Source organism: Pseudomonas sp. NPDC087814 (assembly GCF_044742865.1).
Lineage (GTDB): Bacteria > Pseudomonadota > Gammaproteobacteria > Pseudomonadales > Pseudomonadaceae > Aquipseudomonas.
Map to the genome: position 1 here is coordinate 1 of NZ_JBIUVK010000026.1, position 51914 is coordinate 51914.

At 60.5% G+C, this 51914-nt stretch carries 49 protein-coding genes; 32 read left to right on the forward strand and 17 right to left on the reverse strand.

The genetic code is table 11. The features are described from left to right. Window positions 1-364 precede the first annotated feature (364 nt). Window positions 365-1585: a CaiB/BaiF CoA-transferase family protein gene (locus ACIOMR_RS18910; RefSeq protein WP_003214741.1), complete on the reverse strand. Its 1221-nt coding sequence runs from the start codon at window positions 1583-1585 to the stop codon at window positions 365-367. Between the two features lie 13 nt (window positions 1586-1598). Further along, the gene (locus ACIOMR_RS18915) at window positions 1599-2780 is read right to left on the reverse strand and encodes an acyl-CoA dehydrogenase (protein WP_003214743.1); all 1182 of its coding nucleotides are present in this window, start codon (window positions 2778-2780) and stop codon (window positions 1599-1601) included. 157 nt (window positions 2781-2937) lie between these two features. Between ACIOMR_RS18915 and ACIOMR_RS18920 the strand changes: the two genes are divergently transcribed. The 11 genes from ACIOMR_RS18920 to ACIOMR_RS18970 all read left to right on the forward strand — a co-directional run bounded on the left by ACIOMR_RS18920 (window position 2938) and on the right by ACIOMR_RS18970 (window position 13034). After that, on the forward strand, window positions 2938-3837 hold the full coding sequence (locus ACIOMR_RS18920; RefSeq protein WP_168197498.1) for a LysR family transcriptional regulator: 900 nt from the start codon (window positions 2938-2940) through the stop codon (window positions 3835-3837). 447 nt (window positions 3838-4284) lie between these two features. Continuing rightward, window positions 4285-5406: a Re/Si-specific NAD(P)(+) transhydrogenase subunit alpha gene (locus ACIOMR_RS18925; protein ID WP_401195761.1), complete on the forward strand. Its 1122-nt coding sequence runs from the start codon at window positions 4285-4287 to the stop codon at window positions 5404-5406. Between the two features lie 15 nt (window positions 5407-5421). Continuing rightward, window positions 5422-5745: an NAD(P) transhydrogenase subunit alpha gene (locus ACIOMR_RS18930; protein WP_008439664.1), complete on the forward strand. Its 324-nt coding sequence runs from the start codon at window positions 5422-5424 to the stop codon at window positions 5743-5745. Beyond that, window positions 5742-7178 carry an NAD(P)(+) transhydrogenase (Re/Si-specific) subunit beta gene (locus tag ACIOMR_RS18935; RefSeq protein WP_003214748.1) on the forward strand — a complete coding sequence of 479 codons (1437 nt, stop codon included), beginning with the start codon at window positions 5742-5744 and terminating at the stop codon, window positions 7176-7178. The genes ACIOMR_RS18930 and ACIOMR_RS18935 overlap by 4 nt, the downstream gene beginning before the upstream one ends. A gap of 179 nt (window positions 7179-7357) precedes the next feature. Next, on the forward strand, window positions 7358-8851 hold the full coding sequence (locus ACIOMR_RS18940) for an acetyl-CoA hydrolase/transferase family protein (protein WP_134325506.1): 1494 nt from the start codon (window positions 7358-7360) through the stop codon (window positions 8849-8851). A gap of 318 nt (window positions 8852-9169) precedes the next feature. Continuing rightward, a complete protein-coding gene (locus tag ACIOMR_RS18945; RefSeq protein ID WP_003214752.1) occupies window positions 9170-9385 on the forward strand; it encodes a DUF1127 domain-containing protein in 216 nt (71 codons plus the stop codon). Window positions 9386-9647: 262 nt separating this feature from the next. Then, on the forward strand, window positions 9648-9842 hold the full coding sequence (locus ACIOMR_RS18950; RefSeq protein ID WP_003214754.1) for a DUF1127 domain-containing protein: 195 nt from the start codon (window positions 9648-9650) through the stop codon (window positions 9840-9842). A gap of 151 nt (window positions 9843-9993) precedes the next feature. Then, on the forward strand, window positions 9994-10314 hold the full coding sequence (locus tag ACIOMR_RS18955) for a DUF2388 domain-containing protein (RefSeq protein WP_008439660.1): 321 nt from the start codon (window positions 9994-9996) through the stop codon (window positions 10312-10314). Between the two features lie 106 nt (window positions 10315-10420). Next, complete coding sequence (locus ACIOMR_RS18960) at window positions 10421-10729, forward strand: DUF2388 domain-containing protein (RefSeq protein ID WP_008439654.1); 309 nt, start codon at window positions 10421-10423, stop codon at window positions 10727-10729. A gap of 26 nt (window positions 10730-10755) precedes the next feature. Further along, the gene (locus ACIOMR_RS18965) at window positions 10756-11076 is read left to right on the forward strand and encodes a DUF2388 domain-containing protein (RefSeq protein ID WP_003214760.1); all 321 of its coding nucleotides are present in this window, start codon (window positions 10756-10758) and stop codon (window positions 11074-11076) included. Continuing rightward, window positions 11073-13034 (forward strand): DUF4105 domain-containing protein, encoded by a 1962-nt coding sequence (locus ACIOMR_RS18970; protein WP_003214762.1) that lies wholly within the window; start codon window positions 11073-11075, stop codon window positions 13032-13034. Before ACIOMR_RS18965 ends, ACIOMR_RS18970 begins: the two co-directional genes overlap by 4 nt. Here ACIOMR_RS18970 and ACIOMR_RS18975 read toward each other — a convergent pair. After that, window positions 13031-13432, reverse strand: coding sequence for a GFA family protein (locus tag ACIOMR_RS18975; RefSeq protein WP_401195769.1), 402 nt, complete (start codon window positions 13430-13432; stop codon window positions 13031-13033). The genes ACIOMR_RS18970 and ACIOMR_RS18975 overlap by 4 nt on opposite strands. Before the next feature lie 272 nt (window positions 13433-13704). On the opposite strand from ACIOMR_RS18975, the gene ACIOMR_RS18980 reads away from it, so the two are divergent. The 9 genes from ACIOMR_RS18980 (at window position 13705) to ACIOMR_RS19020 (ending at window position 23874) form a co-directional block, all read left to right on the forward strand. Next, window positions 13705-15012 (forward strand): CitMHS family transporter, encoded by a 1308-nt coding sequence (locus ACIOMR_RS18980; protein ID WP_003214766.1) that lies wholly within the window; start codon window positions 13705-13707, stop codon window positions 15010-15012. A 65-nt stretch (window positions 15013-15077) separates the two neighbouring features. Beyond that, window positions 15078-15845: a TerC family protein gene (locus tag ACIOMR_RS18985; RefSeq protein ID WP_003214768.1), complete on the forward strand. Its 768-nt coding sequence runs from the start codon at window positions 15078-15080 to the stop codon at window positions 15843-15845. A gap of 214 nt (window positions 15846-16059) precedes the next feature. Next, window positions 16060-17718 carry a Na/Pi cotransporter family protein gene (locus tag ACIOMR_RS18990; protein WP_087694542.1) on the forward strand — a complete coding sequence of 553 codons (1659 nt, stop codon included), beginning with the start codon at window positions 16060-16062 and terminating at the stop codon, window positions 17716-17718. Between the two features lie 58 nt (window positions 17719-17776). After that, complete coding sequence (locus ACIOMR_RS18995) at window positions 17777-19159, forward strand: pitrilysin family protein (RefSeq protein ID WP_003214772.1); 1383 nt, start codon at window positions 17777-17779, stop codon at window positions 19157-19159. Between the two features lie 71 nt (window positions 19160-19230). Continuing rightward, window positions 19231-20274 carry a DUF5924 family protein gene (locus tag ACIOMR_RS19000; RefSeq protein ID WP_003214774.1) on the forward strand — a complete coding sequence of 348 codons (1044 nt, stop codon included), beginning with the start codon at window positions 19231-19233 and terminating at the stop codon, window positions 20272-20274. A gap of 55 nt (window positions 20275-20329) precedes the next feature. Beyond that, entirely contained in the window at window positions 20330-21478 is a 1149-nt protein-coding gene (locus ACIOMR_RS19005) for an ABC transporter permease (RefSeq protein ID WP_032899919.1), read from the forward strand. Beyond that, on the forward strand, window positions 21475-22278 hold the full coding sequence (locus ACIOMR_RS19010; protein ID WP_003214778.1) for an ABC transporter ATP-binding protein: 804 nt from the start codon (window positions 21475-21477) through the stop codon (window positions 22276-22278). The genes ACIOMR_RS19005 and ACIOMR_RS19010 overlap by 4 nt, the downstream gene beginning before the upstream one ends. Before the next feature lies 1 nt (window position 22279). Further along, a complete protein-coding gene (locus ACIOMR_RS19015; RefSeq protein WP_003214780.1) occupies window positions 22280-23218 on the forward strand; it encodes an MlaD family protein in 939 nt (312 codons plus the stop codon). Beyond that, the gene (locus ACIOMR_RS19020; RefSeq protein WP_177022442.1) at window positions 23215-23874 is read left to right on the forward strand and encodes an ABC-type transport auxiliary lipoprotein family protein; all 660 of its coding nucleotides are present in this window, start codon (window positions 23215-23217) and stop codon (window positions 23872-23874) included. The genes ACIOMR_RS19015 and ACIOMR_RS19020 overlap by 4 nt, the downstream gene beginning before the upstream one ends. Before the next feature lie 86 nt (window positions 23875-23960). Here the strand turns inward: ACIOMR_RS19020 and ACIOMR_RS19025 are convergent, their stop codons facing one another. The 5 genes from ACIOMR_RS19025 to ACIOMR_RS19045 form a co-directional block, all read right to left on the reverse strand. Further along, entirely contained in the window at window positions 23961-25190 is a 1230-nt protein-coding gene (locus ACIOMR_RS19025) for a nucleoside recognition domain-containing protein (protein WP_003214785.1), read from the reverse strand. 99 nt (window positions 25191-25289) lie between these two features. Beyond that, window positions 25290-26621: a glutamate/aspartate:proton symporter GltP gene (gltP, locus tag ACIOMR_RS19030; protein WP_003214787.1), complete on the reverse strand. Its 1332-nt coding sequence runs from the start codon at window positions 26619-26621 to the stop codon at window positions 25290-25292. A gap of 729 nt (window positions 26622-27350) precedes the next feature. Further along, window positions 27351-27818 (reverse strand): inhibitor of vertebrate lysozyme family protein, encoded by a 468-nt coding sequence (locus tag ACIOMR_RS19035; RefSeq protein WP_102604421.1) that lies wholly within the window; start codon window positions 27816-27818, stop codon window positions 27351-27353. Between the two features lie 2 nt (window positions 27819-27820). After that, the gene (locus ACIOMR_RS19040; protein ID WP_003170804.1) at window positions 27821-27985 is read right to left on the reverse strand and encodes a DUF1328 domain-containing protein; all 165 of its coding nucleotides are present in this window, start codon (window positions 27983-27985) and stop codon (window positions 27821-27823) included. Window positions 27986-28062: 77 nt separating this feature from the next. Next, window positions 28063-28347 (reverse strand): hypothetical protein, encoded by a 285-nt coding sequence (locus ACIOMR_RS19045; protein WP_087694545.1) that lies wholly within the window; start codon window positions 28345-28347, stop codon window positions 28063-28065. Window positions 28348-28739: 392 nt separating this feature from the next. Here ACIOMR_RS19045 and algB point away from each other — a divergent pair, with 392 nt between their 5' ends. Together algB and ACIOMR_RS19055 are read left to right on the forward strand one after the other, a co-directional pair. Further along, a complete protein-coding gene (algB, locus tag ACIOMR_RS19050; RefSeq protein WP_003214793.1) occupies window positions 28740-30086 on the forward strand; it encodes a sigma-54-dependent response regulator transcription factor AlgB in 1347 nt (448 codons plus the stop codon). A gap of 10 nt (window positions 30087-30096) precedes the next feature. Beyond that, window positions 30097-31884, forward strand: coding sequence for a KinB sensor domain-containing domain (locus ACIOMR_RS19055; RefSeq protein WP_008439641.1), 1788 nt, complete (start codon window positions 30097-30099; stop codon window positions 31882-31884). A gap of 17 nt (window positions 31885-31901) precedes the next feature. Here the strand turns inward: ACIOMR_RS19055 and ACIOMR_RS19060 are convergent, their stop codons facing one another. The 6 genes from ACIOMR_RS19060 to ACIOMR_RS19085 form a co-directional block, all read right to left on the reverse strand. Continuing rightward, complete coding sequence (locus ACIOMR_RS19060; protein WP_003214798.1) at window positions 31902-32678, reverse strand: N-acetylmuramoyl-L-alanine amidase; 777 nt, start codon at window positions 32676-32678, stop codon at window positions 31902-31904. Window positions 32679-32780: 102 nt separating this feature from the next. Then, window positions 32781-34886: a diguanylate cyclase gene (locus ACIOMR_RS19065; protein WP_401195780.1), complete on the reverse strand. Its 2106-nt coding sequence runs from the start codon at window positions 34884-34886 to the stop codon at window positions 32781-32783. Then, the gene (locus tag ACIOMR_RS19070; protein ID WP_003214803.1) at window positions 34883-35761 is read right to left on the reverse strand and encodes an endonuclease/exonuclease/phosphatase family protein; all 879 of its coding nucleotides are present in this window, start codon (window positions 35759-35761) and stop codon (window positions 34883-34885) included. The genes ACIOMR_RS19065 and ACIOMR_RS19070 overlap by 4 nt, the downstream gene beginning before the upstream one ends. 10 nt (window positions 35762-35771) lie before the next feature. Then, the gene (locus tag ACIOMR_RS19075) at window positions 35772-36410 is read right to left on the reverse strand and encodes a thiol:disulfide interchange protein DsbA/DsbL (RefSeq protein WP_063033700.1); all 639 of its coding nucleotides are present in this window, start codon (window positions 36408-36410) and stop codon (window positions 35772-35774) included. A gap of 169 nt (window positions 36411-36579) precedes the next feature. Beyond that, on the reverse strand, window positions 36580-37185 hold the full coding sequence (locus tag ACIOMR_RS19080; protein WP_003214807.1) for a cytochrome c4: 606 nt from the start codon (window positions 37183-37185) through the stop codon (window positions 36580-36582). Window positions 37186-37218: 33 nt separating this feature from the next. Further along, window positions 37219-37521 carry a cytochrome c5 family protein gene (locus tag ACIOMR_RS19085; RefSeq protein ID WP_003214809.1) on the reverse strand — a complete coding sequence of 101 codons (303 nt, stop codon included), beginning with the start codon at window positions 37519-37521 and terminating at the stop codon, window positions 37219-37221. Window positions 37522-37713: 192 nt separating this feature from the next. On the opposite strand from ACIOMR_RS19085, the gene yihA reads away from it, so the two are divergent. Beyond that, on the forward strand, window positions 37714-38355 hold the full coding sequence (gene yihA / locus ACIOMR_RS19090; RefSeq protein ID WP_003214811.1) for a ribosome biogenesis GTP-binding protein YihA/YsxC: 642 nt from the start codon (window positions 37714-37716) through the stop codon (window positions 38353-38355). A 266-nt stretch (window positions 38356-38621) separates the two neighbouring features. Here yihA and polA read toward each other — a convergent pair whose 3' ends face one another. Continuing rightward, window positions 38622-41414: a DNA polymerase I gene (polA, locus tag ACIOMR_RS19095; protein ID WP_401195786.1), complete on the reverse strand. Its 2793-nt coding sequence runs from the start codon at window positions 41412-41414 to the stop codon at window positions 38622-38624. A 74-nt stretch (window positions 41415-41488) separates the two neighbouring features. Between polA and ACIOMR_RS19100 the strand changes: the two genes are divergently transcribed. Then, window positions 41489-41779, forward strand: a complete 291-nt coding sequence (locus ACIOMR_RS19100) for a DUF2782 domain-containing protein (protein ID WP_003214814.1) — start codon at window positions 41489-41491, stop codon at window positions 41777-41779. 56 nt (window positions 41780-41835) lie between these two features. Beyond that, entirely contained in the window at window positions 41836-42789 is a 954-nt protein-coding gene (locus ACIOMR_RS19105; protein WP_102367835.1) for a homoserine kinase, read from the forward strand. Window positions 42790-42916: 127 nt separating this feature from the next. Here ACIOMR_RS19105 and ACIOMR_RS19110 read toward each other — a convergent pair whose 3' ends face one another. Further along, window positions 42917-43846: a zinc ABC transporter substrate-binding protein gene (locus tag ACIOMR_RS19110; protein WP_008439631.1), complete on the reverse strand. Its 930-nt coding sequence runs from the start codon at window positions 43844-43846 to the stop codon at window positions 42917-42919. A gap of 58 nt (window positions 43847-43904) precedes the next feature. Between ACIOMR_RS19110 and ACIOMR_RS19115 the strand changes: the two genes are divergently transcribed. The 4 genes from ACIOMR_RS19115 to ACIOMR_RS19130 are packed head-to-tail and all read left to right on the forward strand — an operon-like array spanning window position 43905 to window position 46710. Beyond that, window positions 43905-44387 carry a Fur family transcriptional regulator gene (locus tag ACIOMR_RS19115; protein ID WP_003214819.1) on the forward strand — a complete coding sequence of 161 codons (483 nt, stop codon included), beginning with the start codon at window positions 43905-43907 and terminating at the stop codon, window positions 44385-44387. Next, window positions 44387-45172 carry a zinc ABC transporter ATP-binding protein ZnuC gene (gene znuC / locus ACIOMR_RS19120; protein WP_008439630.1) on the forward strand — a complete coding sequence of 262 codons (786 nt, stop codon included), beginning with the start codon at window positions 44387-44389 and terminating at the stop codon, window positions 45170-45172. The genes ACIOMR_RS19115 and znuC overlap by 1 nt, the downstream gene beginning before the upstream one ends. After that, entirely contained in the window at window positions 45165-45953 is a 789-nt protein-coding gene (gene znuB, locus ACIOMR_RS19125) for a zinc ABC transporter permease subunit ZnuB (protein WP_003214823.1), read from the forward strand. Before znuC ends, znuB begins: the two co-directional genes overlap by 8 nt. Before the next feature lie 37 nt (window positions 45954-45990). Continuing rightward, window positions 45991-46710 (forward strand): PA5502 family lipoprotein, encoded by a 720-nt coding sequence (locus tag ACIOMR_RS19130; RefSeq protein ID WP_401195791.1) that lies wholly within the window; start codon window positions 45991-45993, stop codon window positions 46708-46710. Window positions 46711-46822: 112 nt separating this feature from the next. Here ACIOMR_RS19130 and katE read toward each other — a convergent pair whose 3' ends face one another. After that, window positions 46823-48964 (reverse strand): catalase HPII, encoded by a 2142-nt coding sequence (gene katE / locus ACIOMR_RS19135; RefSeq protein WP_401195794.1) that lies wholly within the window; start codon window positions 48962-48964, stop codon window positions 46823-46825. Between the two features lie 268 nt (window positions 48965-49232). Here katE and ACIOMR_RS19140 point away from each other — a divergent pair, with 268 nt between their 5' ends. The 3 genes from ACIOMR_RS19140 to ACIOMR_RS19150 are packed head-to-tail and all read left to right on the forward strand — an operon-like array spanning window position 49233 to window position 51739. Next, on the forward strand, window positions 49233-50240 hold the full coding sequence (locus ACIOMR_RS19140; RefSeq protein ID WP_003214829.1) for a methionine ABC transporter ATP-binding protein: 1008 nt from the start codon (window positions 49233-49235) through the stop codon (window positions 50238-50240). Continuing rightward, the gene (locus ACIOMR_RS19145; protein ID WP_003214831.1) at window positions 50240-50914 is read left to right on the forward strand and encodes a methionine ABC transporter permease; all 675 of its coding nucleotides are present in this window, start codon (window positions 50240-50242) and stop codon (window positions 50912-50914) included. The genes ACIOMR_RS19140 and ACIOMR_RS19145 overlap by 1 nt, the downstream gene beginning before the upstream one ends. A gap of 51 nt (window positions 50915-50965) precedes the next feature. Then, window positions 50966-51739 carry a MetQ/NlpA family ABC transporter substrate-binding protein gene (locus ACIOMR_RS19150; protein WP_003214835.1) on the forward strand — a complete coding sequence of 258 codons (774 nt, stop codon included), beginning with the start codon at window positions 50966-50968 and terminating at the stop codon, window positions 51737-51739. Window positions 51740-51914 lie beyond the last annotated feature (175 nt).

A 51914-nucleotide genomic window follows, 5' to 3' on the forward strand; every position in this document is an offset into this window, starting at 1 on the left:
CGCTTCCGATCTCTCGTTAGCGGGAGGCGAATTCTACAGCGTTACACGCTGCTGTCAACACCTCTTTTTCTCCGCTTTCGACCGAGAAGATCGAACCGTTAATAGGGCCAAACAACACTGCCTTACTAACTCCTTCTGGACTTCGATGATCTGAAGCATCTCGCTGTCGAAACCTACATAACTCTTTGTTTACCAAGGAGTTTTCCGTTTCGACTGCGCCGGAAGTGGGGCGAATTATAGACTTCCAGAATCTGCCGTCAACCCTTAATTCAGCTTTTCTATCAAATAGGTATTTCTGGCTAAAAACCGACCAACTTCCCTCTATATAGAGAGCCTCAACAACCCTCTATATAGAAGAGAAGCTTCAGATGACCCCGGCCTCCCTCAAAGCCGACACATTCGCTGGCGTCAAACCCAGCACTTGCTGCAGCACCTGATGGGTATGCTCACCCAACAGCGGAGGTGCGCTGCGGTATTCAACAGGCGTCTTGGACAGGCGCATAGGACTTGCCACCTGGGGCACAGTACCAGCCAACGCATGAGGCAACTGCATCGCCAACCCGCGCGCTTTCACCTGAGGATCGGCAAACACCTGCGCCAGGTCATTGATCGGGCCGCAAGGCACACCTACTCGCTCCAGCTGAGCTACCCATTCAGCCGTGCTCTTGAACACGGTAGCCTGACGGATCAACGGAATCAGCACCGCCCTGTTGGCCACTCGCAGCTTATTAGTTGCAAACCTAGGATCATCCGCCCACTGGGGCTGCCCAGCCACTTCGGCAAATTTGCGGAACTGCCCATCATTACCCACAGTAAGAATGAAGTCGCCATCCGCCGTAGGAAAATCCTGATAGGGAACGATATTCGGATGAGCGTTACCCAGGCGCTTTGGAGAGACGCCCGTCGTCAGGTAGTTCATCGCCTGATTAGCCAGACAAGCCACCTGCACATCCAGCAACGCCATATCGATATGCTGGCCGCCACCATCATGATCCCGGTGAGCCATGGCCGCCAGGATCGCAACTGTCGAGTAAAGCCCCGTAAGAATATCCGTCAGCGCCACGCCAACCTTAACCGGTCCGGCGCCGTCTTCACCCTCCGGGCGGCCAGTCAGGCTCATCAGCCCGCCAAGCCCCTGGATCATGAAGTCGTAGCCCGCCCGCGTCGCATAGGGCCCGGTCTGACCAAACCCGGTAATCGAGCAGTAGATCAACTCCGGATTGATCTCCTTGAGCGACTCATAGTCCAACCCATAGGCCGCCAAGCCGCCTACCTTGAAGTTCTCGATCAGAATGTCGGACTTCGCCGCCAGGTCACGCACCAGCTTCTGGCCCTCCGGCCGCGTGAAGTCGATCGTCACCGATTCCTTGTTGCGATTGGCAGACAGGTAATACGCCGCCTCAGTGGTGTTTTCCCCATACGCATCCTTGAGGAAGGGTGGCCCCCAGGCACGAGTGTCGTCGCCATTCCCGGGCCGCTCGACCTTGATCACTTCAGCGCCAAGGTCTGCAAGTATCTGCCCGGCCCAAGGGCCCGCCAGCACTCGCGACAAATCCAGTACCCGCAGGTGCGAAAGCGCGCCCATGGTCGTTCTCCTATTAATAGAACGCCTGAATACCGGTTTGCGCTCGCCCCAGGATCAATGCATGCACGTCGTGAGTACCCTCATAGGTATTCACCACTTCAAGGTTGACCAGGTGGCGGGCAATGCCGAACTCATCCGAGATGCCGTTACCACCGAGCATGTCACGCGCCATCCGGGCAATGTCGAGCGACTTGCCACACGAGTTACGCTTCATGATCGAGGTGATTTCCACAGCCGCAGTGCCCTCATCCTTCATACGACCCAACCGCAGGCATCCTTGCAGCGCCAGGGTGATTTCAGTCTGCATGTCTGCGAGCTTCTTCTGGATCAGTTGAGTAGCCGCCAAAGGCCGCCCGAACTGCTGGCGATCAAGGGTGTACTGACGCGCGGTATGCCAACAGAACTCCGCGGCCCCCAAGGCACCCCACGAGATCCCGTAGCGTGCCGAGTTAAGGCAAGTGAACGGTCCTTTCAGGCCACGCACATCCGGGAAGATGTTCTCTTCAGGAACAAACACGTTATCCATGACGATTTCACCGGTGATCGAGGCGCGTAATCCGACCTTGCCATGGATCGCCGGAGCACTCAGGCCTTTCCAACCCTTTTCCAGCACGAAGCCGCGAATGTCGCCCGCATCGTCCTTGCCCCACACCACGAACACATCCGCAATCGGGCTGTTGGTAATCCACATCTTGCTGCCAGTGAGGCTGTAGCCGCCATCCACTTTGCGCGCGCGGGTAATCATCGCGCCCGGGTCGGAACCATGGTTAGGCTCGGTCAGGCCAAAGCAGCCAATCCATTCACCAGAGGCCAGCTTCGGCAGGTATTTCTGCTTTTGCGCTTCGGTACCGAATTCATTGATAGGCACCATCACCAGTGAGGACTGCACACTCATCATCGAACGGTAGCCAGAGTCCACACGCTCTACTTCACGAGCGATCAGGCCATAGCTGACGTAGTTCAATCCACTGCCACCGTACTGCTCTGGAATCATCGCCCCCAGCAGGCCAGTCTCACCCATTTCGCGGAAGATCGCAGGGTCAGTCTTTTCATGGCGGAAGGCTTCGAGAACACGGGGCGCCAGCTTGTCCTGGGCGAACTGTTGGGCACTGTCGCGCACCATGCGTTCTTCTTCGGTGAGCTGTGAATCCAGCAGCAGTGGATCGATCCAGTTGAAGCTTGCCTTACCGCCCATGAGTGAGTCCTCGCGAAGTAAATCAAAAGTCGTGCATGGAGCCTAGGCCGGGCAGGCGAGGAGGGCAAACGAGGATTTTGCATAGCCTTGTGCTAATTTCTCACTCCGTAACATTCAAAAGCGGCATAGATGCTCTTTACTTGTGAGGTCACGGTACATGCGCAGAAAAATTCCCAGCACCACGGCGCTGGTCAGTTTCGAGGCTGCAGCCCGCCACGAGAGCTTTACCAAGGCGGCACAGGAGCTTTCGATCACCCAGGGCGCAATCTGCCGACAAATCGCCAGTCTTGAGGAGTTTTTAAGTGTCGAGCTGTTTCGACGCTCGCGCCGGGGCGTGAAACTGACAGAAGCAGGGCTTTCCTACAGTCGCCGGGTGGCTACGCAACTTGACGCCGTGGAACGCGACACCCTTTCGATCATGGGACAGCAGGGCACCAACGTTATTGAACTGGCGGTGGTCCCGACGTTCGGCACCCAATGGCTGATCCCACGCCTCAAGGACTTTCAGCACCAGCATCCCGAAGTCACCGTCAACCTGACCAACCGCACACGGCCTTTCCTGTTCGCCGATACCGAATTCGACGCGGCAATCTACTTTGGCGATGCCGACTGGTCCGGTACCGAATCCCACAAACTGATGGGAGAAAACCCGCTCCCGGTATGCAGCCCGCGCTTGCTGGACGGTCGCACGCACTTCACTGCACACGAAATCGCCGAACTGCCCCTGCTGCAACAAACCACTCGACCCTATGCCTGGCGCCAGTGGTTCAACGCGCAACAGCTGGACATACCCCGCGACATGACAGGCCCGCGTTACGAGCTATTCTCCATGTTGTCCCAGGCAGCCATGCACGATATGGGCATTGCACTGATACCGCCGTTCCTTATTCAAAGGGAACTGAGCGATGGGCACTTGGTGATTGCCAGCCCTCAGGTACTGGCGAGCTCAAAGGCTTACTACCTGATGATTCCCGAGAGAAAGGTCGAATCAGCTTCTCTGCATGCGTTCAGAGACTGGCTGATTGATCAGTCGCATCGTTACAACCCCAATATCTAAAGGGTCTTCGTCAATTTATTAACTTTGTAGTCAACAAAATAAAATACCTACATATGTATATATATGTCGCAATTTAGAAGACCGCATCTTTTGACCCTGAAATGGCCTTTAAGCCATGTAGGTATTGGCCTGTAGCCATAAAATTGCAGCGATGCCCAAGCATTCACGTCGGCGATGGAGAAGCGCTGATATTTCGGTAAAAACTCTTTAATCTCCTGTATTTAAACGACTTTAATCTATCCATTGCGACAATCGGTCACGGGGTGACTTGTAGTTAATTTTTCGTCATCCCTCATAATCTCTTGAAGGCCGTAAAGTTCGCCTGCAAAATGCCGCGCCCCGCTGTATTTCAGCGGGATCGTGCTGATCGGCCGCCCAGATTCGCCTGTCGTGGCGCACTGGCCTTTTACAAAAATCAAAGCAAAAAGATCATGCAGGAGATTTGACGTGCACATTGGTGTTCCTCTCGAAACCCAGACCGGTGAAACGCGGGTGGCTGCCACCCCGGAAACCATCAAGAAGCTGATCGGCCAGGGCCACAAGGTCACTGTGCAAAGCGGGGCAGGCATCAATGCCAGTGTCGTCGACAGTGCCTATGAAGCGGCAGGCGCAACCATTGGCAACGCCAGTGATGCATTCGGCGCCGAGCTGATCCTCAAGGTAGTCGCCCCCAATGACAGCGAACTGACGCTGATCAAAAGCGGCGCAGTGCTGGTGGGCATGCTCAATCCGTTCAGCAACGAAACCATCACCCGACTGGCCGAGCATGGCATCACGGCCTTTGCCCTTGAGGCCGCGCCGCGCACCTCCCGCGCGCAGAGCCTGGATGTGCTTTCTTCCCAGGCAAACATTGCCGGCTACAAGGCTGTACTGCTCGCCGCCCATCACTACCCACGCTTCATGCCAATGCTGATGACCGCCGCCGGTACGGTGAAAGCCGCTCGCGTGCTGATTCTTGGAGCTGGTGTAGCAGGGCTGCAGGCGATCGCTACCGCGAAACGCCTGGGTGCGGTCATCGAAGCGTCCGACGTGCGTCCGGCGGTAAAGGAACAGATCGAATCCCTGGGCGCCAAGTTCGTCGACGTGCCATACGAAACTGATGAAGAACGTGAATGCGCGGTTGGCGTGGGCGGTTACGCGCGCCCAATGCCAACAAGCTGGATGCAGCGCCAGGCCCTGGCCGTGCATGAACGTGCCAAGCAAGCCGACATCGTCATCACCACCGCATTGATTCCGGGTCGCAAGGCACCGACCCTGCTCAGCGCCGAGACCGTCGCACAGATGAAGCCAGGCTCGGTGGTCATCGACCTCGCCGCAGCCCAGGGCGGCAACTGCCCGCTGACCGTGGCAGACCAGGTGGTCGTGGAAAACGGTGTGACCATCTGCGGCCCGACCAACCTGGCCGGCGCCGTCGGCGCCGATGCCTCGGCGCTGTACGCACGCAACCTGCTGGACTTCCTGAAGCTGGTCTTCACCAAGGAAGGGCAGTTTGAAATCAACCTCGAAGACGACATCGTCGCCGCGTGCCTGATGTGCCGCGACGGCCAAGTCATCCGCAAAAACGCCTAAGCAGGGATTCAGACGATGGAAGAGCTTATTTCCCCCGGTATCTACAACCTGATCATCTTCGTGCTGGCGATTTATGTCGGTTATCACGTGGTCTGGAACGTCACCCCGGCCCTGCACACCCCGCTGATGGCCGTGACCAATGCGATTTCGGCGATCGTGATCGTCGGCGCCATGCTGGCTGCCGCACTCACCGTGACACCGCTGGGCAAGACCATGGGCACCCTGGCCGTGGCGCTCGCAGCGGTCAACGTGTTCGGTGGCTTCCTGGTTACCCGCAGGATGCTTGAGATGTTCAAGAAGAAAGCCCCGAAAGCAAAAGAAGAGGCGCCATCGTCATGAGCATGAATCTGGTCACGACGCTCTACCTGATCGCGTCGATCTGCTTTATCCAGGCCCTTAAAGGCCTGTCACACCCGACGACGTCCCGGCGCGGCAACCTGTTCGGCATGCTCGGCATGGCGCTGGCAGTGCTCACCACCGTGGGCCTTATCTATAAGCTCGGCGCCGAGCTGGCCACTGCCGGCATTGGCTACGTCATCGTTGGCCTGCTGGTCGGCGGCACCGCCGGCTCGATCATGGCCAAGCGCGTGGAAATGACCAAGATGCCGGAGCTGGTGGCGTTCATGCACAGCATGATCGGCCTGGCTGCAGTGTTTATCGCCATCGCCGCAGTCGTGGAACCACAGTCGCTGGGTATCGTGAAACACCTGGGGGATTCGATCCCCGCCGGTAACCGCCTGGAGTTGTTCCTCGGTGCAGCCATCGGTGCAATTACGTTCTCCGGCTCGGTCATCGCCTTCGGCAAGCTGTCGGGTAAGTACAAGTTCCGCCTGTTTCAGGGCGCACCAGTACAGTTCGGCGGTCAGCACAAGCTGAACCTGGTGCTGGGGCTGTTGACGCTGGGCCTGGGCCTGGCCTTCATGTTCACCGGCAACCTCAGCGCCTTCGCATTGATGCTGGCCCTGGCGTTCGTGCTGGGCGTGCTGATCATTATCCCGATTGGCGGCGCCGACATGCCGGTGGTCGTCTCGATGCTCAACAGCTACTCCGGCTGGGCTGCGGCGGGGATCGGCTTCTCGCTGAACAACTCGATGCTGATCATCGCCGGTTCGCTGGTGGGTTCAAGCGGTGCGATCCTGTCGTACATCATGTGCAAGGCGATGAACCGCTCCTTCTTTAATGTACTGCTCGGCGGTTTCGGCAACACGGCAGACGCCGCCGGCCCGGCCGGCTCGAAAGAAGCGCGCCCGGTGAAATCCGGCTCGGCTGACGATGCAACCTTCCTGCTGACCAACGCCGACACCGTAATCATCGTACCGGGCTACGGCCTAGCGGTGGCACGGGCACAACATGCGCTGAAAGAGCTGACCGAGAAGCTGACCCACCGCGGCGTGACCGTGAAGTACGCGATCCACCCGGTTGCAGGCCGTATGCCTGGTCACATGAACGTATTGCTGGCCGAGGCAGAAGTGCCTTACGACCAGGTGTTCGAGATGGAAGACATCAACTCCGAGTTCGGCCAGGCCGACGTGGTGCTGGTGCTAGGCGCCAACGACGTGGTCAACCCGGCCGCCAAGAACGATCCCAAGTCTCCCATCGCGGGCATGCCGATCCTCGAAGCGTTCAAGGCCAAGACCATCATCGTCAACAAGCGCTCGATGGCCAGCGGCTATGCCGGCCTGGACAACGAACTGTTCTACCTGGACAAGACCATGATGGTCTTCGGCGACGCCAAGAAGGTCATCGAAGACATGGTCAAGGCCGTCGAATAAACACTGCGCCAGCGCAATACCCAAAACCCTGGCCTTTAGTAGGCTGGGGTTTTTTATTGCCGGTAAAAACCGACAAAAGGCTCTAAATCGCTGCCTGGCATTCGACCATGGTAGCGGGACGAAATTTTTTGAAATCACTAGACTGCGCATCTTGCTTCCGTAGCCCGAGATAACAATCCATGTACCGTGATCGTATCCGCTTGCCTTCGTTGTTGAACAAGGTCATGAGCGCGGCTGACGCTGCCGCACTGATCCAGGACGGCATGACCGTCGGCATGAGCGGCTTCACCCGCGCCGGTGAAGCCAAGGCCGTGCCCCACGCCTTGGCCGAACGCGCCAAGACATCACCGCTGAAAATTACCCTGATGACCGGCGCCAGCCTGGGCAACGACCTGGACAAGCAACTGACCGAGGCCGGTGTACTGTCGCGACGCATGCCATTCCAGGTGGATAGCACCCTGCGCAAGGCGATCAACGCCGGCGAGGTGATGTTTATCGACCAACATTTGTCGGAAACCGTCGAGCAGCTGCGCAACAATCAGCTCAAGCTACCGGACATCGCGGTGATCGAAGCCGTAGCGATCACCGAGCAAGGCCACATTGTGCCAACCACTTCCGTGGGCAACTCCGCCAGTTTCGCGATTTTCGCCAAGCAGGTGATCGTCGAGATCAACATGGCGCATAACCCGAACCTGGAAGGCCTGCACGACATCTATATCCCGAGCTATCGCCCGACCCGCACGCCAATTCCGCTGGTGGCCGTGGACGACCGTATCGGTAGCACCGCGATTCCGATTCCGCCGGAAAAGATCGTCGCGATCGTCATCACCAATCAGGCGGATTCGGCCTCCACCGTGACGCCGCCCGACAGCGACACCCAGTCGATCGCCAATCACCTGATCAACTTCCTTAAAGAAGAAGTCGACGCCGGACGCATGACCAACAAGCTCGGCCCGCTGCAGGCAGGCATCGGCAACATTGCCAATGCGGTGATGTGCGGTTTGATCGAGTCGCCCTTCGAAGACCTGACGATGTATTCGGAAGTCCTCCAGGATTCCACATTCGACCTGATCGACGCAGGCAAGCTGAGCTTTGCCTCAGGCAGTTCGATCACATTGTCGGAACGGCGCAACGCCGACGTGTTCGGCAACCTGGAGCGCTACAAAGACAAATTGGTGCTGCGGCCCCAGGAAATCTCCAATCACCCGGAAGTGGTGCGGCGCCTGGGCATCATCGGCATTAACACCGCGCTGGAGTTCGACATCTATGGCAACGTCAACTCCACCCACGTCTGCGGCACCCGGATGATGAACGGAATTGGCGGCTCGGGCGACTTCGCGCGCAACGCGCACCTGGCGATCTTTGTCAGCAAGTCGATTGCCAAGGCCGGCGCGATTTCCAGCGTGGTGCCAATGGTCAGCCATGTGGACCATACCGAGCATGACGTCGACATCCTCGTGACCGAGGTCGGCCTGGCGGACCTGCGGGGCCTGGCGCCGCGGGAGCGGGCTCGGGTCATCATCGACAACTGTGTGCACCCGGCGTACCGCGATGCCCTGAACACCTACTTCACCCAAGCCTGTGTGCTGGGCGGGCACACCCCGCATATCCTGCGAGAAGCACTGAGTTGGCACATCAACCTGGAAGAAACCGGGCATATGCTGAAGGCGTGATTGATACAGATTCGGGCTGATGCAAACACAGTTTCATCAGCCCGAGCTTCCGAGCCCAACTTTTATAAAAAACTGTACTGCTGTACCGGTCATTTCCTACCGAAATATCCTACCTCGAACTCCATAAACGCCTAAAACGCACCATAAAAGTGCCGACAGGTACAGTTGCTCCAATTTCGTACAGTACAGCCCCTATAAACAGTTAACTGGCCCCTCACAATACAGGTGAACTGTATCTAGAGAGTCTTGCGCGGGAGGAGGATCATTGGCACCAGTTAAACCACTACCTAATCCCGCCACAAGCGGAAGGATGTCATCATGGAACGTACACTCAGTTCCGATCTGTTCTTCGAAGAAAAAGCTGTAAACACCCAGGCTTCCCTGCCTCTGCGCGTTCTCGCCAACCTGATGTTGTGGCAGCGCCGCATCTCCAGCCGCCATCAACTGGCTCGTCTGGATTCGCGTCTGCTGGCTGACGCCGGTATCAGCGAAGCACAACGCTACGAAGAGCTGAGCAAGCCGTTCTGGCGCTAATTAGCGTCCGCTGGCCTTGACCCACCGGGTCCACCGCCAGCACTCCGAATTGTTAAAGCAGAACCCGCCCCGGGTAACCGGCGGCGGGTTTTGTTGTTTATGGGGTTTGGATTTTCAATGGCGAAAACAGTCGGCTTTCTACAGACCGATACAGTTTAAAAAACATAACAATTAAGCAGTACAATTTAACCCGCGTGTATCTGTACCGGTAGCAACCTCCAGCCCAAGATGGTGTTCCAGGACCTCATGAAAGGCGCGCGTCATGAATACCAAAAACCAGCAACACCCTCGGTTGATACAGCTACTCAAGCGCACCGCTGCAGCACTCGTCTGCTGGGGGCAACGGGCCCGCACACGCAGGCTGCTGGCTCAACTGGATCCGCGGGAATTGTCCGATGCGGGTATCAGTCACGGCGACCGGGCATCTGAGCTGGCCAAATCGTTCTGGCGCGAGTAATCACCGCAGGAAGCTATCCGAACAGATAAGCGGCGGCTAATATCCGGCTACCACGTGGCGAACCCTGTAGAACGGGCGTCTGATGCCCATGGTCTCGCTGCTCAAGCAGTAGCTTTGTGCCACCCTTTCGTTCATTTACAGGAGTCACCCCATGTCCCGTCTTCACCTGCTGAGCGCTGCAGCCCTGTTGGCCCTGGCTGCCAATGCCAACGCCTCCAGCCTGATCGTGACCACGGATTCGATCGTCGGCGCACTGAAAGCCACCTCAGACGCCACCTCCGATGCCACTTCCTCCCTGCGTGACAACAAGGTCGTACGTGCCGCCCGTGACGACGCCGCCAGCTTCGTTGCCAGCGAAGGCGCCATCCGTGGCGTAAAACTGGAAAGCGCCCTGGCCCAGATCCGCCAACAGGCTCCACAACTGAATACCGCGACTGACGCGCAGCTGGCCCAGGCGATCCTGGCCATCTGACCGCAGGTGGGATAAAGGGGGCGCCAGGCGCTCCCCGAACCCTCCGCGCTGGCTCTCGCCCGGGCATTGCGCTAGCCTTGGCGCTCGTTTTCAGTTGTCGAGTCCCATGGCTTTTTCATACCGCCTGTTGATCGCTCCCGTAGTGTTTTGCACCTGCTGGTCCACGCAAGCTCCGGCCTTTGACCTGTCCACCCAGAGCCTCGTTGTCAGTGCGTATGCCACCAGCAAAGTGACCTCCGCACCGTTCGACCATAAACTGATACTGGCCGCCCAGGATGACGCTGCCGCTTTCATTGCCACTGACGGCCAATGGCGGGGAGCCCGACTGGAATCAGCGCTGGATTATCTGCGCCATACCCAGCCAAAACTTAACGCCAGTGACCTTGAACTGGCGCAAGCAATTCTCGTCCAATAATCATCTTTGTATTTCGGAGTCATTCCATGCGTAGCCCGCTGATCGCCGCCGCTCTCGGCCTGCTGTTGTTGGCCGGTGTTGCCCAGGCACAAACCCTGAAGGCCACCAGTAACATCATCGTCCGAGCCTCGGCCCGTACCATCGATTTCACCTCGGACACCACCACGTCCATCCGCGACTCCAAAGTCGTACGCGAAGCCCACGACGATGCCGCCAGTTTCGTTGCCAGCAATGGCGAGATTCGTGGCGCTCAACTGGAAGCCGCCTTCGACACCCTGCGAACCCGCGTGCCGGAAGCCCGCGACGCCAGCGACCAGGTCCTCGCCGAAGCTATCCTCTCTCTGTGAGGCGCATTGCCGCCTGGCTACTGGCCGGCACCTTGCTGCTGGGCGCCAGCGCGGCTCAGGCCGCCCTGCAACTGCGGCTCAAGACCGATGGCTTGAGCCCGGCCCAGCAGCAGGCGAGCCAGGCATTGCTGGATGAAGCGATGCAGGCGTTGCCGCCGCGCTTCATCGAGCAACTGGACCGGACCATCGACGTCGGCTGGACCGACAAGATGCCCGAGAACGCCTACGGCCAGGCTTCGCTGGTGTCCGAACTGGACCTCAACAGCAACTTGCTGGAAAGCCTTACCGACGGCAGTGCCGCGACGCAAAAAACCAATCGCCCCCACGGCACCGTGCGCCGGGAAATGCTCGCCACCGTGCTGCATGAACTGACCCACATCTATGACCGTGCCCGCCTGTGGTCCAGCGCCGACCGCAAGCTGATCCAGCGTTGCAGCCGCCAGAACAACATCACCGGCCTGATCGGCCTGCCCGATCAATGCCGGGGCCAGAACGACCGCCGCTTTACCCTCAGCGATGACCCACGCCTGCTGGACCTCGCCGGGTGGCCGCAATACGTCGGCCGTCGCGGCGAACGTGAACAGAACAACCATCAGGTCGCCCGCAGCCCGGACATCTACGAAACCACCAGCCCGCTGGAATTCGTCGCCGTCAACATGGAGTACTTCCTCCTCGACCCGAGCTATGCCTGCCGCCGGCCTTCGCTGTACCGCTATTACAAGGAACACTTTGGCTGGGCGCCGCCCGCCAAGGACACCTGTGCCAAAACCTACGCCTTCCTCAACGCCGGCAACGACTTCGCCAAGACTCCACTGGGCCAGGTCGACCCCGAGCGGGTCTACGAAATCGACTACCTGCTGGCCGAAGCCAACCAGAACCTCGTGAGTCGCTGGGGCCACAGCATGCTGCGCCTGGTGATCTGCGCCCCGGGCCGGCCGCGAGGCCCGGACTGTCGCCTGGACCTGGACCAGCACCTGGTGTTGTCCTACCGCGCGTTTGTCGGTGACGTACAACTGTCGAGCTGGGACGGCCTGATCGGCAAATACCCGTCGCGGCTGTTCGTGCTGCCGCTGTCTCAGGTCATTGACGAGTACACCAAGACCGAGCTGCGCGGCCTGGCGTCGGTGCCGTTGAAGCTCACGCGCCAGGAGATCAACGATACCGTCGAACACGCCGCCGAAATGCACTGGAGCTACGACGGCAACTACTTCTTCATCTCCAACAACTGCGCAGTCGAGAGCCTGAAACTGTTACGCAGCGGCAGCGCCAACCCGCAGCTGACCGGCCTGGACAACATCACGCCCAATGGCCTGCTGGAAGTCCTCAAGGGCCGAGGCCTGGCCGATACCAGTGTGCTGGACGACAAAAAACGCGCGCTGCGCCTCGGCTATCACTTCGACTCCTTCCGCGAGCGCTACCAGGCGATGTTCGAGGTGTTAAAAAAGCGCCTGCCGATCAAACAGGCTGAAGTGGAGGATTGGTTGTCACTGAGTGCCGAAGAGCGCCGCCCATGGTTCGCCGAAGCCGACCTGCGCGCCAGCGCCGCCTTGTTGCTGCTGGAACAGGCGAGCTTCCGCAAGCAGCTCATGCTGGCCCAGGATGAAGTCAAGCAACGCTACCTTGGCGCCCGCGAGCTGAAGAACGGCGGCATGGAAAAGGCCAACGCGACGTTGCAGCAGATCCTCGCCAACAGTGGCTTCCTCAGTCGCCCGGCAGAGCTGCTGGGCACCAGCGGTTACGGCTTGCCACAACCAACAGAATCCAAACGCCTGGAATCAGAAAGCGCCGCGCGCCAGAAGCAGTTGCAGTCGCTGACCGGCGATCTGGACAAAGAGGTGAGGGCGCTGCTGGAACCGGCCCGCGCGGCGGAGATTGCCGCATGTGAAGCCAACCTCAAGCAGCTAGGCGAGCACTTGCGCGCACTGCACAAGGCCTCCGGCGGGTTCGAGCTGCCCTAGAGCGCTTCTCCGTCTTCTTCCGGTAGTTGCTCATCCAGGTGTAACCACGGCAATCGGCTCTCTACCCAGATGTGCCGATCTGCCGGGGCCAGCTCCGGGTGATCCAGGGTTGCGATGGTCACATCGATACTCTCGGCACTCAGCTGCGTTACCAGCGCCAAGTGCGCCCCACAGTTAGAACAGAAATACCGCACGCATGTCGGCAAAGATTCGTACTGCGCCGGCGTTCCCGCCACCCAGGCGAACGCGGAACGGGGCAGGGTGATCCAGGTCGTCACCAAGCCGCCGCTGAGCCGTCGGCAAATCGAACAGTGGCAGTGGGCAATATCCACCAACGCCCCGCTGAACTGATAACGCACCCGCCCGCAATGGCAGCCGCCTTGGTATTGCTCATGCATGCTCTGTCTCCCACATCCTTATTTCACACAGGACCAGTCGTCCATTCAACGTAGCCCGTTTCTCAAGCGAAAGCTGGCTGAAAGCTTCCGGGACTAGGATCGCCCACCACTACCGGCAACAGACCGGTTGTTAACAACAACAATGGTGATTCCCGATGTCCGCCCGTACCCGCCTGTTTGCCCCGACTCCACCCGTACGCCTCGTGCCTTTCGTTCTGCGCTGACCCAACCGGTTCGCCATTCCCTAGCCGCGCTACGCCTGGAGTATTCCTATGCTGACTTTCCTTGGCTTTGCCATGGTCATCACGTTCATGTTCCTGATCATGACCAAGCGCCTGTCTGCGCTGATCGCCCTGATCATCGTACCGATCCTGTTCGCGCTGTTCGGTGGCTTTGCCCCGCAGATCGGCCCGATGATGCTCGCGGGCATCACCAAGCTTGCGCCGACCGGCGTAATGCTGATGTTTGCCATCCTCTATTTCGCCTTGATGATCGACTCCGGCCTGTTCGACCCGGCCGTGCGCAAGATCCTCAAGCTGGTCAAGGGCGACCCGCTGAAGGTCTCGGTCGGCACCGCCGTACTGGCCCTGGTGGTATCACTGGACGGAGACGGTGCCACCACCTACATGATCTGCGTGGCCGCCATGCTGCCGCTGTACCAGCGCATCGGCATGAGCCCGCGGATCATGGCCGGCCTGATCATCCTCGCCGGTGGAGTGATGAACATGACCCCATGGGGTGGCCCGACCGCCCGCGCCGCCAGTGCATTGCACGTGGACCCGTCGGATATTTTCGTACCGATGATTCCAGCCATGGCCGCCGGCGTCGTCGCCATCCTGGTGATTGCCTATATGTACGGCAAGCGCGAACGGGCACGCCTGGGCGAGCTGCACCTGCAAGGCGATGAAATCGACCACAGCGAAATCAGCGTCTCGCAATACCCGGACGCCCGCCGTCCGAAACTGATCTGGTTCAACGGCGCACTGACCTTCGCCCTGATGTGCACCTTGATCGCCGGCCTGTTGCCACTGCCGGTACTGTTCATGGTGGCCTTCAGTATCGCGATGATCGTCAACTACCCATGCCTGCAGATGCAGAAAGACCGGATCGCCGCCCATGCCGGCAGCGTTCTGGCAGTCACCGGCCTGATCTTCGCCGCCGGTATCTTCACCGGCATCCTGTCCGGTACCGGCATGGTCGATGCCATGTCCAAGAGCCTGCTGGCCGTCATCCCTGACGCGCTGGGGCCCTATCTGGCCGTGATCACCGCGCTGGTGAGCATGCCGTTTACCTTCTTCATGTCCAACGATGCCTTCTACTACGGCGTTCTGCCGGTACTGGCCGAAGCCGCCAGCCACTACGGCATCACTGCCGTGGAAATGGCCCGCGCCTCAATCGTTGGCCAGCCTGTGCACTTGTTGAGCCCACTGGTTCCATCGACCTACTTGCTGGTAGCCCTGGCGGGTATCGAATTTGGCGATCACCAGCGCTTCACCCTCAAGTGGGCGGTGCTGGTGTGCCTGTGCATAATGGTCGCCGCTTTGCTGATGGGGATTTTTCCGCTGTTCAGCACTCTATAATCGTACAACTTACTGCGCCGGCTCTTAAGGCTGGCGCGGTCTAACACTCGCTCAAAGGAATACACATGGAATGGCTGACCAATCCGGAAATCTGGATTGCCTTCTTCACCCTGACGGCCCTCGAGATCGTCTTGGGCATCGATAACATCATCATGATTTCGATCCTGGTCAGCCGCATGCCCAAGCACATGCAGGCGCGCACCCGGATCTTCGGCCTGGCGCTGGCGATGGTCACGCGGATCCTGTTGCTGCTGTCGATCACTTGGGTCATGCGCCTCACCGACGATCTGTTCGTGGTGTTCGGCCAAGGCATTTCCGGCCGCGACCTGATCCTGTTCTTCGGTGGCCTGTTCCTGCTGTGGAAAAGCTCCCAGGAGATGTACCACGCCCTGGAAGGTGAAGACGAAACCCACGACGAGCCGAAGGGCGCCGGTGGCAAGTTCATCTACACCATCATCCAGATCGCGATCATCGACATCGTGTTCTCCCTGGACTCGGTGATTACCGCCGTCGGTATGGTTTCCCACGTACCGGTGATGGTGGCCGCGATCATCGTCGCCGTACTCGTGATGATGCTGGCCGCTGGCACCATCAGCGATTTCATCGACAAACACCCGTCGCTGAAGATGCTGGCGCTGTCGTTCCTGCTGGTGGTAGGTACTGTGCTGATCGCCGAAGCCTTCGACGTTCACGTGCCAAAAGGCTACGTTTACTTCGCCATGGCGTTCTCCCTGGCGGTTGAAGCGGTGAACATCAAGATGCGTACCGCCATCGCGAAAAAGAAGAAACAGCAGGACCCTGTGAAACTGCGCAAGGACATTCCGGGTCAATAACCTGGACCCGCTGCTGAAAAAGGGGCTTTAGAGCCCCTTTTTTTCATCTGCAAAAAGCTGATTTCATGACAGTTTTGTTTCAATCCCGACTTTAGCTATGCGATGCTGGCGCCGAGCCCATTCGCCAACTACAGCTTAAGTACAAGACGTAGAACGGCACGCGGCACTATTCACTTGCTCCGATTGGAGCACGACTCAACACAGGGGGCCCAGCATGCTGACCCTGCTCAATCTGCTTTCCGCGGTAACCCTGCTGATCTGGGGCACGCACATCGTCCGTACCGGCATCCTGCGGGTCTACGGCTCCAACTTGCGCCAGGTCATCGGGCAGAACATGTCCAAGCGCTGGCTGGCGTTTATCGCCGGCATCCTGGTGACGGCCATGGTGCAAAGCAGCAACGCCACGGCGATGCTGGTGACTTCGTTTGTCGGCCAGGGCCTGATGGGCCTGATGCCCGCCCTGGCGACCATGCTCGGTGCCGATGTCGGTACCGCGCTGATGGCCCGGGTGCTGACCTTTGACCTGTCGTGGCTGTCGCCGCTGTTGATTTTCCTCGGGGTGATTTTCTTCCTGTCGCGCAAACAGACACGCGCCGGGCAGATGGGCCGTGTCGGGATCGGCCTCGGGCTGATCATCCTTGCGCTGCAACTGATCGTCGAAGCCGCGGGCCCGATCACCCACGCGCAGGGCGTCAAGGTCCTGTTCGCCTCGCTGACCGGCGACATCTTGCTCGATGCCCTGGTCGGCGCACTGTTCGCGATGATTTCCTACTCCAGCCTGGCCGCCGTCCTGCTGACCGCGACCCTCGCCGGTGCCGGCGTGATCGGCCTGCACGTGGCCATCGGCCTGGTGATCGGCGCCAACATCGGCAGCGGCGTGCTGGCCTTCCTCAGCACCAGCATGCAGAACGCCGCCGGGCGCCAGGTGGCCCTGGGCAGCCTGCTGTACAAGCTGATCGGCTTGCTGCTGATCATCCCGGTACTCGACCCGCTGGTCGGCTGGATGGATAACCTGGACTACAGCGCCCAAGGCATGGTGATCACCTTCCACCTGCTCTATAACGTTACTCGCTGCCTGATCCTGCTGCCCACCATCGGCCCGATGTCCCGCTTGTGCGCCTGGTTGCTCCCGGAACGCGAAGAGGTCAACGGCCTGGCCAAGCCGCGCCACCTGGACCTGGCAGCACTCGCCACCCCAAGCCTGGCACTGGCCAACGCCGCCCGCGAAACCTTGCGTCTGGGCGACCTGATCGACAACATGCTGACCTCGATGCTGGAAGTGCTGCGCGGCAAGCAAACCGCCATCACCCAGGAAATGCGCAGCCTGAGCGACGATGTAGAGGCGCTCTACAGCGCGATCAAGCTCTACCTCGCGCAAATGCCCCGGGAAGACCTCAGCGAACAGGACAGCCGACGCTGGGCCGAGATCATCGAACTGTCGATCAACCTGAAACTGGCCGGCGACCTGATCGAACGCATGCTGCGCAAGGTCCAGCAGCAAAAGACCTCCCAGCGCCGCTCATTCTCCGAAGTCGGCCTGGAAGAACTCGCGGGCCTGCAAACCCAGCTGATCGCCAACCTGCGCCTGGGGCTCTCGGTGTTCCTCAGTGCCGACCCGGAAAGCGCCCGGCAACTGCTGCGGGAAAAGCGCCGCTTCCGCGCCCAGGAGCGTCGCCTGGCCCACGCCCACGTCAGCCGCTTGCAACGTAAAATCGTACAGAGCCTGGAGACCAGTTCCTTGCACCTGGAGCTGATTGCCGACATGAAGCGTCTCAACTCGCTGTTCTGCAGCAGCGCTTATGTGGTGCTGGAAACCACCGACACCGGTGCCCTCTCGGCGGACGATATTGCCGACATCACCCATTCGCCCTGAACGTACGACGGCGAGTGAAGTCAGTTAACAACGGACCTCACTCGCCAGGAAGCCTGTTATGCGTCGCCTGCTATTCGCCTGCCTGCTCATGGGTTCGGCACACACCTTTGCCTTTGACCGCCTGCAAGTCGAGGGCTACACCCTGCCCAACGGCCTGCAATTGCTGCTCAAGCCGGGCACCGAACGCGGCCATGTGGCAATCCGCCTGGTGGTGGGTGTGGGCCTGGATGACTTCAGTTGCGAAGACAAGGAACTGCCGCACCTGCTGGAGCATTTGCTGTTCAGCGGGATCGACGGTGGCGGCGAAGGTGAGCTGGAAGAACGCATGCAAGCCCTCGGCGGCGACTGGAACGCCTACACCAGCAATGCCGACACCACTTTCGTCATCGAGGCTCCGGCGCAGAACCAGCGCAAGGTGCTCGACCTGCTGCTGGCCATCATCACCCGCACCCAACTGACCGACGCCAACATCAATGCCGCCAAACAGGTGGTGGAGCGCGAAGACGGCGGCCATTACTCACACCTGCAACGGCTGCTGGACCGCCAGGACCTCGGCCACAAGGCCAGCAGTCAGCTTGCCGTCGAACTGGGGCTCAAATGCGCCGAGCGGGCCGAAGTCGAGCACCTGACCCGCGACCAGTTGGAAAAGCTGCGCAAGGCCTGGTACGCCCCCAACAACATGACCCTGATCATCGTCGGCGACCTCGACAAGCTGCTGCCGGCCTATCTCGAACGCACCTACGGCGCGCTTGATCCGGTTGACCCCAGCGAACATCGCCCGTTGCCGGAGATTCAACACGCCGCCGCCGTCCGCCGCGACCTGATCCACGGCTGGGTCGGTGACAACGCCAAGCTGCACTGGTTATTCCCCGAGCCGGTGCTGGACGACCAGTACGATGAAACCTTCGACCTGCTCAAGGACTACCTGGATTGGGCGCTGTATCGTCAATTGCGCTTGCAGCACGGCTTGTCCTATGGCCCATGGAGCGAGCGCGAAGTGCTGGGCGGCGTCGGCTTCATGAGCCTCAACGCCGACCTTGAACGCGACAACCTGCCGGAAGCCGAGCACGTGCTGGAAACCCTCAGGGCCCAGTTGCTCAAGGACGGCCTCGACCCGGCCACCTTCGCCCGCCTGCAACAAGCCGCCATTGCCCGCCAGGCGTGGGCCGTTCAAGGCAACAGCGCGTTGGCCGACTATTACTGGAGTGCCTCGGGCGACTACGCCAAAGGGCATTTCAGCGACCCGGCCAAGCGCATCAAGGCTGTAAGCCTGGAGCAAGCCAACCAGGCCATGCGCGAGTTGTTCAAGCAGAACGGCTACTGGCGCATCGAGAAACCGTTGTTCAGCTACGATAGCCTCAACTGGATCGCCGCAGGCGCACTGGGGCTGATTGCGATTGTGTTACTAGGCGTGTGGCGTTATCGCAAAGGGATTGCGTAATCGGGCCCCGAGAAAACGGCTAAAACGTTATTCTGTCTGGGATTTTTCCTACAAAGACTGTGAACTGCCGAATGCCTATCCTGACCCACACCATCCAGCGCATCCTCGAGCTGATGAAGCGCTACCCAGGGGTGATTGCACTCGGCGGTTTCATCTCGGGTGTGGGCAGCTTCATCCTGGTGGATCGCCAGCAAGGCATGGCCAGCTGGATCGCGATCATCATGCTGGTGAGCTGGTTATGGCTGATGCTCGAAAACAGCCTCACCCAGCTGTTCAGCAAAGTCTTCAAACGGGAAATCCCCGAACCGCTGCTGCGCTACGCCACGCAGATGATCCATCAGGAAAGCCTGTTTTTTGTGCTGCCGTTCTTTTTTGTCACCACCACCTGGAACAGCGGCCAGTCGATCTTTACCGGCCTGCTGGGCGCGGCGGCGTTGGTCTCCATCACCGACCCGCTGTACTACAAGTGGCTGGCGCCCAAGCGCTCGCTGTTTCTCGCACTGCACACCCTGACCCTGTTTGCGGCCCTGCTGACCGCGCTGCCGATCATCCTGCACCTGACCACCGCCGAGAGTTACAAACTGGCCCTCGGCGTGGCGATGGCGCTCTCTATCCCGAGCCTGGCCGTGAGCCTGCCGCTGCGTAGCATCAAGGGCTGGGCGATGCTGTTGGGGGTTACCGCAGCGATTGGTTGCGCCGGCTGGTTCCTGCGCACTTGGGTGCCGCCCGCGACGCTGTGGATGACCGAAGTGGCCATCAGCACCCAATTGCAGGACCGCACGCCCGGCGATGACCTGAAAGAAGTCAGCGCCGCCCAACTGCGCAGCAGCGGGCTGTATGCCTACACCGCGATCAACGCGCCGCGCGGCCTGGATGAGCGGATCTACCATGTGTGGAAATTCAACGGCAAGGAAGTCGACCGCATCGCCCTGGACATCCATGGTGGGCGCAAGGAAGGCTATCGGGCCTGGACCCACAAGCAGAACTTCCCCCCCGACTCGGTAGGACGCTGGCAGGTACGGGTGCTGACCGAAGATGGCCAAGTGATCGGCGTGTTGCGCTTCAAGGTGACTGACCCCGGTCAGGGCGCTACTACGCCAGACGCGCCAAAGTAGGCAGGATCGTGCTATTACGTAGGAATTCTGGAATAGCCAAACAAGCTCGGAGCTTATGACCAGTAGTACAACGGCCGGTGCAGCCCATCTGGACACGTCCACCCAGCCTCCATTGCTGAGGATTACAGGGGATTGGACGCTTGCCCACTATGCCAACCTGAAGAAGCTGTCGGAAAAGCTCGACGGCCAGTACGACGCTGGCGCACGTATCGACCTTAACGGCCTCGGCGCCCTGGACACGGCCGGCGCCTCGCTGCTGGTGGAATTGCTCGGCCCCGAGCGCATCGAACAGTCCGCCGAACAGACCGACTGCAGCCTCTCGACCGCCGACCGCGCGTTACTGAAAACCGTCTACCGCTCTCTGAACGACTTCTGTGTGCCGGTCAAGGAACCCGAAGAAGCCGCCGGCATCATGTTGCTGGCGCGCATCGGCGGCGCGGTCTACACCGTCTGGCAAGACGGCATGAAACTGCTGGGCTTTATCGGCCTGATCCTCGAAACCTTCGCCCGTGGCGTATTCCGGCCCAAGCGCTGGCGCGTGACGCCAATGGTTGCGCATATCGAACAAACCGGCCTCGATGCGGCCCCCATCGTGGCCTTGCTGACCTTCCTGGTGGGCGCAGTGGTGGCGTTTCTCGGTGCCACGGTGCTGGCCAGTTTTGGCGCGAGCATTTTCACCGTGGACCTGGTGGCGTTCTCCTTCCTGCGGGAGTTCGGCGTGTTGCTCACCGCGATCCTGATGGCCGGCCGCACCGCCAGTGCCTTCACCGCACAGATCGGCTCGATGAAGGCCAACGAAGAGATCGATGCGATCCGCACCCTGGGCCTCGACCCGATGGAGTTGCTGGTGCTGCCCCGCGTACTGGCATTGCTGGTGGCGCTGCCGATGCTGACGTTCCTGGCAATGCTCTCGGGCATTATCGGCGGCGGTGTGGTGTGTGCCGTGGCCCTGGATATTTCGCCGGCAATGTTCCTGTCGCTGCTGCAATCGGACATTGGCGTGCAGCACTTCCTCGTCGGCATGGTCAAGGCACCGATCTTCGCGTTCCTGATCGCGGCCATCGGCTGCCTCGAAGGTTTCAAGGTCAGCGGCAGCGCCGAGTCCGTCGGCGCCCACACCACCTCCAGTGTGGTGCAATCGATTTTCGTGGTGATCGTGCTGGATGCGGTCGCCGCACTGTTCTTCATGGAGATGGGCTGGTGAGTCGTCTGCGCCGTGCGCCCACTGAGGCGGTGATCGAAGTCCGCGGGCTGTGCAACCGCTTTGGTTCGCAAAGCGTGCACGAGAACCTCGACCTGGACTTGTACAAGGGTGAAATCCTCGCCGTCGTCGGTGGCTCCGGCAGCGGCAAGTCGGTGCTGCTGCGCAGCATCATCGGTTTGCGCCAGCCCAGCGAAGGCCAGGTGCGGGTGTTCGGGCAGAACTTGCCGAGCCTGTCGGAACACGAGCGGTCACTGGTGGAGCGGCGCTTCGGCGTGCTGTTCCAGAAGGGCGCGCTGTTTTCCTCGCTGACGGTCACCGAGAACGTTGCGTTGCCACTGATAGAGCATGCCGGCCTCAGCCGTCCCGATGCCGAGCACCTGGCGGCAGTGAAACTGGCGTTGGCCGGGCTGCCGCTGTCGGCCGCCGACAAATACCCCTCGTCACTCTCCGGCGGCATGATCAAGCGCGCGGCCCTGGCCCGTGCCCTGGCGCTGGACCCGGACATCCTGTTTCTCGACGAACCCACCGCCGGCCTCGACCCGATCGGCGCCGCCGCCTTCGATCAACTGATCCTGACCCTGCGCGATGCGCTGGGCCTGAGCGTGTTCCTGGTCACCCACGACCTCGACACGCTGTACACCATCACCGACCGCGTAGCGGTGCTGGCGCAGAAAAAGGTACTGGTGGCGGATGCCATCGATGTCGTCTCGGAAACCGACGACGCCTGGATTCACGAATACTTCCATGGCCCACGGGGCCGCGCGGCATTGGATGCCGCTCAACTGCTCAACGAGGTATGACATGGAAACCCGAGCCCATCATGTGATGATCGGTCTGTTCAGCGTGATCGTCGTGGTCGGCGCCATGCTGTTTGGCCTGTGGCTGGCCAAGTCCAGCGTCGACAGCGCATTCCAGGATTACGAAGTGGTGTTCAACGAGGCGGTCAGTGGGCTGTCCCAAGGCAGTGCCGTGCAGTACAGCGGGATCAAGGTGGGCGACGTCACCAGCCTGCGCCTCGACCCGAAAGACCCGCGCCGGGTGCTGGCGCGCATCCGCCTGGCCGGGCAGACGCCGATCAAGGAAGACACCCAGGCCAAACTGGCCCTGACCGGCATCACCGGCACCTCGATCATCCAGCTCAGCGGCGGTACACCCCAAAGCCCTGAGCTCAAGGGCAAGGACGGCAACCTGCCGGAAATCATTGCGTCGCCATCACCGATCGCGCGACTGCTGAACAACAGCAACGACCTGATGACCAGCATCAACTTGCTGCTGCACAACGCCAATCACATGTTCTCCCGGGAGAACGTCGAGCGCCTCAGCAATACCCTGGACAACCTGCAACAGACCACCGGCGCGATTGCCGATCAGCGCGGCGACATCAAGGTGGTGATGCAGCAATTGATGCAGGTGAGCAAACAGGCCAGCGCCACCCTGGAGCAAACCACCGCGTTGATGCGCAACGCCAACGGTTTGCTCAACGACCAGGGCAAGCAGGTGTTTGGCAGCGCCGAGAAGGCCATGCAGTCCCTTCAACAGAGCACGGCCACGATCGACACCTTGCTGACCAACAACAAGGATTCCCTGAACAGCGGCATGCAGGGTCTCAACGAACTGGCGCCAGCGGTGCGCGAGCTGCGGGAAACCCTGGGTTCGTTGCGCGCCATTTCCCGCCGCCTGGAAGCCAACCCCAGCGGTTACCTGCTGGGCAGCGACAAGAACAAGGAGTTCACGCCATGAAGCGTGCGTACCAAATGATCGCCCCCGTTGCGCTGGTATTGGTCAGTGCGTGTTCCATCCTGCCGAAGGCGGATCCCTCGGACGTGTACCGGTTGCCATCGGCGCAGGCCGCCACGCAGGCCAGCCCGGTGGCCTGGTCGCTGCGGGTGGCGAAGCCGCAGACCAGCGAATTCCTCGACAGCCCGCGGATTGCCGTGGTGCCTAACGGTGACTTGATCAGCAGCTATGCGAATTCCCGCTGGAGCGATCCAGCCCCCGTGCTGTTGCGTAACCGGTTGCTGGACGGGTTCCAGCGGGATGGGCGGGTGACGTTGCTCAGTACCGATGAGACCAATCTGCAGGCGGACTTTGAGTTGGGCGGGCAGTTGCAGGCGTTTCAGAGTGAGTATCGCGGCAGCGCAGTTGAAGTGGTGATACGGCTGGACGCACGGTTGGTGCGCGGCAGTGATCAACGGATTATTGCCAGCAAGCGGTTCGAGGTGAGGCAGCCGGTGGGGGATACCAAGGTGCCGGCGGTGGTAGCCGGGTTTGGTCAGGCTGGCGATGTACTGAACAGGCAGGTGGTGGATTGGGCCGTCGGCCTGGGAAGCCGCGCTTTTGTGGCCAGGGAGCTTGCTCCCGTTGGGCTGCGCAGCAGCCCCAAAACCAGTCAATGAGCTTTGACTGACACACCTGCGATAACTGACTGGGGCCGCTTCGCGGCCCAACGGGAGCAAGCTCCCTCGCCACAGGGATTCAGGTCTTAGCCGAAGAACCAGTAGCACACCGCAATCGCCGCCACCACACCAGCAAACTCCGCCAACAACGCACACCCCACCGCATGCCGTGCCCGCTGGATTCCCACCGAGCCAAAGTACACCGCCAACACATAGAACGTGGTCTCGGTGCTGCCCTGAATCGTCGCCGCCACCAGCGCCGGGAAGCTGTCCACGCCCTGGGTCTGCATGGTCTCAATCAACATCGCCCGCGCCGCACTGCCGGAGAACGGCTTGACCATCGCGGTCGGCAGCGCATCGACAAAGCGCGTGTCCATGCCGGTCCAGGCCACCACGTGGCGAATGCCTTCCAGGCCGAAATCCAGCGCGCCGGACGCCCGCAACACGCCCACTGCACAGAGCATCGCCACCAGGTACGGCAGCAGGTTCTTGGCAACGTCGAAGCCCTCTTTGGCACCTTCGACAAACGCTTCGTAGACCTTCACCTTGCGCAGCGCGCCGATCACCAGGAACAACATGATCAACCCGAACAGCGTGAGGTTGCCGAGGATCGACGACAGCCCCGCCAGCGCCGTGGCTGAGAGCGTCGCCAGCAAGGCCATGAAGCCACCCAGTACCAGCGCACCCGGAATCAGATACGCCAGCACCACCGGGTCCCACAGCCGCAGGCGTTGCATCACCGCCACCGACAACAGGCCCACCAGGGTCGAGGCGCTGGTGGCCAGCAGGATCGGCAGGAACACCAGCGTCGGGTCCGCCGCACCTTGCTGGGCGCGGTACATGAAGATGGTGACCGGCAGCAGGGTCAGGGAAGACGCGTTGAGTACCAGGAACAGGATCTGCGCGTTGCTGGCGGTATTGGGGATAGGGTTGAGCTCTTGCAGCGCCTTCATGGCCTTGAGGCCGATGGGCGTAGCGGCGTTATCGAGGCCCAGGCCGTTGGCGGCGAAGTTGAGCGTGATCAAGCCGATGGCCGGATGACCGGCAGGCACTTCCGGCATCAGGCGCCGGAACAGCGGCCCCAGGGCCTTGGCCAGCCAGTCGACGATCCCGGCTTTCTCGGCGATACGCAGGAAGCCCAGCCACAAGGTCAGGGTGCCGAACAGCAACACCATCACCTCGACCGACAGCTTGGCCATGGCGAAAATGCTTTCCACCATGGCCGCAAAGATCCCGGCATTCCCGCCGATCAGCCATTGCGCCAGCGCAGACACCATCGCCACGATGAAGAAGCCAAGCCACAGGCCATTGAGCATCAGTTGAATCCCCCGAAAGATGGGGCGAATGATAGCGGGGCTGGCAGAAACGACAAACCCCGGATTTTCCGGGGTTTGTGTAGGAGCCAGTCCTGGCGGTCAGCCGCGAGTGGTCTCGCCGGCCGGCAGTGCTTGCTTGGTGCGCCAGTGCGGCAGGGAGTTCCAGTAGCGCTCGCCCTTGGCATCGTCGTACATGCCTTCCCAACGGGAGATGACCAGTACGGCCAGGGCGTTACCGATCACGTTCAGTGCGGTACGGGCCATGTCCATGATGCGGTCGACACCGGCGATGAACGCCAGGCCTTCCAGCGGAATGCCCACGCTGCCCAGGGTCGCCAGCAGCACCACGAAGGACACGCCCGGCACGCCGGCGATGCCTTTGGAGGTGACCATCAGGGTAAGCACCAGCATCAGTTGCTGGCCAATCGACAGGTCGATGCCATACAGCTGGGCGATAAAGATCGCCGCGATGCTCTGGTACAGGGTCGAACCGTCGAGGTTGAACGAGTAGCCGGTCGGTACCACGAAGCTGCAGATCGCCTTCGGCGCGCCGTAGGCTTCCATCTTCTCGATCACACGCGGCAGCACGGTTTCAGAGCTGGCAGTGGAGTAGGCCAGCACCAGCTCATCCTTGAAGATGCGCATCAGCTTGATCACCGAGAAACCGAACAGGCGGGCGATCAGGCCCAGCACCACAAAAGCAAAGAACAGGATGGCGACGTAAACCAGGATCACCAGCTTGGCCAGCGGCAGCAGCGAGGCGAAGCCGAAGTTGGCGACGGTCACCGCGATCAGGGCAAATACACCGATCGGGGCGTATTTCATGATCATGTGGGTGACTTTGAACATGCTCTCGGACACGCCCTGGAACATGGTCACCAGGGGCTCGCGCAATTCAGGCTTGAGGCTCGACAAGCCGAGGCCGAACAACACCGAGAAGAAGATGATCGGCAGCATGTCGCCACGGGCCACGGCGGCGAAGATATTCGACGGGATCAGGTTGAGGATCGTCTCGATGAACGCGTGCTCGTGCTGGACCTCGGCGGCGGTGGCCGTGTATTTGGAAATGTCGACGGTACCCAGGGTACTCATGTCGATGCCGGTACCCGGATGGAACAGGTTGGCCAGCAACAGGCCGACCACAATGGCAATGGTGGTGACCACTTCGAAGTAAAGGATGGTTTTAACGCCGATCCGGCCGAGCTTTTTCGCATCGCCAACACCGGCGATTCCGACAATCAGCGACGAAATCACGATCGGGATAACGATCATCTTGATCAGGCGGATAAAGATATCGCCAGCGGGCTGCAACACGTTGCTGATCCACCAGGCCTTTTCAGCACTGAAATGGTTAAGCACCGCACCGATTGCAATCCCCAGCACCAGACCGATGAGGATCTGCCAGGCGAGGCTTAGCTTTGCCTTCTTCATGTCATTACCCTTACTTCAAGTGGACTCAGGCAGATGCGCCAGCAGCTGGAACGCTCGAGAGCGAAAAAGTGTGTGCATCTGCCCCCGTAGAAGGTCACCGCAGTTGGCCGATATGGCTCACTGGCAGGCGAAAAAAGGCGCAACTATTCCGATGCAAGGAGGCGACGTCTAATGCCGTAAACGCCTACCCTATGCCGAATCGGCATGAGTTTTTTTGAGTTTTTCTGTCTGAACGGTCAGTTCGAATACGACATTTCGGCAGGCATAAATGCCGCGAACCGGCCATTTCAGGCTCGCGCAGGGTTTTTTGAAAATCTACGGTCGCGGTTGAAAACCCCTGAAAATTCCTACGCATACCATCGAAAAACTCGTCTGGCAGGAGACAAACTTTCTCGATAGATGGTCACGCGGAAACACCAAGAAATGGTTGGGCGGACGCAAAAAGGAGAATTGCCGCTATGGGCGGCATGACAGAAGCGGGCATAGGAGCCGCAAGCCCGTCGCAAGTTCCACAAACCATCGGCTTGGGAACTTGCGTCGCAGCTTTTCACCTGACCCGGCCCTTGCGCAGGCACTCCCTGTCCCCGTAGGTCACGCCGATCCAAACGATCAGAGCAACCCGGCCCCTTGGTCATGCACCACCCTTGTCGGGCGATGCAAACAGAAAGAAGCACGGCGCTTCTTTCTATGGACGTTAAGCCGGTAGACGACAGCGTCGTCAGACCGAACCTAGTACCAATTCGGATCTTTCTTGAGCTGTTCCATCAGCAGCTTTTGCATGCCTTCGTCCGGCTTGCCAAGAAAACGGTAGTCGGCGTGCCGCGTTGGCGATTTGTCCGCGGGCAAGCCCGCCGGGACTTCTACCAACATCGCGTAAGCATCTTCCTTGTCGAAGCTGAAAGCGACGATCAGGCGCTTGTTCAGGCATGTGTCTGCGGTTTCACAGAGCGGCCCGACCAAGTACTTGTCACCATCCTCTTCAACGGCATTCATCTGTTCAGCGCTACCCGAAAGGTTCATCACCCATTCAGGCAGGCGCTCTTCCTTCTTGACCACGCTCTGCCAGGTCTCGCGGTACTGCGGGTCCGCACTCAGCAGTTCGTTGGCTCGGGACTGGCCATCATTGGCAGCCAGCACCAAGCCGCTGCCGCCCAACAACAGGGCGGCAGCCAGGACTTTAAGGGACGAGTTGAACATGCTTAGCCTCGACCACGACGGCCAAAGAAGAAGGAAGCGATGAACATCACCAGGAAGACCACAAACAGAATCTTGGCGATACCCGTAGCGGTGCCCGCGATACCACCGAAGCCCAGGACTGCAGCCACAATGGCGATGATCAGAAATGTGATTGCCCAACTCAACATGGTGATTCTCCTTACGCTTCTTTTAGGGGTAACAGCGGTAGTGCCTGCGGTCGCTCGATTCGAGGACCGTGTATTGCCTAGAACACCCAGCGTTCCTGCGATGGCAGGTCGCCGAGGGTGGAGTCCTGTTCAACCGCCGCCAATTGCGGGGTTGTCACATCGGCGGCAGTGCTGCCGACGGAGCGGAAATGGGTCTGGGTCATCATCGGACGTTCAAACTGCACGACTTGCTGCTGACTCTGCTGCCAATGCGCCAATTGCTGACCGCCAATCAAGGTCACCATCAGGGCCAGGCTGGCAAACAGCCCCTGTTGCAGGCGCAGTGGCGATACACGCAGTTGGGTCAGGCTTTGGCGAGTCATGCTGTATCTCTCCCGCATTCTGATTATTCGTAAATGAAACTCGTATGAGGTGTATTGCAGCCTGCGTGCCAGTTTTTTAACAAAATAAAACCCAATAAAATCAACAAATTAAAAACAAAAGCGCTTTGACACCACGAGCATCCTGCACGATGCCCCTATCCTTGCCGTGCGAAATGCACGATGGTCACTGGTCGGATCAAGGGATAGGAAGGCAACGTTCGACTGCCGAAGTGGCAAGAGGGAGACAAAAACGCCTCTTGTGGGCGTCTTTGTAAGAAGAAGCGCAGATAGCTGCGCGGTGACGGCTTTAATCAATCAGAATAAACCATGCAACTTGCCCGATTATTCCGGGACTAAACAACATCATTCATTCTTAAGGGAGCGCGGGACAGATGGAATCAGCCAAGGAACTTCAAGGCCGCATTCTTTTAGTGGATGACGAATCCGCGATCCTTCGCACCTTCCGTTACTGCCTGGAAGATGAAGGCTACACCGTAGCCACCGCCAACAGCGCCGCCCAGGCCGATGCCTTGTTGCAACGCCAGGTGTTTGACCTGTGCTTCCTGGACCTGCGCCTGGGCGAAGACAACGGCCTGGATGTACTGGCGCAAATGCGTATCCAGGCGCCGTGGATGCGCGTGGTGATCGTCACGGCCCACTCGGCCGTCGACACCGCCGTGGATGCGATCCAGGCCGGCGCGGCCGACTACCTGGTAAAGCCTTGCAGCCCCGACCAATTGCGCCTGGCCACGGCCAAGCAGCTGGAAGTGCGCCAGCTCTCGGCACGCCTGGAAGCCCTGGAAGGCGCAGTGCGCCAGCCCAAGGACGGCCTCGACTCCCATAGCCCGGCGATGATGGTGGTGCTGGAAACCGCACGCCAGGTGGCGGGCACTGATGCCAACATCCTGATTCTCGGCGAATCCGGCACCGGTAAAGGTGAACTGGCCCGGGCGATCCACGGTTGGAGCAAACGCGCGAAAAAATCCTGCGTCACCATCAACTGCCCATCGCTGACGGCGGAACTGATGGAAAGCGAGTTGTTCGGTCATAGCCGTGGTGCGTTTACCGGCGCCAGCGAAAGCACCCTGGGCCGCGTCAACCAGGCCGATGGCGGCACCTTGTTTCTCGACGAGATCGGCGACTTTCCGCTTACTTTACAACCCAAGTTGCTGCGCTTTATCCAGGACAAGGAATACGAGCGCGTCGGCGACCCGGTGACGCGCCGTGCCGATGTGCGAATTCTCGCCGCTACCAACCTGAACCTGGAAGACATGGTTCGCGACGGCCGTTTCCGCGAAGACCTGCTGTATCGCCTGAATGTCATCACCTTGCACCTGCCGCCCCTGCGCGAACGCAGCGAAGACATCCTGACCCTGGCCGACCGCTTCCTGGCGCGCTTCGTGAAGGAATATGCGCGGCCGGCGCGCGGCTTCAGCGATGAAGCCCGTGAGGCACTGCTCAACTACCGCTGGCCGGGGAACATCCGTGAGCTGCGCAACGTGGTTGAGCGGGCCAGCATCATCTGCCCGCAGGAAAAAGTTGAGATCAGCCACCTCGGCATGGCCGAGCAGCCGACCAACAATGCCCCGCGTATCGGTGCGGCGTTGAGCCTGGATGAACTGGAAAAGGCGCATATCGGTGCCGTGCTGGCCACCAGCGACACCCTGGACCAGGCGGCCCGAACCCTTGGCATTGATGCGTCGACGCTGTATCGCAAACGCAAACAATACAACCTGTGAGCTGTAGCCTATGAAGCTTGCGATGACCCTGCGCACTCGGTTGTTCCTGAGTATTTCCGCGCTGATCACCGTCGCCCTGTTGGGGTTGCTGCTGGGGCTGGTGAGCGTCATGCAAATGGCCAAGACCCAGGAATCGTTGATTCGCAGCAACTTCATCACATTGGACCTGGGGCTCAAGCTTCGGCAGACCCTCGGCGACCAGTTGATGATCATGCTCAATGAACAGCCGAATACCGCCGCGCTGGAAGACTCCAAGCAACGCTATTTCGCCCTGTTGCAGCAAGGTATCGACCACGAACAAAAGGACGCGGTAACCAGCGGTTTTACCCAGGCCAAGACCAATTACCTGAGCTTTCTCGAGGCGTTCGATGAAAAGGAGAATGCTCCGCCGCAACTGCGCAACAACGACGAGCTGACCAAACGCTTCAACATCCTGCGCAACGGCCTGATCGCCGAGCACAAGAAAGCCCTGGATAACATCAACGATACCGAACACAAGTCCCGTGAACGTGCGCTGCTGATTGCCGGCCTGCTGGGCCTGGTCGGGCTGGCGGTGCTGATCATCGGTTTCGTTACCGCCCACGGTATCGCCCGACGCTTTGGCGGGCCGATCGAAGCGCTGGCCAAGGCCGCCGACAAGATCGGCCAGGGCAACTTCGAAGTCACGCTGCCCATTTCATCCGCAGCGGAAATGAACCTGCTGACCCGACGCTTCGGCATCATGGCCGAGGCGTTGCGCCAGCATCAGGCAACCAATGTCGATGAGCTGCTGGCCGGGCAACAACGCCTGCAGGCGGTGCTCGACAGCATCGACGACGGCCTGCTGATGATCGACCGCCAGGGTCGCCTGGAACACCTTAACCCGGTGGCACAACGTCAACTCGGCTGGGACGAGAATCGCCTGGGCCAAGGCCTTGGCGACGCCCTGGGCCGCCCGGAACTGGATGAACAGCTGCAGCTGGTACTGCGCGGCGGCAATCTGGAGCGCGCACCTGAAGACCTGGAAGTAGAGGTTGAGGGTGAGCTGCGCCTGCTGACGTACAGCCTGACGCCGGTCAGCCATACCCAGGGGCACATTCTGGGCGCGGTGATGGTGCTGCATGACGTTACCGAACAGCGTGCCTTTGAACGAGTACGCAGTGAGTTTGTGTTGCGCGCGTCCCATGAATTACGCACGCCGGTGACGGGCATGCACATGGCCTTCGGCTTGTTCCGGGAACGGGCGAAGTTTCCTGCGGAGTCGCGCGAAGCGGACCTGCTGGATACGGTCAACGAGGAAATGCAGCGCCTGATGCAGTTGATCAATGACTTGCTCAACTTCTCGCGCTACCAGAATGGCTTGCAGAAACTCACCCTGGGCCCGTGTGACATCAGCGACCTGCTCGAACATGCCCGCGCCCGCTTCGCGGAGCAGGCGAATGCGCAGAACATCGAGCTGCTGGTTGAGGAACAATCCCCGCTACCGAGGTTGCATGCCGATCGAGCGCAGCTGGAAAGGGTGCTCGACAATTTGCTGGGCAATGCCCTGCGGCACACAGCCGACGGTGGGCAGATCCGCTTGCAGGCGCGTCGCCATGGCGAACGGGTGATTGTCAGCGTTGAAGACAACGGTGAAGGCATTGCCTACGGCCAGCAGGGACGAATCTTCGAACCGTTTGTGCAGGTAGGCCGCAAGAAAGGCGGCGCCGGGCTGGGCCTGGCGCTGTGCAAGGAGATCGTGCAATTGCACGGTGGCCGCATGGGGGTGTATTCGCGGCCGGGGCAGGGGACGCAGTTCTACATGGCGTTGCCCCTGTAGGACCAACGCGCCAACCGTTATTGGTGATTCAACGCCCGCAGGATCGCAGCACTTTCGGCATCCGGCGTCCCATCAAACAGCGACGCCCGGAAATGCATCTGGAACGCGGCCACCACATGCCGCGTCGCCACATCCAGCTCGCCCGTCTGCGGCGTCGGATAGCCCAGCTTCGCCAACTCTTCCTGGAACCAGGTAATGCTCGGCAGATCGGCTGCGTACTGCACCTGGTAACGGGCCACCGCCTTGGCGTCCGGCCACATGCCCAGCCCTTCATCCGCCAGGCGCTTCCAGGGGAACAACGGCCCCGGGTCCAGCTTGCGCAGCGGGGCAATGTCGCTATGGCCGATGATGTTTCGCGGGTCGATGCCGTTGCGTTTGCTGATGTCCTTGAGCAGCACCACCAGTGACTGCACCTGCGCTTCGGAATAGGGATACCAGACGCGGCCCGTCGGCAAATCCCGATAACCCGGGTTCACGATCTCGATCCCGATGGAGCTGGAGTTGAGCCAGGTGCGGCCCATCCATTCACTTTCTCCGGCATGCCAGGCGCGCTGGCTTTCATCCACGAGCTTATAGATGGTGGCCGAGGCGTCATCACCGATCAGGTAATGACTGCTGACCTGGCCATGGGTCAACAGCGCCAGGGAGCGCTCAAGGGACGCCGAGGTGTAGTGCACGACGACAAACTGCACACGATTGTCGTGGTTCACCGACGGATGACTGGTGTCCAGGCGAGGGCCGCTCGCGCAACCGGCGAGCAGGAGAAACAGAAAGGCAGAACACAGAAGTTTCATGGCAGCAAATAGTACGCTTAAGACGATAATGCAACAGTGTAACGTACCGTTTGCTGCCAGGCGGCCAAATGCGATGTTTTAAACAAAATGGAACATTTCCGGTCAGGCCGCCTGCACCTGGTTACGCCCCGCCGCCTTGGCACGATATAACGCCTCGTCAGCGCGCTTGAGCGCCAGGTCACTGCGTTCTCCCGGCTGAAACTGCGCCATGCCCATGGACACCGTAATCGTCACCGGCTCGCCCTTGAAGTGAAACGGGCAGGCTTGGATGGCTGCACGCAGGGTTTCACCCACCGCCAACGCATCGGACAGCGACGAGTTGGGCATCAGCAGTACAAACTCTTCACCGCCAAAACGCGCGATGAAGTCGTTCGGCCGCAGGCGTTTGCGAAGCACCGTGGCGATGATTTTCAGCACCTTGTCGCCCGCCAGATGACCATAGCCGTCGTTGATGCGCTTGAAGTGATCGAGGTCCAGCATGGCCAGTGACAGGTTATTTCCACGCTGGTGCCAGGCGTTGACCTCCTGCTCCAGACGCTCGCTCCAGGCCGCGCGGTTGGGTAGTCCGGTGAGCGGATCGATCAGGGCTTTCTGGCGCTGAACCTCAAGGTGTTCACGGTAGCCCTGAGCCTCTTGCTCCATATTGGCGACCCGTTCGGCCAGGCCCTTGAGCCGTGCAGCCACTTCCTGTTCGCGCTGGTCACGCTGGTGGCGGTGTTCATCCATGGTGCCCAGCAGCCCTTCGAGATGGCTCTCCAGCACGTGCTTGAGGCTGTCGAGGTCCGCGGCGTCCTGCATGCTGGTTTGCAAACCATCCACTTGTTCGCGGATCTGGGTATCCAGCTCCCTGGCCGCCGACCGGCTGTCGGCGTGGCCGTCACTGGCGACCTGCAGGTGCCCCTGGAACGCCTCGAGACGATCGTTGAGCTGCTTGAGGTAGGCTTCAAACTCGTGCTGGCCGCTGTCGGTGATCGCCAGCATCAACACCGCCAGGTCATCGAGGATCGGCAGCAATTCGTACCAGTTCAATCCGTGGGCCAGGCGCTCACGCATGGCTTCGGCCTGGGGCCGATGGCGCTCGGGCAGCGAGAGGTCTTCCAGTAAGCCGAGCAGGGTATCTTCGATGTGCTTGGCCACCGAACTGTAAGACGGCTCGGGGGTGTCGGGCAGGGCGTAGGCTTGATCCGCTAGCAGCTCGTCTGGGTTCGGCTCTGCCTGCTCGGGCGATTCTTGCGGTTCATCGGCCAGGACCGGGGGCAGGGAAAGACTGCCGATCTCTGTCCGCTCCGACTCACGGGCCTGCACCTCTGGCACCTCGACCATGGCGGCAAGAGCACTCTCGAGCTCAACCTCCGCTTCGATCGGTTGCTCGGGTTCTGGCGTTTCGATAATCGTAGCGGGTGCCTCGACGACAGGCGCTGTGACCGCGACGGCCGGAACAACAGGCACTGCTTCGCTGACAGCGTCGGTAGCCTCTACTGGCGATACCGGCTCAGGGGGCGACTCGATGGGGGCCGGGACCTTCGGCTGCGGTGCAAAAGCCCGCAGCGCCTGGGCCAGTTCTGCCGATTGCGCCGGCGCTTCAACTTCACCCACCGGGCTGGGCTTTGGCGCAGCAGGCGCCGGAGAAGCCGGGCGGGATGGCGTGGGCGCTTCAACCTCCGGCGTGTCGATTGCGTCCTTGGTGCCAAACAGACGCTGCAACAGCCCCGGGCTCGAACGGCTGGTTTCGCCCTCCGGCTCCAGGTTACTCAACGCCTGCCCCTGCAGGCCGCTCAGCTCACTCAGCAACAGCGGGATCTCCCGCGCCTGGCCAACCCGACCGTCCAGCTGCTTGGCGAAAGCCTTCAGCGGGCGACTCACGTCCCGTGGCAAGGGCAGTTTCTGCAACTGAGTGACCAGGGCCGTCAACGCGCTGCCGATCTGGTCAACCCGGGTTTCGCGGCGCTGCTCCGAATCCAGCACGGCCTTTTCCAGGCGCGGCAGCAATGCAGCGAGGGCGGCGTCCATGTCGTCGGTGCGCACCACATCGCGCATTTCCTTCATGCATTGGTCAACCGCTCGGTCGGTCCCTTCTGCCGCCAGGGTGCTGCGCACCAGCCCTCGGCGCAGCAGGTCGAGGCGGGCGGCCCAGCGACGCTCGAGCTTTTCTTGTTGCTCGACGCTTTTAAGGTATTTCTCTTTCCAACGCTGGGCGTCGTCGCTCATGCAAGGGGTCCGCGAGGGCCGGGGCTCAACGCGGGCAATGCATCAGCCGTGAGCGAACCCGGCAGACGAATCTCTACCGCGACGGGCAGGTGATCGGAGATGGGCTGCGCCAGTACCTGCACACTTTCGAGTGTCAGGGTCGGGCTGAGCAGGATGTGATCAAGACAACGTTGCGGTCGCCAGCTGGGAAAGGTGGCTTCGACTTGCGGCGCCAGCAACCCAAGGTCGCGCAACGGGGAATTCTGTAGCAGGTCGCTGGCGTGGGTGTTCATGTCCCCCATCAGCACTTGGTGTTTGTAGTTGCCAATCAACTCGCGGATGTAGGCCAACTGCAGGGTGCGGGTTCGTGCCCCCAACGCGAGGTGCATCATCACCACGACCAATGCTTCCGGCCCTTCGCCGAATCGTACGAGAATTGCACCGCGGCCTTTCGGGCCAGGCAACGGGTGGTCCTCGATCGCCCACGGTTTCAGACGGCTGAGCACACCATTGCTGTGCTGGCCGAGTTTGCCGAGGTTGCGATTGAGTTGTTGATACCAGTAGGGAAAGGCACCGAGCTGGGCAAGGTGCTCGACCTGGTTGATGTAGCCGGAACGCAGGCTGCCACCATCGGCCTCCTGCAGGGCTACCAGGTCGAAGTCACCCAGCAGGTCGCCGATCTTTTGCAGATTGCCGGCACGCCCATTGTGGGGCAGCAGGTGCTGCCAGCCACGGGTCAGGTAATGCCGGTATTTCTCGGTACTGATACCCACCTGGATATTGAAACTGAGCAGGCGCAACCGACTGTCAGCCGGCAGGCCCGTGGATTCCAGGTGATGTTCGTTGACCTTCGGGTCATGCAGGCCAACGACACGTTCAGTACCCCAGCGACGCATGACGGGCCCCTTACTTGGCTGCGCGCTCTTTGGCGATCAATTGGTCGGCCACGTTCAGCGCCTGCTCTTCGCCGCCGGCACTGCCGATGTCAAAGCGGTATTTGCCGTTGACGATCAGCGTCGGTACGCCTTGCACGCCGTATTTCTGGGCCAGTTCCTTGTATTGGGCCATCTTGCCCTTCACAGCGAACGAGTTGAATGTCTCCAGGAACTTGGTTTTGTCGACGCCTTGGGTGGCGACGAAATCGGCCATGTCTTCAGGCTTCACAAGGCGCTTGCCTTCTTTCTGGATGGCATTGAAGACAGCCGCGTGAACCTTGTGTTCTACACCCATGGTGTCCAGGGTAATGAACAGCTGGCCGTGGGCGTCCCATGGGCCGCCGAACAGGGCAGGAATACGTTTGAAGTTCACGTCCTGAGGCAGCTTATCGACCCACGGATTGATGACTGGCTCAAAAGCGTAGCAATGCGGGCAGCCATACCAGAACAGCTCCACCACTTCGATCTTGCCCGGTACGGAAACCGGCACAGGATTGGCCAGCTCAACGTAGGTTTTACCGGCTTCAAGCGGCACATTATCGGCAGCTTGTGCGGTCATGCCGAAAAGGCTGGCAGTGACGAGAGCGGCGCTGAGGATCAGATTACGCATGCTTTACTCCTGGACAAATAAAGTCGCCTCACGCGACCTTTGTTGTGACAGGTCTACGCGGGCATGAGTTCGTTAGTGTAACGGCACCGGCCACAAAAAAGGGCAGCCTGGGCCACCCTTTTTATGCTTGCATCGACGGATTAATCGAGCGTTAACGTAGCCGGGGCACTTAGTGCAGGCCCTGGATGTATTGGGACACGGCTTCGATGTCCTTGTTGCTGAGTTTCGCGGCGATGCTCTGCATGATCTTGGTATCGCCGTCGTTGGTGCGATTGCCTTCGCGGAAGTCTGTCAGCTGTTTGCCGATGTACTGGGCATGCTGGCCGCTCAAGTGCGGGAAGCCAGCGGCAGCAAGGCCTGCGCCGTTAGGCGAGTGGCAGCCGAGGCAGGAAGGCATGCCTTTTTCCAGGTTGCCGCCGCGGAACAATTCTTCACCGCGGGCCACCAGTTTCGGATCAGCAGCTCCCACACTGCCTTTCTGGCTGGCAAAATACGCCGCGATATCCGCCAGGTCCTGATCGCTGAGGTTGGTCAACAAGCCGGTCATTTCCAGGACCGTACGCTTGCCGTCCTTGATGTCGTGCATCTGCTTGGTCAGGTAACGCTCACCCTGGCCGGCCAGTTTTGGAAAGTTAGGCGCCGGGCTATTACCGTCCGGTCCATGGCAAGCACCACATACGGCGGCTTTCGCCTGGCCAGCAGTGGCGTCGCCTGCGGCATGGGCAACACCGGTGATGCCCAGGGTCAACAGCAGACTCACGATCAGTTTGTTCATCAGCTAATCCAACTACGGCTAAGGGTTAAAGAGTTATGGACCGGGTTCACTCACCATCAACTGAATGACGGCATGGTAATCCTCGGTACTGCAGTCCATGCACAAACCACGCGGCGGCATCGCCTTGAAACCCTGGGTCACGTGTTGCACCAGCGTGTCCATACCTTGAGCCAATCTTGGCTTCCAGGCTGCCTGGTCACCCCGTCCAGGGGCGTTGGGCAGCTGTCCGGCATGGCAGGCCCCGCAAAAGCGGTTGTACACAGCCTCCGGTTCCTGTGTAGCCTGCGCACTGTAAAGTGGCATCAAGAAACCGAAGGCCAGCAGCCACTTGGTCATACATCGACCTTTTCAGGGTTTGAGAGCGTTTTGCGTTCTAATGCGCAATAAAGGTCTATCGCTCCCGTGAACTTCATCCTTCGCTGGGACAAAGCACACACAAAATCTGCGGCATTATATACTGGCGCTACTGAAACGGAAACGACACCGCTTGCCGCACCTATTCCCGGCACCGCCCACATCGGAAAACTCATGCAACTCAAGAATCCCATCCTCGGCCTGTGCCAACAGTCCACCTTCATGCTCAGCGCCGCCAAAGTCGACCAATGCCCCGATGACGAAGGCTTCGAAGTCGCATTCGCCGGCCGCTCCAACGCCGGCAAGTCCAGCGCGCTGAACACCCTGACCCACGCCAGCCTGGCCCGCACCTCGAAAACCCCGGGGCGCACACAGCTCCTCAACTTCTTCAAGCTAGACGATGATCGGCGTCTGGTCGACCTGCCGGGCTACGGTTATGCAAAAGTACCTATCCCGCTGAAGCTGCACTGGCAGCGTCACCTCGAAGCGTATCTGGGTGGCCGGGAGAGTTTGAAGGGTTTGATTCTGATGATGGACATCCGTCATCCAATGACCGACTTCGACCTGTTGATGCTCGATTGGGCCGTCGCCAGCGGCATGCCGATGCACGTCCTGCTGACCAAGGCCGACAAGCTGACCTACGGCGCAGCCAAGAACACCCTGCTCAAAGTGCAGGCGGAAATCCGTAAGGGTTGGGGTGATGCGGTGACTATCCAGTTGTTCTCGGCGCCAAAACGCATGGGCCTGGAAGATGCCTACACTGTATTGGCAGGTTGGATGGAACTGGCTGACAAGGGTTCGGAAGCCGCCGAGTAAAAACTCGGGGCAAAAAAAACCCCGGACTTCGTATGGGGAGGGGAAGTTCGGGGTCCAAGTTCCGGACCGCTAGGGCGGGGTCCAGATATCTGCCAACACTTAACACAACATAGGAGCATTGAAGGGCTTCACCACCCATTCAGTAACTCTGAGTAGCAATTCACGGGTTAAGTTCCGGCACGTTCAAAAAACTATTGGAAATAACCCGCCGAGTTTTCCGATCTAAAGCGCTGCCGCGGCATGATGCCGCGGCCCAGGCCCCAGGCTTAGTGCGCTTCGTCCCAGTTGTCGCCCACGCCGACGTCTACCACCAGCGGCACATCCAGCTTTGCCGCCTCGCTCATGTGTTCACGAATCCTCGCGCTGACTTCAGCCACCAGGTCCTCACGCACCTCCAGCACCAATTCATCGTGCACCTGAAGGATGACCTTGGCGTCCAGGCCCGAGTCCGTCAGCCAGTTGTCGACCTTGACCATGGCCTTCTTGATGATATCGGCCGCAGTGCCCTGCATCGGCGCGTTGATTGCCGTACGCTCGGCGCCAGCACGCTCCTGAGGCTTGTTGGAATTGATCTCCGGCAGGTACAGGCGGCGCCCGAACAGGGTTTCCACATAACCCTGATCAGCCGCCTGGGCACGGGTGCGCTCCATGTACTCGCGAACCCCCGGATAGCGGGCGAAGTACACATCGATGTAAGCCTTGGCGGTCTTGGTGTCGACGCCGATGTCCTTGCCCAGCTTCTGGGCGCCCATGCCGTAGATCAGGCCAAAGTTGATCGCCTTGGCACTGCGACGCTGATTGGACGTGACCTCGGTCAACTCAACCTTGAACACTTCGGCCGCCGTGGCGGTGTGCACGTCCAGGTCGTCGCGGAACGCATTCAGCAAGCCTTCGTCCTTGGACAAATGCGCCATGATGCGCAGCTCGATCTGCGAGTAGTCCGCCGCCAGCAGCTTGTAGCCCTTGGGCGCGACAAATGCCTGGCGGATACGCCGGCCTTCAGCGGTACGCACCGGAATGTTCTGCAGGTTTGGATCGCTGGATGACAGGCGCCCGGTTGCTGCTACGGCCTGGTGATAGGAAGTGTGCACGCGACCGGTGCGCGGGTTGATCTGCTCCGGCAAACGGTCGGTGTAGGTGCTTTTCAACTTGCTCATGCTGCGGTACTGCATCAGCACTTTCGGCAGTGGATAGTCATCTTCAGCCAATTTGGCCAAGACTTCCTCGGCCGTCGAGGCCTGGCCCTTGCCGGTCTTCTTCAACACCGGCAGCCCGAGTTTCTCGTAGAGAATCGCACCCAACTGCTTGGGCGAGCCCAGGTTGAATTCCTCGCCGGCGATTTCATACGCCTGGCGCTCGAGGTCGACCATCTTGTTGCCCAGCTCGATGCTCTGGATGCCCAGCAAGGCGGCATCCACCAGGGCGCCCTGGCGCTCAATGCGCGCCAGCACGGGCACCAGCGGCATCTCGATGTCGGACAATACGCTGGCCAGGGTAGGAATAGCGGCAAGCTGCTTGTGCAGTTCCTGGTGCAAACGCAGGGTCACATCCGCGTCTTCCGCCGCGTAAGGGCCAGCTTGCTCCAGGGCAATCTGGTCAAAGGTCAGCTGCTTGGCGCCTTTGCCGGCGATGTCCTGGAAGCTGACGGTGTCGTGGTCCAGGTACTTCTTCGCCAGGCTGTCCATGTCGTGGCGCGTCGCCACGGAGTTCAGCACATAGGATTCAAGCATGGTGTCGAAGGCAATGCCGCGCACGGTGATGCCGTGTGCCGGGTCACCACCGATGGCGCAGTTGGCCAGGATGTTCATGTCGAACTTGGCGTGCTGGCCGACCTTGAGTTTTTCCGGGTCTTCGAGCAACGGCTTCAGGGCCAGCAGCACGGTGTCCCGATCCAGCTGTTCCGGCGCGCCGATGTAGGAGTGGGTCAGCGGAATGTAGGCTGCTTCATGGGCCTGCACGGCAAACGACACACCCACCAGTTGCGCTTTCTGGGCGTCGATCCCGGTGGTCTCGGTATCGAAGGCGAACAGCCTGGCGTCGTTGAGCTTCTTCAGCCAGACATCGAACTGGGCCTGGGTGAGGATGGTTTCGTACACCGGCTCCACAGAAACCGGCGCGACCACCTCAACCGCTTCCTCGGCGACCGCGGCCGAAGGAGCAGCGCTCAACTCGACGCGCTTGGCATCGCGTTGAATCTCGTCAATCCAGCTCTTGAACTCCAGCAGCGTATACAGCTCCAGCAGCTTCTCGCGATCCGGCTCGATCAGGTGCAAATCATCCAGGCCCACGTCCAGCGGCACGTCGATCTTGATCGTCGCCAGCTCGTAGGACAGGAACGCACTCGCCTTATGCTCTTCCAGTTTGGCGACCAGGGTCTTGGCACCACGAATCGGCAAGGTCGGCACGATATCGAGCTGCTCGTAGAGCTCCTTCAAGCCGCCGTTGACGCCTACCAACAGGCCGGAAGCCGTCTTCGGACCAATGCCCGGAACGCCCGGGATGTTGTCGGACGAATCGCCCATCAACGCCAGGTAATCGATGATCTGCTCGGGAGCGACACCGAATTTCTCCTTCACGCCCTCAACGTCCATGGCGCTTCCGGTCATGGTGTTGACCAAGGTAATGTGCCCGTCGACCAGCTGCGCCATGTCCTTGTCGCCGGTGGAAATCACCACCGGACGGTCGGCGGCCGCGCTGCTGCGGGCCAGGGTGCCGATCACGTCGTCCGCTTCGACGCCTTCGACGCACAGCAGCGGGAAGCCCAGGGCGATCACGCTCTGGTGCAGCGGCTCGATCTGCACGCGCATGTCATCGGGCATGCTTGCGCGGTTGGCCTTGTATTCGGCGTACAGCTCATCGCGAAATGTCCCGCCCTTGGCGTCGAACACCACCGCGAACGGACTGTTCGGGTATTGCCTGCGCAGGCTTTTGAGCATGTTCAACACGCCCTTGACCGCGCCGGTAGGCAGGCCTTTGGAAGTGGTGAGCGGCGGCAGCGCGTGAAAGGCGCGGTACAGGTAAGAAGAACCGTCCACCAGGACGAGGGGGGCTTGGCTCATGAGCAGGATCAACCTTTTCGGCGGGTCAGGCGCTAGAATAGCCGGACCAATGACGACAAAGGGACAAGGTTATCATGCGTACAGTAAATCGCCTGTTGTTGACCGGCTTGATTGCACTCACTCCGATGGTGGCCATGGCGGCAGATACTGCCCCTTCGGGCGACCCGGAAGTCACCATTCGCACGGAAGGCGACAAGACCATTCAGGAATACCGCCAGAATGGTTTCCTGTACGCGATCAAGGTGACCCAGAAAGGCTTTCCGCCTTACTTCCTGGTGCGCGCGGACGGAACCGATGCGAACTTCATCCGCTCTGACCAGCCGGATATGCTGATCCCGTCATGGAAGATCTTCGAATGGAAATGATTTCTTAACTTTAATCGGCGCTGCTCCCCGCAGCGCCCGTAACGGCAGTTTTAACCATGTCTGTGTTCACCCCCCTGGCTCGGCCCGAGCTGGAAACCTTTCTTGCCCCTTACGGGCTCGGCCGCCTGCTTGATTTCCAGGGGATTGCCGCTGGTAGTGAAAACACCAATTTCTTCATCAGCCTGGAACAGGGCGAATTTGTCCTGACCCTGGTCGAGCGCGGCCCCGTGCAGGAAATGCCGTTCTTCATCGAACTGCTGGACGTGCTCCACGACGCTGATTTGCCAGTGCCTTACGCCCTGCGTACCACCGACGGCGTGGCCTTGCGCGAGTTGGCGGGCAAACCGGCGCTGTTGCAACCGCGGCTAGCGGGCAAGCACATCAAGGACGCCAACGCCCAGCATTGCGTGCAAGTGGGCGAATTGCTCGGGCACCTGCACCTGGCCACCCAAGGCGAGAAGGTGTTGGAACGCAAGACCGATCGCGGGCTGGACTGGATGCTCAGCGAAGGCGCGCAACTGATTTCGCACCTCGACGCGGAACAACGCGGCCTGTTGCAAGCGGCGCTGGATGAGATCGAGGCGCACAAGGCGCAGATCCTCGCGCTGCCCCGGGCAAACATCCACGCCGACCTGTTTCGCGACAACGCGATGTTCGAAGGCACGCACCTGACCGGGCTGATCGACTTCTACAACGCCTGCTCGGGGCCGATGCTGTACGACGTGGCGATCGCCCTGAACGACTGGTGCTCGGACGCCGACGGCGTGATCGACGGCCAACGGGCGCGGGCGTTGCTGGGGGCTTATGCGGGCTTGCGACCGTTTACCGCCAAGGAAGCGGAGCTGTGGCCGACCATGCTGCGTGTGGCCTGTGTGCGGTTCTGGCTGTCACGCCTGATTGCGGCGGAATCGTTCGCCGGGCAGGACGTGCTGATTCACGACCCGCGCGAGTTTCAGGTGCGCCTGGCGCAACGCCAGCAGGTCAAGACCCCGCTGCCGTTCGCGCTGTAAAGATCGTACGCGATCAAAATGTGGGAGCGGGCTTGCTCGCGAATGTGGAGTTTCAGTCACCAGATGCGCTGACTGATCCACCGCATTCGCGAGCAAGCCCGCTCCCACAGTGGTTATGCGGCGTCTATCAGAGCGACTCCAGGCACCCAGCCAGGTCATTCCCCAGCTTCTCCAGCACCTGCTCATACCCCTGGGCGGAGGCCGGCGTGTAGCCGCCCAACGCATCCAGCTCCGCCAGCTTCACCGGCAAACCCGCCACCAGCGTTTCCGCAAGGCGCGGGCGCAACGGCGGCTCGCTGAACACACAAGTCTTGCCCACTTCCTGCAAACGCGTACGCATCGCTGCCACATGCTGGGCGCCCGGCTGCACTTCTGCGGCCACGCTGAACACCCCGGTGTGCTTGAGGCCGTAGGCATCTTCGAAGTAATCGAAGGCTTCATGGAACACGAAGTACGGCTTGCCGGCGACGTCCGCCATACGTGCCTTCAAGCGCGCGTCCAGTGCATCCATACGGCCATCAAAGGCCTTCACGTTGCTCTGGTAACGCTCGGCGTTCGCCGGGTCGGCAGCGCTGAGATCCGCCGCCATGCGGTTCGCAATCACCCGGGCGTTGACCGTCGACAGCCACAAATGCGCATCCAGGCTGCCCGGGCGATGGTCATGATCATGTTCGTCGGCATCTTCAGCATGGGAGTGGCTATCTTCGGCGAACCGACGCAGTTTCATTCCCGGAAGGTCCTGCACCGCCACCGTCGGCAAGCTGCGGCCTTTCAAGACACGCGGCAGAAAGCTTTCCATGTCCGGGCCGATCCAATAAAGCAGGTCCACCGACTGCACGCGCCGTACGTCGGAAGGGCGCAGCGCATAGTTATGCGGCGAAGCGCCCGGCGGCAGCAATACCTCGGGAATCGCCACGCCATCCTGCACAGCAGCAGCAATCAGTTGTAACGGTTTGATGCTGGTCAGCACCCGAACCTCCGCCTGAGCGGCACCGGCAAGCAGCAAACTGGTGACAAATACGACAAAAACGGGAAAAAGTCTGGACACGATGACCACTCAAGGAGGCAGGAACAGGTAACATAATAACGTCTCTCACAAATATCTGTCGCCGCTCATGCCTAAAACACCGCTTGCCAGCCGTCCCCATGACCACTCTCACTGCGTGCACAGCGCACTGTCAGAGGCCGACGCCTTGTGCGCGCGCCAAGGCCTGCGCCTGACCGCCCTGCGTCGCCGGGTGCTGGAGCTGGTGTGGCAAAGCCACAAGCCGCTGGGTGCCTACGACATCCTCGGCGTGCTCAGCGAGCAGGACGGCCGCCGCGCCGCGCCGCCCACGGTGTACCGCGCGCTGGACTTCCTGCTGGACAACGGCCTGGTGCACCGCATCTCATCGCTCAACGCCTTTGTCGGCTGTAACCACCCGGAACACGCGCACCAGGGCCAGTTCCTGATTTGCCGCGAGTGCCACGCCGCCATCGAACTTGAGCAAAAAAGCATCAGCGACAGCATCATCAAGAGCGCCGGCGACGTCGGCTTCAAGGTCGAAGGGCAAACCGTCGAAGTCGTCGGTGTGTGCTCGGGCTGCCAGGGGGCTTGATGAGCACTGCGTTAATCCGCCTGGAGCAGGTCGGGGTCACGTTCGCCGGGCAAAACGTGCTGGACAACATCGCCCTGAGCGTCGAGCCAGGTCAGATCGTCACGCTGATCGGCCCCAACGGTGCCGGCAAGACCACCCTGGTGCGCGCCGTACTCGGCCTGCTCAAGCCCGACAGCGGCAGCGTGTGGCGCAAGCCGAGGCTGCGGGTCGGCTACATGCCGCAGAAGCTGCATGTGGACCCGACCTTGCCCCTCTCGGTGCTGCGCTTCCTGCGCCTGGTGCCCGGTGTCGACCGTGCCCGCGCACAGTCCGCCCTCAAGGAAGTGGGCGCCGAACAGGTGATCGACAGCCCGGTGCAAAGCATCTCCGGCGGCGAAATGCAGCGAGTGCTGCTGGCCCGCGCCCTGCTGCGCGAGCCGGAATTGCTGGTACTGGATGAACCCGTACAGGGCGTCGACGTCGCCGGCCAGGCCGAGCTGTACAGCCTGATCACCCGCCTGCGGGACCGCCATGGTTGCGGCGTGCTGATGGTCTCCCACGACCTGCACCTGGTGATGAGCACCACCGACCAGGTGGTGTGCCTCAATCGTCACGTGTGCTGTTCCGGCCACCCGGAACAGGTCAGCGGCGATCCGGCTTTTGTCGAGCTGTTCGGCAAGAACGCCCAGAGCCTGGCGATCTACCACCACCATCACGACCACGCCCATGACCTGCATGGCGCTGTAGTCGATGACTCCACCGCATCCCACACCCACGTTCATGGAGATAGCTGCAAGCATGGCTGATTTTCTGCTCTACGCCCTGCTGGCAGGCTTGGCTCTGGCGCTGGTGGCGGGCCCACTGGGCTCGTTCGTGGTCTGGCGGCGCATGGCCTATTTTGGCGACACCCTGTCCCACGCTGCGCTGCTGGGCGTGGCCATGGGATTTCTGCTGGATGTGAGCCCGACCATTGCCGTCACCGTCGGCTGCCTGCTGCTGGCTGTGCTGCTGGTGACCCTGCAACAGCGTCAGCCGCTGGCCTCCGATACCCTGCTGGGCATCCTGGCCCCAAGCACCTTGTCCCTGGGCCTGGTGGTGCTGAGCTTCATGCATGAAGTGCGCATCGACCTGATGGCCTACCTGTTCGGCGACCTGCTGGCAATCAGCCCCACCGACCTGGCGTGGATTCTAGGTGGCAGCGCGGCAGTGCTGGTGCTGCTGGTGACGCTGTGGCGCCCGCTGCTGGCGATCACCGTTCACGAAGAACTGGCCACCGTCGAAGGCTTGCCCGTGGCGGCGCTGCGCATGACCCTGATGCTGCTGATCGCAGTGGTGATCGCTGTCGCGATGAAGATTGTCGGCGTATTGTTGATCACATCGCTGCTGATCATCCCGGCTGCTGCGGCCCAGCGTCACGCCCGCTCGCCGGAGCAAATGGCGCTCGGCGCCAGCCTTCTGGGGATGCTCGCGGTGTGTGGTGGCTTGGCGCTGTCCTGGTTCAAGGACACCCCGGCCGGGCCGTCGATTGTGGTCACGGCGGCCGCCCTGTTTCTGCTGAGTTTTGTCCTGCCCCGTCGTGGGGTGTAGACTTGCTCGCTTTTTGCGCAATTAGAGAGTCGCAGGAATGAAGCTGTTCAACGCCCGTTATCTGCTCCTTGCCGCATTTTCCTTGCTGCTGGGCGCCTGCCAAAGCACCCCGCCCGCCGCCCCCCAGGCGCCGGACGCACGTGCTGCGGCCATCGCACAGCTGGAGCAAAACCTCGCCAGCAGTGAACTGGCCACCGCCGAAGACGAGCTGGCCGCCTTGCAGGCCCAGTCGCCCAACGATCCGGCGCTGGAGCCTTATCAGCGCCAACTGGCCGAAGCCTATTTGCAGCGCAGCCAGATCGTCCTGCAAAAGGGTGATGTCAACGCTGCCGCGACGGCCCTGAGCCGCGCACGGGCATTGATGCCCAAGGCTCCGGCGCTGACCGGTGGCGTCAACAGTGCGATCGCCCATGCCCGTAAAGTCGAGCTGGACAAAGCCGAGGCCGCCCTGAAAGCCGCCGAAGCCAAGCCGCCGGCCAAGGTCATCGACCCGGCAGCGCCAAGCACTACGGTTGCGCTGAACCTCACCGATATCGAGGCGCTGCGCCATCAACTGGATGAGATCGCCACCGATGTGGTGAATTATCAGTGCGATGTGAGCATCCAGGCACCGCGCACCGAAGATTACCCATGGCTGGCCACGTTGCTGACCAAACGGGTGAAGCGCATCGATTCGGGGTATGACCTGAAGATTCACCGGCAGATCCTGAAGAAGGTTCCGGCGCAGGTCGTGATGATTCCGCGTAAAACTGAATAACGCCATTCGCGAGCAAGCCCGCTCCCACATTTGACCGCATTCCAAAGTTGGAACTCGGTTAAATGTGGGAGCGGGCTTGCTCGCGAAAGCGGTCTAACAAACAACCGATACCTTAAGCCGGAACAGCTTTAGCCTTCGGCTCCCGACCCCAGACCCGATGCTGGGCAATCGCCGCAAAGAACGCCTTAAACGCCTTCGCGTCGCCACCCACAATCAAGCCCGCATCCGCCTCAAGCTTCAGCACATCCAGCAACTGCTTCGCCTCACCGGCCAGGGCAATTGCCTTGAGGTGCTTGTACGCCTCCAGCAGGTAATGCAACGCCACACCATCAGCGCTCAACGCCTGAACCGACTTGGCGCCACCCGGCACAAACACCGCATCGAACGCCACCGAAGGCAAGCCTTCCATGGAAGCATCCACCGGTAGGCTCTTGCCATCCGCCGTCGTTACCGGCGCCGAGGTAGGCCCCAGCAACTTCGCATGCGCACCTGCGGCCTCAAGCGCCTTCTTCAAGGCATCAATCGCCGCGCCATCAACACCGTTCGCCGCCAGAATCGCCACCTTGCGGGTCTTGATATCACCCGACAGCAAATTGGCCTGGCTCAACGCTGGCGAGCGTTCCGGAGATGTCTTGCGCTCTGGCACCGTGCCTTTAGTCGGTGCTGGCAAGCCCAGGTTCTGCGCCACACGCTTGGCCAGTTCGAGGTCGATGTTGGCGAGGATCTCATTCACCTGGCGAGCGCGAATAAATTCACGCTCCACCTTGCCCAGCTCAAAGCTGTAGGCGGCGATGATGTGCTCCTGCTCGTGCTTGCTCATGCTGCGGAAAAACAAGCGCGCCTGGGAGAAGTGATCACCGAACGACTCGCTGCGCTCACGGATCTTGTGGGCATCAATGCGCTCCGGATACGTCTCAAAACCACCGTCCTGCGCCGCAGGCGGAGTTTCTTTCGGCCAGCCGCCATCAATCGAGTTCGGCTCGTAGGACGCGCGGCCCTTGTCGATGGTGGTGCGGTGCATGGCATCGCGCTGGCCGTTATGGAACGGCGCTACCGGACGGTTGATCGGCAACTCGTGAAAGTTCGGCCCGCCCAGTCGGCTGATCTGCGTATCGGTGTAGGAAAACAGACGGCCTTGCAGCAGCGGGTCATTGGAAAAGTCGATGCCCGGCACGATATGCCCCGGGCAGAACGCCACTTGCTCGGTCTCGGCAAAGTAGTTGTCCGGGTTGCGGTTGAGCACCATCTTGCCCAGCGGCGTGATCGGCACCAGCTCTTCGGGGATCAGCTTGGTCGGGTCGAGAATATCGAAGTCGAACTTATGCTCGTCCTCTTCGGCGATGATCTGCACGCCCAATTCCCACTCCGGGTAATCGCCACTTTCAATGGATTCCCACAGGTCACGACGATGGAAGTCGGTGTCTTTGCCCGCCAGCTTCTGCGCCTCGTCCCACACCAGGGAACAGGTACCGACAGTAGGCCGCCAGTGGAATTTGACGAAGTTGGATTTACCCTCGGCGTTCACCAGGCGGAAGGTGTGTACACCAAACCCCTGCATGGTCCGTAGGCTTTTTGGAATGGCCCGGTCAGACATGGCCCAGATCACCATGTGCGCCGACTCCGGCTGCAGCGAGACAAAATCCCAGAACGTATCGTGGGCCGAGCCGCCGGTAGGAATCTCGTTGTGGGGCTCAGGTTTTACCGCATGCACGAAGTCAGGAAACTTGATCGCGTCCTGAATGAAAAACACCGGCATGTTGTTGCCCACCAGGTCGAAGTTACCTTCGTCGGTGAAGAACTTCACGGCAAACCCACGCACGTCACGCACGGTATCGCCGGAGCCGCGTGGGCCCTGAACCGTGGAAAAGCGCGCAAATACCGGGGTTTTATGTTCCGGGTTACGCAGGAACCCGGCCTTGCTCAGCGCCGAATGATTTTCATAGGTCTGGAAATAGCCGTGGGCACCGGTGCCCCGGGCATGGACGATGCGTTCCGGAATCCGCTCATGGTCAAAGTGCGTGATTTTTTCACGCATGATGAAGTCTTCCAGCAGCGATGGGCCACGGGAGCCGACCTTCAAGCTGTTCTGGTTATCGGAAACCTTCACGCCCTGGTTGGTGCGCAGCGCCTGGCCCGTCGCGTCGGAGCGGAATGTTTCCAGGCTTTGCAGCTTGGCGTTGGTGTTGCCACGGTCCAGAGTGTCGGTGCCCGCAAGTTCGCTCTTGGGCGGGGTAACTGGCTTTTTAGTACTCATCAGACAAAAACTCCTCGTTTGCGTAGGCCAGAGCGATCCCCGGCTCTTCTTGAGCAAAACCCCAGGCACGGCACCTGGGAGTTTCGAGTTGCTTATGTAGTGACTGACACGGTTTTGTACCGTTCCTTTTTTATGACCTTTGATCGCGTTATTGCCAAATCGCTGGTCGGATGAGAAATAAATGCTAAGAAACGCTATACGGACAGGCTAAAATGCGCGCCCGGCTAACCGCTGATCCCTTTTTAATGCGCCCCACAAGGTTCGCTACGTGATCGAGTTTCATAACGTCCATAAAACCTACCGGGTCGCCGGTAAGGATATCCCCGCACTGCATCCCACCAACCTGCGCGTCGAAAATGGCCAGGTGTTTGGTCTGATCGGCCATTCCGGTGCGGGAAAAAGTACTTTGCTGCGTCTGATCAACCGCCTGGAGCAACCCAGCGGCGGCCAGATCAAGGTCGATGACGAAGAAGTCACCGCCCTCGACGCCAACGGCCTGCGCCGTTTCCGGCAACAGGTCGGGATGATCTTCCAGCACTTCAACCTGCTGGCATCCAAGACCGTTGCCGACAACGTGGCGCTGCCGCTGACCCTCGCGGGCGAACTTTCCCGCAAGGAAATCGACCTGCGCGTGGCCGAATTGCTGGCCCGGGTCGGCCTGTCCGACCACGCCAAGAAGTACCCGGCGCAGTTGTCGGGCGGCCAGAAGCAGCGCGTCGGCATCGCCCGCGCCCTGGCCACCAAGCCGAAAATCCTGCTATGCGACGAAGCCACCAGCGCCCTCGACCCGCAGACCACGGCCTCGGTCCTGCAACTGCTGGCCGAGATCAACCGCGAGCTGAAGCTGACTATCGTGCTGATCACTCATGAAATGGACGTGATCCGCCGCGTGTGCGACCACGTGGCCGTGATGGACGCCGGCGTGATCGTCGAGCAAGGCACCGTCGCCGACGTATTCCTGCACCCCAAGCACCCGACCACCAAGCGCTTCGTGCAGGAATCCGAGCAAGTCGACGAAGGCGAACAGCGTGATGACTTCGCCCATGTACCGGGGCGCATCGTGCGCCTGACGTTCCAGGGCGAAGCGACCTACGCGCCGCTGCTGGGTACCGTCGCCCGCGACACGGGTGTGGACTACAGCATCCTCGCCGGTCGTATCGACCGCATCAAAGACATTCCCTACGGGCAACTGACCCTCGCCGTCACCGGCGGTGACATGGAGGCCGCCTTCGCCGCCTTCACCGCGGCAGACGTCCATATGGAGGTGCTGCGCTAATGGAAATCCTCTTGAGCTTTTTCTCGAACATCGACTGGTCGGAAATCCTGCTCGCCACCGGCGACACCATGACCATGCTGTTCGGCTCGCTGCTGTTCACCGTATTGCTGGGCTTGCCGTTGGGCGTGCTGCTGTTCCTGTGCAGCCCGCGTCAGCTGTTCGAACAAAAGAATGTTTATGCGCTGTTGTCGCTGGTGGTGAACATCCTGCGTTCGCTGCCGTTCATTATCCTATTGATCGTAATGATCCCGTTCACGGTGCTGATCACCGGCACCTCCCTGGGTGTTGCCGGTGCAATTCCGCCACTGGTGGTGGGTGCCACGCCGTTCTTTGCGCGCCTGGTGGAAACCGCGCTGCGTGAAGTGGACCGCGGGATTATCGAAGCGACCCAGGCCATGGGCGCGACCACTCGCCAGATCATTACCAACGCGTTGCTGCCCGAAGCCCGCCCCGGCATCTTCGCGGCGATTACGGTGACGGCGATTACACTGGTTTCCTACACGGCCATGGCCGGTGTAGTGGGTGCCGGTGGCCTGGGTGACTTGGCGATCCGCTTCGGTTATCAGCGCTTCCAGACCGACGTGATGGTGGTCACCGTGGTGCTGCTGCTGATCCTGGTACAAATTCTGCAAACCGTCGGCGACAAGCTGGTGGTGCACTTTTCTCGAAAATAACGGCTATTGCCGGCGTTAAGCCGGCCAATTCCCGAACAAGGAGCTTGCTGAATGAAAAAACTACTGGTTGCTTTCGCCGCCGTTGCCGCGTTCTCCGCCCACGCCGCCGAAACCCTCACCGTGGCCGCGTCCCCGGTGCCGCACGCTGAAATCCTCGAATTCGTGAAGCCGGCTCTGGCCAAGGAAGGCGTAGACCTGCAGGTCAAAGTCTTCACCGACTACGTTCAGCCAAACGTACAGGTAGCCGAAAAGCGCCTGGACGCCAACTTCTTCCAGCACCAGCCGTACCTGGATGAGTTCAACAAAGCCAAGGGCACTCACCTGGTAAGCGTTGGCGCTGTGCACCTGGAGCCTCTGGGCGCCTACTCCAGCAAGTACAAGAAGCTGGAAGACCTGCCAAGCGGCGCCAACGTCGTGATCCCGAACGACGCCACCAACGGCGGCCGTGCGCTGTTGCTGCTGGCCAAGCACAACCTGATCACCCTGAAGGACCCGACCAACATCCTGTCGACCATCAAGGACATCACTGAAAACCCGAAAGGCCTGAAATTCCGCGAACTGGAAGCCGCCACCCTGCCGCGCGTGCTGACCCAGGTCGACCTGGCGCTGATCAACACCAACTACGCCCTGGAAGCCAAGCTGGACCCCTCCAAGGACGCACTGGTGATCGAAGGCAACGACTCGCCTTACGTGAACATCCTGGTGACCCGCGAAGACAACAAGGATTCGGACGCGGTGAAGAAGCTGGTAGCAGCCCTGCACACCCCGGAAGTGAAAGCGTTCATTCTTGAGAAGTACAAAGGCGCGATCCTGCCGGCGTTCTGATCCAAGGCCGAAACCCCGATCGAAAAAGCGGACGCAGAGCGTCCAGTGCGGCATTCCCACGCAGAGCGTGGGAACGATCCAAACCAATGTGGGAGCGGGCTTGCTCGCGAAGGCGGTGGTTCAGTCGATACATCTGTTGACTGACACACCGCCTTCGCGAGCAAGCCCGCTCCCA

Bases quoted from the DNA above. Each gene is read 5' to 3' on its own strand.
- ACIOMR_RS18910 (WP_003214741.1), bottom strand. From the start codon at position 1,585: ATGGGCGCGCTTTCGCACCTGCGGGTACTGGATTTGTCGCGAGTGCTG.
- ACIOMR_RS18915 (WP_003214743.1), bottom strand. From the start codon at position 2,780: ATGGGCGGTAAGGCAAGCTTCAACTGGATCGATCCACTGCTGCTGGAT.
- ACIOMR_RS18920 (WP_168197498.1), top strand. From the start codon at position 2,938: ATGCGCAGAAAAATTCCCAGCACCACGGCGCTGGTCAGTTTCGAGGCT.
- ACIOMR_RS18930 (WP_008439664.1), top strand. From the start codon at position 5,422: ATGGAAGAGCTTATTTCCCCCGGTATCTACAACCTGATCATCTTCGTG.
- ACIOMR_RS18935 (WP_003214748.1), top strand. From the start codon at position 5,742: ATGAGCATGAATCTGGTCACGACGCTCTACCTGATCGCGTCGATCTGC.
- ACIOMR_RS18940 (WP_134325506.1), top strand. From the start codon at position 7,358: ATGTACCGTGATCGTATCCGCTTGCCTTCGTTGTTGAACAAGGTCATG.
- ACIOMR_RS18945 (WP_003214752.1), top strand. From the start codon at position 9,170: ATGGAACGTACACTCAGTTCCGATCTGTTCTTCGAAGAAAAAGCTGTA.
- ACIOMR_RS18950 (WP_003214754.1), top strand. From the start codon at position 9,648: ATGAATACCAAAAACCAGCAACACCCTCGGTTGATACAGCTACTCAAG.
- ACIOMR_RS18955 (WP_008439660.1), top strand. From the start codon at position 9,994: ATGTCCCGTCTTCACCTGCTGAGCGCTGCAGCCCTGTTGGCCCTGGCT.
- ACIOMR_RS18960 (WP_008439654.1), top strand. From the start codon at position 10,421: ATGGCTTTTTCATACCGCCTGTTGATCGCTCCCGTAGTGTTTTGCACC.
- ACIOMR_RS18965 (WP_003214760.1), top strand. From the start codon at position 10,756: ATGCGTAGCCCGCTGATCGCCGCCGCTCTCGGCCTGCTGTTGTTGGCC.
- ACIOMR_RS18975 (WP_401195769.1), bottom strand. From the start codon at position 13,432: ATGCATGAGCAATACCAAGGCGGCTGCCATTGCGGGCGGGTGCGTTAT.
- ACIOMR_RS18980 (WP_003214766.1), top strand. From the start codon at position 13,705: ATGCTGACTTTCCTTGGCTTTGCCATGGTCATCACGTTCATGTTCCTG.
- ACIOMR_RS18985 (WP_003214768.1), top strand. From the start codon at position 15,078: ATGGAATGGCTGACCAATCCGGAAATCTGGATTGCCTTCTTCACCCTG.
- ACIOMR_RS18990 (WP_087694542.1), top strand. From the start codon at position 16,060: ATGCTGACCCTGCTCAATCTGCTTTCCGCGGTAACCCTGCTGATCTGG.
- ACIOMR_RS18995 (WP_003214772.1), top strand. From the start codon at position 17,777: ATGCGTCGCCTGCTATTCGCCTGCCTGCTCATGGGTTCGGCACACACC.
- ACIOMR_RS19000 (WP_003214774.1), top strand. From the start codon at position 19,231: ATGCCTATCCTGACCCACACCATCCAGCGCATCCTCGAGCTGATGAAG.
- ACIOMR_RS19005 (WP_032899919.1), top strand. From the start codon at position 20,330: ATGACCAGTAGTACAACGGCCGGTGCAGCCCATCTGGACACGTCCACC.
- ACIOMR_RS19015 (WP_003214780.1), top strand. From the start codon at position 22,280: ATGGAAACCCGAGCCCATCATGTGATGATCGGTCTGTTCAGCGTGATC.
- ACIOMR_RS19020 (WP_177022442.1), top strand. From the start codon at position 23,215: ATGAAGCGTGCGTACCAAATGATCGCCCCCGTTGCGCTGGTATTGGTC.
- ACIOMR_RS19025 (WP_003214785.1), bottom strand. From the start codon at position 25,190: ATGCTCAATGGCCTGTGGCTTGGCTTCTTCATCGTGGCGATGGTGTCT.
- gltP (WP_003214787.1), bottom strand. From the start codon at position 26,621: ATGAAGAAGGCAAAGCTAAGCCTCGCCTGGCAGATCCTCATCGGTCTG.
- ACIOMR_RS19035 (WP_102604421.1), bottom strand. From the start codon at position 27,818: ATGTTCAACTCGTCCCTTAAAGTCCTGGCTGCCGCCCTGTTGTTGGGC.
- ACIOMR_RS19040 (WP_003170804.1), bottom strand. From the start codon at position 27,985: ATGTTGAGTTGGGCAATCACATTTCTGATCATCGCCATTGTGGCTGCA.
- ACIOMR_RS19045 (WP_087694545.1), bottom strand. From the start codon at position 28,347: ATGACTCGCCAAAGCCTGACCCAACTGCGTGTATCGCCACTGCGCCTG.
- algB (WP_003214793.1), top strand. From the start codon at position 28,740: ATGGAATCAGCCAAGGAACTTCAAGGCCGCATTCTTTTAGTGGATGAC.
- ACIOMR_RS19055 (WP_008439641.1), top strand. From the start codon at position 30,097: ATGAAGCTTGCGATGACCCTGCGCACTCGGTTGTTCCTGAGTATTTCC.
- ACIOMR_RS19060 (WP_003214798.1), bottom strand. From the start codon at position 32,678: ATGAAACTTCTGTGTTCTGCCTTTCTGTTTCTCCTGCTCGCCGGTTGC.
- ACIOMR_RS19065 (WP_401195780.1), bottom strand. From the start codon at position 34,886: ATGAGCGACGACGCCCAGCGTTGGAAAGAGAAATACCTTAAAAGCGTC.
- ACIOMR_RS19070 (WP_003214803.1), bottom strand. From the start codon at position 35,761: ATGCGTCGCTGGGGTACTGAACGTGTCGTTGGCCTGCATGACCCGAAG.
- ACIOMR_RS19075 (WP_063033700.1), bottom strand. From the start codon at position 36,410: ATGCGTAATCTGATCCTCAGCGCCGCTCTCGTCACTGCCAGCCTTTTC.
- ACIOMR_RS19080 (WP_003214807.1), bottom strand. From the start codon at position 37,185: ATGAACAAACTGATCGTGAGTCTGCTGTTGACCCTGGGCATCACCGGT.
- ACIOMR_RS19085 (WP_003214809.1), bottom strand. From the start codon at position 37,521: ATGACCAAGTGGCTGCTGGCCTTCGGTTTCTTGATGCCACTTTACAGT.
- yihA (WP_003214811.1), top strand. From the start codon at position 37,714: ATGCAACTCAAGAATCCCATCCTCGGCCTGTGCCAACAGTCCACCTTC.
- polA (WP_401195786.1), bottom strand. From the start codon at position 41,414: ATGAGCCAAGCCCCCCTCGTCCTGGTGGACGGTTCTTCTTACCTGTAC.
- ACIOMR_RS19100 (WP_003214814.1), top strand. From the start codon at position 41,489: ATGCGTACAGTAAATCGCCTGTTGTTGACCGGCTTGATTGCACTCACT.
- ACIOMR_RS19105 (WP_102367835.1), top strand. From the start codon at position 41,836: ATGTCTGTGTTCACCCCCCTGGCTCGGCCCGAGCTGGAAACCTTTCTT.
- ACIOMR_RS19115 (WP_003214819.1), top strand. From the start codon at position 43,905: ATGCCTAAAACACCGCTTGCCAGCCGTCCCCATGACCACTCTCACTGC.
- znuC (WP_008439630.1), top strand. From the start codon at position 44,387: ATGAGCACTGCGTTAATCCGCCTGGAGCAGGTCGGGGTCACGTTCGCC.
- znuB (WP_003214823.1), top strand. From the start codon at position 45,165: ATGGCTGATTTTCTGCTCTACGCCCTGCTGGCAGGCTTGGCTCTGGCG.
- ACIOMR_RS19130 (WP_401195791.1), top strand. From the start codon at position 45,991: ATGAAGCTGTTCAACGCCCGTTATCTGCTCCTTGCCGCATTTTCCTTG.
- katE (WP_401195794.1), bottom strand. From the start codon at position 48,964: ATGAGTACTAAAAAGCCAGTTACCCCGCCCAAGAGCGAACTTGCGGGC.
- ACIOMR_RS19145 (WP_003214831.1), top strand. From the start codon at position 50,240: ATGGAAATCCTCTTGAGCTTTTTCTCGAACATCGACTGGTCGGAAATC.
- ACIOMR_RS19150 (WP_003214835.1), top strand. From the start codon at position 50,966: ATGAAAAAACTACTGGTTGCTTTCGCCGCCGTTGCCGCGTTCTCCGCC.